This window comes from Pseudomonas pisciculturae, assembly GCF_015461805.1.
Taxonomy (GTDB): Bacteria; Pseudomonadota; Gammaproteobacteria; order Pseudomonadales; family Pseudomonadaceae; genus Aquipseudomonas; species Aquipseudomonas pisciculturae.
The window spans coordinates 689,578-747,248 of the sequence record NZ_JACVZE010000001.1 but is presented as its reverse complement, the minus strand read 5'-3'; the positions used below and the strand labels follow the sequence as shown (position 1 = coordinate 747,248).

Sequence of the window (57,671 nt, the reverse complement as noted above, 5' to 3'; positions counted from 1 at the left end):
CGACGTCACCCAGTCTTCGGCCGAAATGCTGAAGCTGCGCCGCGACCTGGAAAGCGGTCAGCTGGAAAAAGCCGGCGCCAACGCCGCCAAGGTCAAGCTGACCCTGGAAGACGGCAGCGACTATGGCCAAGACGGCAAACTGGAATTCTCCGAAGTGTCGGTTGACCAGACCACCGGTTCCGTGACCCTGCGCGCCGTGTTCCCCAACCCTGACCACACCCTGCTGCCGGGCATGTTTGTACACGCCCAACTGCAAGCCGGTGTGAACAGCAAGGCGATCCTGGCTCCACAGCAAGGTGTGACCCGTGACCTCAAAGGCATCCCGACCGCACTCATCGTCAATGCCGACAACAAGGTTGAACAGCGCGTGCTGGTGGCCAACCGTACCGCCGGCGCCTACTGGCTGGTGGAAAAAGGCTTGAACGCCGGTGACCGCGTGATCACCGAAGGCTTGCAGTACGTCAAGCCGGGCGTTGAGGTCAAGGTCAAGGACGCTGACAACGCCAAGCCCGCCGGTACTGCTCCTGCTGCGCCTGCTGCCGCTGCTGGCAAAGGGGAGTAACCCATGTCGAAATTTTTTATCGACCGTCCCATTTTCGCCTGGGTGATTGCCCTGGTGATCATGCTGGTCGGGGCACTGTCGATCCTGAAGTTGCCCATCAACCAATACCCGGCCATCGCGCCAACCGCCATTGATATCCAGGTGACCTACCCAGGCGCGTCCGCACAAACCGTGCAGGACACCGTGGTGCAAGTCATCGAGCAACAGCTCAACGGTATCGACAACCTGCGTTATGTCGCCTCGGACAGTAACTCCGACGGCAGCATGACCATCACCGCGACGTTCAACCAGGGTACCAACCCGGACATCGCCCAGGTTCAAGTGCAGAACAAGCTGAACCTGGCGACCCCGCTGCTGCCGCAAGAAGTGCAGCAGCAGGGTATCCGCGTAACCAAGTCGGTGAAGAACTTCCTGATGGTGATCGGTCTGGTGTCGGAAGACGGCAGCATGACCAAGGACGACCTCTCCAACTACATCGTGTCCAACATCCAGGACCCGATCTCCCGTACTTCGGGGGTGGGTGACTTCCAGGTGTTCGGTTCGCAATACGCCATGCGTATCTGGCTCGACCCGGCCAAGCTGAATAACTACCAGTTGACCCCGGTCGACGTCAGCACCGCTATCGCTGCGCAGAACGTACAGGTGGCTACCGGTCAACTGGGTGGCCTGCCTGCCCTGCCGGGCAACCAGCTGAACGCCACTATCATCGGCAAGACACGCCTGCAAACCGCTGAGCAGTTCGGCAACATCCTGATGAAGGTCAATGCCGACGGTTCCCAGGTTCGTCTGGGCGACGTCGCACGTATCGAACTGGGCGGCCAGAACTACAGCATCAGTGCGCAGTTCAACGGCAAGCCGGCCTCCGGTATGGCGATCAAACTGGCGTCGGGTGCCAACGCCCTCGACACCGCCAAGGCCATCCGCGCCACGGTCGCGTCGCTGGAACCGTTCTTCCCGCCTGGCATGAAGGCGGTGGTGCCGTATGACACCACGCCTGTAGTAACCGAATCGATCTCCGGTGTGGTGCACACCCTGATCGAAGCGATCGTGCTGGTGTTCCTGGTGATGTTCCTGTTCTTGCAGAACTTCCGCGCCACCATCATCACCACCATGACTGTACCGGTGGTATTGCTGGGTACCTTCGGCATCCTCGCGGCGTTTGGTTTCACCATCAACACCCTGACCATGTTCGGCATGATTTTGGCCATCGGCTTGCTGGTGGACGATGCCATCGTCGTGGTGGAAAACGTCGAGCGGGTGATGGCCGAGGAACACCTGTCGCCCAAAGAAGCGACGGTGAAATCCATGGGCCAGATCCAGGGCGCCCTGGTGGGTATTGCCCTGGTACTGTCGGCGGTCCTGCTGCCGATGGCGTTCTTCGGTGGTTCCACCGGTGTGATCTACAAACAGTTCTCCATCACCATCGTTTCGGCCATGGCGTTGTCGGTACTGGTTGCCCTGATCTTCACCCCGGCCTTGTGCGCCACCATGCTCAAGCCGATCGACCCGGAAAAACACGGCCAACCCAAGCGTGGTTTCTTTGGCTGGTTCAACCGCACCTTCGACCGTGGCGTACTGAGCTACGAGCGCGGCGTGGGCAACATGATCAAGCACAAGATCCCGGCGTTCTTGGTGTACGCCCTGATTTTGGTCGGCATGATCTGGCTGTTCATGCGCATCCCGGCTGCGTTCCTGCCCGACGAAGACCAGGGCGTGATCTTTGCCCAGGTACAAACGCCGGTAGGTTCTTCGGCTGAGCGCACACAGAAAGTCATCGACGACATGCGCGCCTACTTGCTCAACGACAAGGAAGGCGAGCCAGGCGAAGGCAAAGGCGTGAAATCGGTGTTTACCGTCAACGGCTTCAACTTCGCCGGTCGTGGCCAGAGTTCGGGCCTGGCGTTCGTGATGCTCAAGTCGTGGGATGAGCGTGATGCATCCACGTCGGTATTCGAAATCGCCAAGCGTGCCCAGGGCTACTTCATGCAGACGTTCCAGGACGCCATGGTGTTTGCCATCGTGCCGCCGTCTGTACTGGAACTGGGTAACGCCACCGGCTTCGACGTGTTCCTGCAAGACCAGGGCGGTGTCGGCCATGAGAAATTGATGGCTGCACGTAACCAGTTCCTCGGCCTGGCCGCACAAAGCAAGATCCTCGCAGGCGTGCGCCCTAACGGCGTGAACGACGAGCCGCAGTACGAGCTCACCGTTGACGACGAGAAGGCCAGCGCCCAAGGCATCACGCTGTCCAACATCAACCAGACCCTGGCAATCGCCCTGGGTGGTAGCTACGTCAACGACTTCATCGACCGTGGTCGGGTGAAGAAGGTGTACGTGCAAGGTGAAGCGGCCAGCCGCATGTCGCCTGAAGACCTGAACAAATGGTACGTGCGCAGCGACTCCGGGAAGATGGTGCCATTGTCGGCCATCGCCTCGGGCAAGTGGATCTTCGGTTCGCCCAAGCTGTCGCGCTATAACGGTGTAGCGGCGATGGAAATCCTCGGTACGCCGGCACCGGGTTACAGCACCGGTGACGCCATGGCTGAAGTCGAGCGCATCGCCAAGCAACTGCCAGCAGGTATTGGCTACGCGTGGACGGGCTTGTCGTACGAAGAACGTCTGTCGGGCTCCCAGGCACCTGCGTTGTACGCACTGTCGCTGTTGGTGGTGTTCCTTTGCCTCGCGGCGCTGTATGAGAGCTGGTCGATCCCGATCGCGGTGGTACTGGTAGTGCCGTTGGGTGTGGTGGGTGCACTGATTGCAACCAGCATGCGTGGTTTGTCCAACGACGTGTTCTTCCAGGTGGGCTTGTTGGTGACGGTGGGCCTGGCGGCGAAAAACGCCATCCTGATCGTGGAATTCGCCAAAGAGCTTCACGAGCAAGGCAAAGGCGTGATCGAGGCGGCTATCGAAGCCTCCCGCATGCGTCTGCGCCCGATCATTATGACCTCCATGGCGTTCATCCTCGGCGTACTGCCGCTGGCGATCTCCTCGGGCGCAGGTTCAGGCAGCCAGCACGCCATCGGTACTGGCGTAATTGGCGGTATGATCACGGCCACTGTGTTGGCGATCTTCTGGGTACCGTTGTTCTTCGCAACCGTGTCCGCCATCGGCGACCGTAAAAAGACAGAACCCAAGCAAACTCCTAAAGAGGCTGGCCAATGAGCAAGTCGCTCCTTTCCTTAGCCGTCACCGCATTCGTGCTCAGTGGCTGCTCGCTGATACCTGACTATCAGCGCCCCGAAGCGCCGGTAGCCGCACAGTTCCCGCAGGGCCCGGCGTATTCGTCGGCCCAGGCGCCGAACCAGGCGGCTGCCGAGCAGGGCTGGAAGCAGTTTTTCCATGACCCTGCCCTGCAACAGCTGATCCAGGTTGCGCTCGAAAACAACCGCGACCTGCGTGTCGCGGCCCTCAACATCGACGCCTACGCCGCGCAGTACCGCATCCAGCGCGCTGACCTGTTCCCGGCCGTCTCGGCCACGGGCAGCGGCAGCCGCCAGCGCGTGCCGGCGCGTGCCTCGCAGACCGGCGAAGCGGGCATCACCAGCTCGTATTCGGCCACCCTCGGGATCAGCTCGTATGAGCTGGACCTGTTCGGTCGCGTGCGCAGCCTCAGTGAAGAAGCGCTTCAAAAGTACTTCGCCACCGAAGAAGCACGGCGCAGCACCCAAATCAGCCTGGTGGCCAACGTGGCAACCGCCTACGTGACCTGGCAGGCCGACAAAGAGCTGCTCAAGCTGACTCAGGACACCTTGGGTGCGTTCGAGCAGAGCTTCAAGCTCACCTCGCGCAGTGCAGAAGTCGGCGTAGCCTCGGCCCTCGACCTGAGCCAGGCGCGCACCTCGGTGGAAAACGCCCGGGTTGCCCTGGCGCGTTATACCCGCCAGGTGGCCCAGGACGAAAACAGCCTGACCCTGCTGTTGGGCACCGGCCTGCCGGCGAATATCGCCAGCCAGCCGCTGTCGGATGACCTGCTCAGCGAAGTGCCGGCCGGCTTGCCGTCTGACCTGCTGCAACGTCGCCCAGACATCCTGCAAGCCGAGTACAACCTGAAAGCGGCCAACGCCAATATCGGCGCGGCCCGTGCGGCGTTCTTCCCAAGCATCAGCCTGACGGCCAATGCCGGCACCTTGAGCCCGGACCTGGGCGGCCTGTTCAAAGGCGGCTCGGGCACCTGGTCGTTCGCCCCGCAGATCAACATCCCGATCTTCAACGCCGGTAGCCTACGTGCCAGCCTGGACTACTCGAAGATCCAGAAAGAGATCAACGTGGCGACCTACGAGAAAGCCATCCAGACCGGCTTCCAGGAAGTGTCCGACGGCCTCGCCGCACGTGAAACCTACAAGCAGCAACTGGAAGCCCAACGCGGTTTCGTCGCCGCCAACCAGGATTACTACCGCCTGGCCGAGCGTCGCTACCGCATTGGTGTCGACAGCAACCTGACGTTCCTCGACGCCCAGCGCCAACTGTTCAGTGCCCAGCAATCGCTGATCACCGACCGCCTGGCGCAGCTCACCAGCGAGGTCAACCTGTACAAGGCCCTCGGCGGTGGCTGGAGCGCACAGACGGCGCAGAACGAGCCGTTGAAAGAAGACGCGCCGAAGTTGAAGTTGTTCTGATGCAGTTGTAAAACAAACCGCTTCCCTCACCGGAAGCGGTTTTTTTATGCCCTATTTCCTGAACACTGCTGACCAACTGTGGGTGGGGGCTTGCCCCCGATAGCAGTGGTTCAGTCAACATATACAGTGACTGACACACCGCCATCGGGGGCAAGCCCCCTCCCACAGTTGCTTTTCGCTCAACCTTTCAGGATAAAATTGGTCACAGATTCTTACAGACCACAGAGGGAGCTTGTCGTAATGATCGTAGGAATCGACCTGGGGACCACCAACAGTCTCGCAGCGGTATGGCGCGGTGATGCCGCCGAATTGGTGCCCAATGCCCTTGGCCAGTTGCTCACCCCAAGCGTGGTCGGCCTGGATGACCAAGGCCGCATCCTGGTAGGCCAAGCCGCCAAGGAGCGCCTGCATACCCACCCGCATCTGACCACCTCGCTGTTCAAGCGCTATATGGGCAGCGCCACCGAAGTGCGCCTGGGCGATAAATCGTTCCGCCCAGAAGAACTCTCTGCGCTGGTACTTAAAAGCCTCAAGGAAGACATTGAGCGCACCTACGGGCAAACCGTCACCGAAGCCGTGATCAGCGTGCCCGCCTATTTCAGCGACGGCCAACGCAAGGCCACACGCATCGCTGGCGAGCTGGCCGGGCTCAACGTTGAAAAACTGATCAACGAACCCACCGCCGCTGCCCTTGCCTACGGCCTGCATCAGCGCGATAAGGAAACCTCGTTTCTGGTATTCGACCTCGGCGGCGGCACCTTCGACGTGTCGATCATCGAGCTGTTTGACGGGGTGATGGAAGTGCGCGCCAGCGCCGGTGATAACTTCCTCGGCGGCGAAGACTTCGACACCCTGCTGCTGGAACACTTCGTCGACAGCCAACGCAATGCCGAGGGCTTCCCGCCCACCAGCAGTGTGCTGCAAGCCCTGCGTCGCGAAGCCGAGCGCGTGCGCAAATCTCTGGGCCAGGACGACAGCGCCGACTTCGCCCTGCGCGTCGACGGTCAGCAATGGGTCAAGACCATCACTCAGCAGGAACTCGCCAAGCTCTATATCCCGCTGTTGGAACGCCTGCGTGCGCCCATCGAACGAGCCCTTCGCGATGCGCGAATTCGGGTCGGCGACCTGGATGAAATCCTGCTGGTGGGCGGCACCACGCGCATGCCGCTGGTGCGCAAACTCGCCGCCGGGTTGTTCGGGCGCTTCCCGTCCATCAGCCTCGACCCCGACCAAGTGGTGGCCCATGGCGCCGCAATCCAGGCCGCGCTCAAAGCCCGTTCGGCAGCGCTCGAAGAAGTGGTGCTGACCGACGTCTGCCCCTACACCCTGGGCATCGAAACCTCGAACCAGTACGGCGGCCATATCGAAAGCGGCCACTACCTGCCGTTGATCGAGCGCAACAGCAGCGTGCCGGTCAGCCGGGTCAAGAGCGTGGTCACCCTGCACGATAACCAGAGCCAGGTGCTGCTCAAGATTTATCAGGGCGAAAGCCGCCTGGTGAAGGACAACATCGAGCTGGGCCAACTGGACATTGCCGTGCCCAAGCGCAAGGCCGGCGAGGTCTCGCTGGACGTGCGCTTCACCTACGACAACAACGGCCTGCTGGAAGCCCAGGTGAATATCCCGCTGACCGGCGAACAACATTCGTTGGTGATCGAGAACAACCCTGGCGTGCTGAGCCCGGACGAGATCCAGCAACGCCTGCAAGCCCTGGCACAGTTGAAGGTTCATCCCCGCGACCAGCAAGTCAACACCGTGCTCACTGCCCGCCTCGAACGGCTCTACCAGGAAAGCCTCGGCGAATTGCGCGAGCAACTGGGGCACTGGGCCGGGCAGTTCCAGCAAGTGCTCGACACCCAGGACGAACGCCGCATCCGCGATGCCCGCAGTGAACTGACCCGTCAACTTGAGCAGCTCGACAACGGGTTCTGGCGCTAAGGGGAACACCACATGGACTGCTGGACCCTGCTGCAATTGCCGGAAGAGGCAGACGAGCGCACCATCAAGCGCACCTACGCGCGGCTGCTCAAAAGCTGCCGCCCGGACGACGACGCCGAAGGTTTCCAGCGCCTGCGCGAAGCCTATGAGGAAGCGCTGGCCTATTCACGCTGGCGCGCCGACTGGGAAGAAGACGACACCACCGTTCAAGCCCCCGTGGCTGAACAGGCCTATGGCAACCTAAACGACCTGGCCGAGCTGATGGACATCAGCACCCTGCAGCCGGCGCCGTTCGAAGCGCCCAAGGCCGACCCGGCCCAGGCGCTGCTCAATGGGCTTGTCGCCCACAACCTCGATATACGTTGGGCCCAGGCGCAACAACAAGGCTGCACCGAGGCGTTTCAAACCGGCCTGTTGCGCCACTGCTTCGATAACCCGGGCGAGCGCTGTGCAATCGGCAGCTGGGCCGTGCAGCACCTGGAATGGCTGACGCCCTGGCAACAGGTGACCATGACCCCGTGGCAGCACGATGCACTGACCGGCGAACTGTTGCAGGACTACCGCCGCACCTTGCAGGAGCTGCTGGAGCAAAAGGCCGAACGCGAGTTCATTACCCAACTCACGCAGTACAGCCACCAACCCTGGCTGCGGGTGTTCGACCTTCAGCAACAATGGCAACGCGTCGTGCTGCAACTGCTGCACGACAGTCAATGGAGCGTGCCGCTGTTCGAGCGGGTGTGCCAGACGTTTGGCTGGGACGACCAGAAAGGTGTATTCCCGGAACCCGCCTGGATGTGGCGCGAACTGGTCTCGCGCTGCGAGCAGGAAAGCTTCTACGCCAACCTGCAAGACAAAGCCCAAGAGATGCGTCACCCGCCTGCCGATGCCCAGGCCGCGCGCCTGTTGCTCACGCCAATGTCGACCACCCAACAACACCGCATGATCGAAGGTTTTGGCGAAAACGAGTGGAACGCCTGCCAGCACCTGGGCGAAGTCCTCACCTGGCGCTACCCGAAACTGCTTGAACGGCTGCCAAATCCCGATGCGTTCTTCTGGCGCAAATTTGTACCGCGGCCGATCTACACCCAGGTGTTTATTCGCGTGTGGGCCGTGTTCGCACTGGGGATCGGCCTGAGCCTGCTCAACACCCCCTCCGCGCAACTCGATATCCAGTCGACCCTGCTCTTTATGGTGATGGCGTTCGTGCCCGCCGGGGTCGCTTTTCGCGTCACCCAGTTCTGGGCCAGCATGAGCTCGACCTACCGGGTGCCCGACCTGTGGCTGAGCCAATACCTGATCCCCAAACGGCTCAACCCCAACAAATATTGGCTGGTCATACGCCACGGCGTGCCCCAGGCACTCATGCTCGTGGCCTGCGGCCTGATGCTCGGCGTGCTGGGCATCGTTACCTATGTCGGCGCGCTACTGATCAACCTGCTGCACACCAAACGCATTGGCCAGATAAGCCATAAATTCAGCCAAGGCTACCCGTGGCTGAACGGCCTGCACTGGGCCTTCTGGAGCCCGTTGCAAGCGGCGTTCCTGGTGGTGATGGTGGCGGTGATCATTGCCGCGCAGCATTACTTGCCGGCGGTGCCGTGGACTCACTTCGACCCGCCCAGTTCATAACCTGAAAGTGCCGGGCCTTAGTGCCCGGCAAGTTGCGTTCGATCACCGCCCAAAACCCGCCCTCCCCCACTTTCACCGCCCCCACACCGCCCCGCACCATGGCCCGCACCTGCATAACCCCAATAACAACAGGTCCCTACGCCATGAGCACTTTCCACCCGCGCCAGCTCTTGCTGGCAACCGCTGTCGCCAGTCTTGCCTTGCCCGTCGTCGCTGAAGAACACGGTTTTCTCGAAGACGCCAGCGCCAATCTCAACCTGCGAAATTTCTTCTTCAATCGCAACTTCACCAACCCCACCAAAACCCAGGGCGGTGCGCAGGAGTGGACGCAGAGTTTCATTCTCGACGCCAAGTCCGGGTTTACCCAGGGCACGGTGGGTTTCGGTGTGGATGTGCTGGGCCTGTACTCGCTGAAGCTTGATGGCGGACGCGGTACTGGCGGGACGCAATTGCTGCCGCTGGACCATGACGGTCGGCCGGCGGATGAGTTCGGGCGCTTGGGTGTAGCGTTCAAGGCGCGTTTTTCCAAGACCGAAGTGAAGGTGGGCGAATGGATGCCGGTGTTGCCGATCCTGCGTTCTGACGATGGCCGTTCCCTGCCGCAAACCCTGCGTGGCGGGCAGATCACGTCGAAGGAAATCGACGGCCTGACCCTGTATGGCGGCCAGTTCCGCGCCAACAGCCCGCGGGACGACAGCAGCATGACTGATATGTCGATGACCGGTAAAACCGCCTTTACCTCGGACCGTTTCAACTTCCAGGGCGGCGAGTACGCGTTCAACGACAAGCGCACCCAGGTCGGCCTGTGGAATGCCCAGCTCAAGGACATCTACCGCCAGCAGTACGTGAACTTGATCCACAGCCAGCCCCTGGGCGCCTGGACCCTGGGCGCCAACCTCGGGTTCTTCTATGGCAAGGACGACGGCAGCGCCCGTGCCGGCGAGTTGGACAACAAGACCTGGTCCGGCCTGTTCTCGGCCAAGTACGGCGGCAACACCTTCTATGTCGGCCTGCAGAAACTCACCGGCAACAACGCGTGGATGCGCGTCAACGGCACCAGCGGCGGCACCCTGGCCAACGACAGCTATAACTCCAGCTATGACAACGCCCAGGAAAAATCCTGGCAGGTGCGTCACGACTACAACTTCGCCGCCCTCGGTGTACCGGGCCTGACGCTGATGAACCGTTATATCAGCGGCAGCAACGTTCACACCGGCACGATTACCGACGGCAAGGAATGGGGCCGCGAGAGCGAAATCGGCTACACCGTGCAAAGCGGTGCTGCGAAAAATCTCACGGTGCGCCTGCGCAACTCCAGCATGCGCCGGGACTACAGCAACAACGAGTTCGATGAAAACCGGCTGATCGTCAGTTACCCGATCAGTCTGCTGTAAACCGTCATCGACCTTGCTGTATGGTGCGCGCCTGCCGCTGCTGAGCTGAATCAGCAGCGGTCTCCAAACGAGCCCGGCCACACCATGAAACCCTTCCTACGCGCAACTGCCTTGTTTGCCCTGGCCCTGAGCCTTGTCGGCTGCATCGGCGCGCCCATCGCCCTGACGCCGCAGACCGAACAACGCCTGCAAACCCAGGCGCCGATCCGCTTTCTGCTGACCTTCGATGACGGCCCCAGCGCCTCGGGCTATAACAACCCGAGCCGTTCAGTGGTGGCCGACCTGGCCAACAACCCGATATTGCCGGGGATCAAGGCCGTGTTCTTTTTGCAGACCGAAGCGGCTCGCTCGGGCGGCAGTTCGCGGGGTCGCAAGACCATGGAGCGCGAATACGCTGGCGGTCATATCCTGGCGTTTCACACAGCCACCGGTTTTCACACCAACCACCGCTGGCTAAACAACGCCGAGCTGGAAAGCACCCTCGCCCAGGGCGCTGCCGACATTGCCGCGATCACCGGCAAACCGCCACTGCTGGTACGCCCGCCGTTCTGGAATTACGACCGTCGTACCTTTGCCGCCTACCAGCGCCATGGCATGCATGTATTGCTCACGGACTTGAGTGCCAATGACGGCAAGATCTGGGGGTTCAATGGCAGCCCACGTCGCCGCGCCAATCTCATCCGGCAGCTCTCGGTGGTGCGTGAACGCATTGCCCTGGGTGAGTTGCCGACGGTGGATGGGGTGATCCCGGTGGTGGTGACGTTTCATGACATCAACCGCTATACGGCGCGGCATATGCAGGAGTACTTGCAGATACTGCTCGATAGCGCGCAGATCACTGGTGTGAAGACGGCGGCGCAGCCGTTTTATACCGACCGTGACGTATTGGAGCGGGCGGCATTGGCGAGATCGGTCAAGGATGTGACTGAGCCGGTGAACCTGCCGGGCGTGTGGAACTGGGTGTGGGATGCTGATTCACACTGATACACCGAAGCCCATGTGTACACCGGAACAAATGTGGGAGGGGGCTTGCCCCCGATGGCGGTGCATCAGTCAACTGATCTTTAGCTGACCCACCGCTATCGGGGGCAAGCCCCCTCCCACATTTTGATCGCGTTTCAGGTTCAGGATTGTTGGCGGGACTCGACGCCCAGTTCATCCCACACCGATTCAGCCAGGTGAAACGTCGCATTCGCCGCTGGTATCCCGCAGTAAATCGCGCTCTGCATCAGCACCTCTTTGATCTCGGCACGGGTCACCCCGTTGCTGGCGGCGGCGCGCAGGTGCAACTTCAATTCGTCTGTACGGTTCATGCCGATCAACATCGCGATCGTGATCAGGCTGCGGGTGTGCCGAGGCAGGCCGGGGCGGGTCCAGATATCACCCCAGGCATGGCGGGTGATCATCTCCTGAAACTCGCTGTTGAACTCGGTCAGGGCATTGAGACTGCGGTCGACATGGGCATCGCCCAGCACTTCGCGGCGCACTTGCAGGCCGTCGGCATAACGTTGTTTCTCGTCCACAAAAAAGCTCCTCGATAATTTTGTGGTGAGCGGGCTTGCCCCGCGCTGGGTGGCGAAGCCGCCCCATTGCAGGCACTGTACATGTACCTGATACACCGGGGCGCCGGTTTTAGGGCTGCTTCGCAGCCCAGCGCGGGGCAAGCCCGCTCACCACAGCAAGCCCGCTCACTACATTAATGGGCCAGCAGGAATTCGAGTACACACTCACTGAACGCCGCACCGGCCTGCACATTGGACAGGTGCGCCGCATAGAACTCGGCGTACTCGGCACCTTGCACGTGGTTCTGAATAAAGTGCCCGCCCGCCGGTGGCGTGACCGCATCTTCGGTGCCGGCAATGATCAGGGTCGGTACTTTGATCGACGCCACGTGCTCTCGAAAATCCGCATCGCGCACGGCGGCGCAGTTGGCGGCATAACCTTCGGGCGATGTAGCGGCCAGCATGTCGGTGATCTGGCGAGCCTGGTGCGGGTTGGCTGCCGCAAAGTCAGGAGTGAACCAGCGCGCAATCGACGCATCCCGCAAGGCCTCCATCGCCGCCGCGCCATCGCGCAACACGGTCTCGATACGCGGGTTCCAGATCTCAGGCGTACCGATTTTGGCGGCGGTGTTGCACACCACCAGGCGGTGCAGGCGCTCGCCGGCATGGATGCCCAGCCATTGGCCGATCAAGCCGCCCATGGACAAGCCGCAGAAATGAGCACGCTGGATATCCAGTGCGTCCAACAGGGCGATTACGTCACGGCCCAGTTGCTCGATGCTGTAGGGCCCTTCAGTGACCAGGGATTTGCCATGGCCGCGGGTATCAAAGCGCAGCACGCGAAAATGCTCGGTGAAGGCCGGGATCTGGATGTCCCACATATGCAGGTCGGTGCCCAACGAGTTGGAGAGCACCAGCACCGGCGCATCCACAGGCCCGTCGAGTTGGTAATGCAGTTCGCCATCGGCGAGTTGTACAAAGGCCACGGTGGTTCCCTCAAGCAAAGTGTTCGGCGACTGCACGGGTGACCCAGGTTTGCGCCTGGCCCAAGTAGTGAGCCGGGTCGAGCAGGCGGTCGAGTTCGGCCGCTGACAGCTCGGCGGTGATCTGCGGTTCATCCGCCAATACGGCACGCAGGTGGCGCCCCTCGGCGACGGCGCGTTTGCAGCAGTGTTCCAGCAGGTGGTGCGCCGTCTCGCGACCCAGGCGTTGGGCCAGCACGATGCTCACGGCTTCGGCGAGGACCAGGCCTTGGGTCAGGTCAAGGTTTTGGCCCATGCGCTCGGCGTCGACTTCCAACCCTTCGCTCACCAGCAATGCCTGCTGCAACGCCCCGGACACCAATCGGCAAATCTGCGGCAAGGTTTCCCACTCAGCATGCCACAAACCCAGGCTGCGCTCGTGCTCTTGGGGCATGGCGCTGAACATCGTCGCCACCAGGCCTGGCACACGGGTCGCCGCGCTGATCAGCACCGCAGCGCCCACCGGGTTGCGTTTGTGCGGCATGGTGGACGACCCGCCTTTACCCGGCGCCGAGGGTTCGAAGACTTCCCCCGCTTCGGTCTGCATCAACAAACTGACGTCGCGGCCCAATTTGCCAAGGCTGCCGGCGATCAGGCCGAGCACGCTGGCAAACTCCACCAGGCGATCACGCTGGGTGTGCCAGGGTTGCTCGGGCAGCGTCAATTGCAACTGCGCCGCCAAGGCTTCGGCCACGGGCATGGCCTGTTCTCCCAGCGCAGCCAGGGTGCCGGAAGCACCGCCAAATTGCAGCACCAGCAGACGCGGCTTCAGCTCGGCAAGGCGTTGGCGACTGCGGGTCACCGCCCCCAGCCAACCGGCGACCTTCATCCCCAGGGTGACCGGTGTCGCATGCTGCAACCAAGTACGCCCGGCCAACGGCACAGCGGCGTAACCCTGGGCCTGGGCGGCGAGAATGTCCCCCAGCCGCGCCAAGTCTGCTTCGATCAATTCCAACGCCTGTCGAAGTTGCAGCACCAGGCCGGTGTCCATCACATCCTGACTGGTAGCGCCCAAATGCACATAGCGTTCGGCCCCTGCATCTTCGCTGGCAACCAACTTGCCCAGCGCCTTGACCAGCGGAATCGCTGAATTCCCCGCCGTGGCAATCGCCATGCCGAGGGCGTCCACGTCGTACAGCGACGCCAGACAGGCCTGGGCAATCGGGGCCACGGCAGCCTGGGGGATCAGCCCCACTTGGGCCTCGGCGCGGGCCAGCCCGGCTTCGAAATCCAGCATGCCCTGCAAGCGTCCCTGGTCGCAGAACACTTCGGCCATGCTGCCCGCCGTGAAGTAAGCGTCGAACAATTGGTTGCTCGTGCGCAGCGTCATATCGCGTTCCTTACAGATCGTGGTGCAAGTACTCGGCCTGTTTCGGCAAGCGCAAGCTGAACAGGAAAGCCACCGCCATCATGCCGGTGACGTACCAGTAGAAGGTGTTTTCCATGCCCATGGATTTGAGGCCCAGGGCCACGTACTCCGCCGAGCCGCCGAAGATCGCGTTGGCCACCGCATACGCCAGGCCAACACCGAGGGCGCGCACGTGCGGCGGGAACATTTCTGCCTTCACCAGGCCGCTGATGGAGGTGTAGAAACTCACGATGGCCAACGCCAGCGAGATCAGCACAAACGCCAGGAACGGGCTGGTGACGGTTTTCAGCGTGAGCAGGATCGGCACGGTGCACAGGGTACCAAGGGCGCCGAACCAGAGCATCGAGTTGCGACGGCCGATCTTGTCCGAGAGCATGCCGAACAGCGGCTGCATGCACATATACACAAACAGCGCACCGGTCATGATGTAGCTGGCGGTCTTGGCGTGCATCCCGGCGGTGTTCACCAAGTACTTCTGCATGTAAGTGGTGAAGGTGTAGAAAATCAGCGAGCCGCCGGCGGTGTAGCCCAGCACGGTGATGAACGCGGCCTTGTGGTTGCGAAACAGCGCGGCGATGCTGCCGGCGTCCTTGTCCTGGCGCATTTCCTTGCTGGTGGTTTCTTTGAGGGTGCGACGCAGCAGCAGCGAGATCACCGCAGCAATGGCGCCGATCACAAAGGGAATGCGCCAGCCCCACGCACGCAATTCTTCTTCGGTGAGGATCTGTTGCAGGATCACCACCACCAGCACCGCCAGCAGTTGCCCGCCGATCAGGGTCACGTACTGGAACGAGGCAAAGAACCCACGCTGGCCCTTGAGCGCGACTTCACTCATGTAGGTCGCGGTGGTGCCGTACTCGCCGCCCACTGACAAGCCCTGAAACAGGCGCGCCACCAACAGCAACGCCGGCGCCCAGGCACCGATGTCTTTGTAAGTGGGCAAAAAGGCAATCACCAGGGAGCCGGCGCACATCATCAGCACCGAGATCATCATCGAGTTTTTACGGCCGTGTTTGTCGGCCACTCGGCCAAACAGCCAGCCGCCAATCGGGCGCATCAGGAACCCGGCGGCGAATACGCCAGCGGTGTTGAGCAGTTGCACCGTAGGGTCGTCCGACGGGAAGAATGCCGGCGCAAAGTAAATGGCGCAGAAGGCGTAGACGTAGAAGTCGAACCATTCGACGAGGTTGCCGGAGGAAGCACCGACAATCGCAAAAATCCTTTTGCTGCGTTCTTCTCCGGTGTAATGACTCGTTGTTGTTGTCATGGTTTTTCACTCAAGGGGAACGGTTATAGCCTAGACATACTTTGCAACAAGCTCGTTCCGCAACAAGACCTTTGGATGTGTGGTGACAGTCAGGGCCTCATCGGGGGCAAGCCCCCTCCCACATTTTGATCTGTGAACACATTCGAATGTGGGAGCTGGCTTGCCTGCGATGGGGCCCTATCAACCACCTCAGTAATCGAAGAACACGGTTTCTTTATCTGTGCCCTGCAACACCACATTCCACTGATGCACACCCTCGGCATCCGCCTTGGCAATCAAAGTACCGCGCCGCTCGGCCGGCACACACGCCAACAACGGGTCATCCCCATTCAGCGCCTCACCCTCAAAATAAATCCTTGTCAGCAGGTGCTTCACCAACCCACGGGCAAACACCAAGACCACCAGGTGCGGCGCCTGGGTCGTGCCTTTCAAGCCCGGCACAGCGCCCGGCTTGATGGTGGTAAAGCGAAACCGCCCTTCCCCATCCACCGGCACGCGGCCAAAGCCTTCGAAGTTAGGGTCGACGGCCTTGTCTTGCTCATCTTCGGGGTGGTCGTATTTGCCGGCGGCATTGGCCTGCCAGACTTCGAGCATGGCGTCGTTGACGACATCACCGTTGCCATCCACCACTTGCCCGCTGATCGCCACGCGCTCGCCCAGGGTGGCGGCGGTGGTCAGGTCTTCGCGGTTCAGCCAGGTCAGGCCGATGTGGTAATACGGCCCAACGGTGTGGGACGTGGTCGCGTTGAGGGTCATCTCATTTCTCCATCGGCGTGGCATCGCGGCCGCGCAGGATGATGTCCCAGCGGTAGCCGAGGGCATAGGAAGGAATGGTTTTTTCCAGATCGAAACTGGCGATCAGGCGCTGTTTGGCCGAGGTGTCAGGCACGCAGTTGTAGATCGGGTCGTATTCGAGCAGCGGGTCACCGGGGAAGTACATCTGCGTGACCAGCCGCGTCAGCACGCTTGGGCCAAACAGCGAAAAGTGGATATGCGCCGGGCGCCACGCGTTGTGGTGATTGCCCCACGGGTAGGCGCCGGGCTTGATGGTCTGGAACTGATACCAGCCCTCGGCGTCGGTGACGGTGCGGCCGGTGCCGGTGAAGTTCGGGTCCAGCGGCGCGTCGTGCACGTCGCGTTTGTGGTTGTAGCGCCCGGCGGCGTTGGCCTGCCAGATCTCCACCAGAATGCCCGGCACCGGCAGACCATTTTCATCCAGCACGCGGCCGTGAATGATGATGCGCTCGCCCTGTGGCTCGCCGTCATGCTGGGCAGTAAGGTCGTTGTCCTTCTCATTGACGCGCTCGGCGCCGATGGTCGGGCCGGTGATCTCCGACAACGAATGGGGCAGAAACACCAACGGCTGGGACGGCGAACGCACGTTCGTCGATTGGTAGGCCGGGTGCAGGTAATCAGGTTGGGTGCCCGCTTGCGGGCGCCGGTAACCGGGCTTGTCACTCATGGTGCAGTCCTCTCTTATTCAAACTTAAACGCGTTCAATCGCCAGGGCCAAGCCTTGGCCGACGCCCACGCACATGGTCGCCAGGCCTTTGCGGCCGCCGGTTTTTTCGAGTTGATGCAGGGCCGTCAGCACCAGCCGCGCCCCGCTCATGCCCAACGGGTGGCCGAGGGCGATGGCACCGCCGTTCGGGTTCACCTGCGGGGCATCATCGGCGATACCCAGCTCACGCAGCACCGCCAAGCCTTGGCTGGCGAAGGCTTCATTGAGCTCGATCACATCGAAGTCGGTAACGGCCAGGCCCAGGCGCTCTACCAGCTTGCGCACCGCCGGCACCGGGCCAATGCCCATCACGCGGGGGGCAACACCGGCGCTGGCCATACCGAGTACGCGGGCGCGGGCGGTGAGGCCATGCTTTTTGACGGCTTCGGCAGAGGCCAGGATCAGCGCTGCTGCGCCATCGTTAACGCCGGAGGCATTGCCCGCCGTCACGGTTTTATCAGGGCCGTTGACCGGTTTGAGTTTGGTCAGGGCTTCCAGCGTGGTGTCGGCCCGTGGATGTTCGTCGTGCTCGACCACTGTCTCGCCTTTTTTATGGGCGACACGCACCGGCACGATTTCTTCGGCGAAAAAGCCTGCGGCTTGGGCGGCGGCGGTGCGTTGCTGGCTGCGCAGGGCGAAGGCGTCCTGGTCAGCGCGGGACACCTTGTAGTCGTCGGCGACGTTGTCGGCGGTCTGCGGCATCGCATCCACGCCGTATTGGGCCTTCATCAGCGGGTTGATAAAACGCCAGCCGATGGTGGTGTCTTCCAGCTTCATGTTGCGCGAAAACGCTGCATCGGCCTTGCCCATCACGAACGGCGCGCGGGACATCGACTCGACGCCACCGGCAATCGCCAGCTCCATTTCGCCGCTGGCGATGGCGCGAAAAGCGGTGCCGATGGCGTCCATGCCCGAGGCGCATAAGCGGTTGAGGGTGACGCCGGGAATGCTCTCAGGCAGGCCAGCGAGCAGCAGGGCCATGCGGGCAACGTTGCGGTTGTCTTCGCCGGCCTGGTTGGCGCAGCCAAAGAACACCTCGTCCACTGCGGCCCAGTCCACCGAGGGGTTGCGTTCGATCAGGGCCTTGAGCGGCAGTGCCGCCAGGTCATCGGCACGCACGGTGCAGAGGCCACCGCCGAAACGGCCGATGGGGGTACGAATGGCGTCACAGATAAAGACATCACGCATCAGGTTTCTCCCGGGGCTTGGCCATGGGCCGCCGCCGTACGGATCGAAAAAGACGCTGAGAGAGCGTCGAGTGGCATGAAGGTTAAGGCGCGGCCTGGGGGCAGACAATCCGATAATCGACGCAGTGTTCGGTTATCGAACGGATTGTTGTGCCGGCTGTACTCGGTCAATGTGCGAGGGGGCTTGCCCCCGATAGCGGTGGTTCAGTCACCTTATCCATAACTGACACTCCGCTATCGGGAGCAAGCCCCCTCCCACCTGTTTAACCGTGGCGAGCCTCAAGTGGCATCAGCGTGGCTGACCATGCCTTTGATAATCACCGCTGCGGTAGCCAGCGCCGCCGGAATCACCAACGCCGTCAGCACTTGCTCGAAATTCCAGCCCAACCCCAGCAACGTGGCGCCCATCCAGGCGCCGAGGATCGCGCCGAAGCGGCCGATACCCAGCATCCACGACACGCCCGTGGCACGGCCTTGGGTCGGGTAAAAACGCGCCGCCAGCGATGGCATTGCCGATTGCGCCCCGTTGACGCACATGCCGGCAATCAACACCAACGTCGCCAGTACCGTGATATTGCCCAGGCTCTGCCCCACCGCGTAGGCAAACACCCCGGCCAGCAGGTAGAAGGTGCCGATGACCTTGTGGGGGTTGAACCGGTCCATCGCCCAGCCCACGCCCACGGCGCTCAGCACGCCGCCAAATTGGAACAACGCGCCAATAAACGCGGCCTGTTCCATGCTGGCGCCGCTGTCGCGCATCAGGGTTGGCAGCCAACTGGTGAGCAGGTAAACAATCACCAGGCCCATAAAGTAGGTGAGCCACAGCAACAAGGTGCCTGCGCTGTAGGTACCGGAGAAGATCACCGCAAACACGTTGCGGGCCTTCACGGTTTTTTGTTCCGGCACGCTGAACGCTGAGGCCTGGGCGACGATGGTCGGCTCGATGGGTGAGAGGGTCTTGCGCACTTTGTCGGTGCCGCGGTTGCGCACCACCAGGTAACGCGCTGACTCCGGCAGCCACAGCACCAACACGACCACCAGGATCAACGGCAGGATGCCGCCGATCATCAGCAAGGCGTGCCAGCCAAACGCCGGGATCAGCTTGGCGGAGATAAAGCCACCCCCGGCCATGCCCAGGTTGAAGCCGCAGAACATGCTGGTCACCAACAACGACTTGTGGCGCTCGGGGGTGTATTCGGAGAGCAGCGTCGTTGCATTCGGCATGCCCGCCCCCAGGCCCAGCCCGGTGAGAAAGCGCAGTACCAACAGTTGATCAACGTTAGTGCTGTAGGCCGACGCCAGGCTGAAGGCGCCAAACACCAGCACCGCGCCCACCAACACGACTTTGCGGCCGAAACGGTCTGCCAACGGGCCAGAACCGAGCGCGCCGAAGACCATGCCGATCAAGGCGGCGCTCATCACCGGGCCCAGGCTGGCGCGATCGATACCCCAATCCTGGGACAACGCGGGCGCAATAAAGCCCATGGCAGCGGTGTCGAGACCGTCAAGGAAAACGATGAGGAAACACAGGATCACCACGCGCCACTGATAGCGAGACAGTGGCTGGGCGTTGATAAAGGACTGCACGTCCAGGGTAGTACCGACAGATGGCTGATTCATTATTGTTATTTCCACACCGATGGCGGGCTGGCGACCTGGGGTCGCCATTATTATTGGGGGCGCTCAAAGCAGCGCTGCCGCACATTAATAAGTCAGGGGAAACACCGTCAATTGATCAGGCCGGGATCTGTGCGGTCACCGAACACCTTAGGCAAACAGCTGCGCACTGAGCTCACGACTGGCAGTGAGCATGCTCGGCAGGAAGCGCTGCTCCAAGTCGGCGCGGCTGACCCGACCGGCGTGGGTGCTGACATTGAGGGCGGCCAGCACTTGGCCAGACGCGTCGTACACCGGCACGGCGATGGAGCGCAGGCCTTGTTCGAGTTCCTGGTCGACGATGCACCAGCCCTGCTGCCGGACCTGTTGCAGGCATTCGAGCAATGCATCCGGGCTGGTCAACGTGCGGCTGGTCTTGGTTTGCAGGTCGGCGTGATCGAGGTATTCGTGCAGCGAAGCGTCATCCAGCGCTGCCAGCAGGATGCGGCCCATGGAGGTGCAATACGCTGGCAGGCGCCCGCCTACCGACAAGTCCACGGAAATAAGGCGCTGGGTCGTGGCCGAACGGGCGATGTAGAGAATGTCATCGCCTTCGAGGGTGGCCATGTTGCACGCCTCGTGCAGTTGCTCACTCATGCGGTCCAGATAGGGCTGGGCCGACACGGCCAATGGTGTGGAAGACAAGTAGGCATGGCCCAGGGTCAGCACCTTGGGCAACAACGAATACGTGCGGCCATCGGTGGTGGCGTAGCCCAGTTTGATCAGGGTATGCAGGCAACGGCGCACGGCGGCGCGGGGGATTTCGGTGCGGTGGCTGATCTGCGCGATGGTGAGATGACGTTTACGCTCCTGGAATGCCTGCACCACGGCGAGGCCACGGGCCAGGGAGGTCATGAAGTCCGGGTCACCGGTGAACGCCTGGATACGCTTGGCCGCTGAAGCAACGATCGGCGGCGCCACCGACGCAAAAGAGTTGCGCAATTGATCGTTCATATCGGGGTCCTTTCTCTTATTGTCGACCGCAAGGGATGGTTACTGGCTATTACAAGCCGCGCAGACCGGGATGCACAAGGCAGGGCCAGCAACATTGGGCGATTATCGGACAGCTATCCGATAATCGCAATTTTGCGCGGCGCCGAACCGAGCCCGTAATACGCGTTTAAATGGGGGTTAACAGCGCCGTCTGTCGCGAGGAATTTATGACGCCAATCTTTCAGCAAATACCGACACCGGCGTGTAACAAAACCCTCACACGAAGTTGACGCTTTTTAACTTTACGCTGATAGTGTTATTCAAATGCGCCGCTATAATGCACCTTGTGCGGAGGTCGGCCCGGTTTCACTATCGGGAGCAGAGCTCGCCAAGTCATGCACAGGCTGTGCATGGTCGGTCGCAACTACCTGCCTCGAATGACAGCTATAACAACGGGTTTCTGTTAGCTGCTTTAAACTTGAACGGTTCAAGTTGGAGTATGCCAAGGGCCGAATTCAGGCATCACGCTGCAATGTAATTACACTCAACTCAATTAGGTAACGATGTGACGAAAGATGAACTGCGCGCGGAACTTGAGCGCCAGGAACAACGTTACAAGGATGTTTACGGCGGGGAAGTCACCACCTACGCCGCCCAGCCTGAACCTGAACGCAAACCATGGCGCAAGCGCGCCAGCCTGCTCGACCAGGCATTTGCCCAGGAAATCCAAAAGATAGAACAGGAACTCAAAACCGAGGAGCCATAAGCGACTCGGTTTGAACCGCTAAGGTTTGGCCTCGGATGCTAGCGCACCGCCAGCATCCGGCCACCTTGCATCTCACTTGCACCAGCGAAATTTCATACAAATGTTTCAGACATGACGTTTTCGTGACAATCCGCACCGATTCCCGCCCTCCGCTTTACAAATCAAAGACTTGTCAAACCCCCGAAAACCCTGGGATGCGCGCCTTTCCTACCTGATTTTCTAATGAAGATTGTGACCGATGAGCAGCTAGTGCATCGATTACCGAGGTTTTCTGGCATAATCGCGCCCCCTTACGACCGGGTCAGAAAACCTTCATGATCGATTTATTCAGCGGACTGGATGCTTGGGTTCTAGTGAGCCTGTTGCTCGCCCTGGCCTTTGTCCTCGCCTTCGAGTTCATCAATGGCTTTCATGACACCGCTAACGCGGTGGCCACAGTCATCTATACCAAAGCCATGCCGCCGCACCTGGCCGTGTTCTTCTCCGGGGTGTTCAACTTCCTCGGCGTGTTGCTCGGCGGTGTGGGCGTCGCCTACGCCATCGTGCACTTGCTGCCGGTGGAGTTGCTGATCAATGTGAACACCGGCCACGGCCTGGCCATGGTCTTCTCGCTATTGGCAGCGGCAATCACCTGGAACCTGGGCACCTGGTACTTCGGTATCCCGGCTTCCAGCTCCCACACCCTGATCGGCTCGATCCTCGGTGTAGGCTTGGCCAACGCCCTGATCAACGATATCCCCCTGGCTGACGGTGTGAACTGGCAGAAAGCGATCGATATCGGTGCCTCCCTGGTGTTCTCGCCGATGGCCGGTTTCCTGGTCGCAGCCCTGGTGCTGATCGGCCTGAAATGGTGGCGCCCGCTGTCGAAGATGCACAAGACGCCGGACCAGCGCCGCAAGCTCGACGACAAGAAGCACCCGCCGTTCTGGAATCGTCTTGTGCTGGTGATTTCGGCCATGGCTGTGAGCTTTGTGCACGGTTCCAACGATGGCCAGAAAGGCATCGGTCTGATCATGCTGGTGTTGATCGGTATCGTCCCAGCCCAGTTCGTACTGGACCTGGGCAGCACCACCTACCAGATCGAACGTACTCGCGACGCAACCCTGCACTTGAACCAGTTCTACCAGCGCAACCACGAGACCCTCGGTGAGTTCCTGGCCCTGGGCAAAAGCGTGAAGAACGATCTGCCGGGCAAGTTCCAGTGCAACCCGCAACAGACCGAGCCGACCATCGAGGCGCTGCTGGGCACATTGAAAGGTGTCTCCGACTACCATTCGCTGACCGCTGACCACCGCATCGAAGTACGTCGCTACCTGCTGTGCCTGGACGATACCGCGAAGAAAGTCGGCAAGCTGCCGGGCCTGGAAGCGCGTGAGAAGTCCGACCTGGACAAACTGCGCAAAGACCTGACTGCCACCACTGAGTACGCCCCGTTCTGGGTCATCCTCGCCGTTGCACTGGCCTTGGGCCTGGGCACCATGGTCGGCTGGAAGCGTGTGGTACTGACCATCGGTGAGAAGATCGGCAAGCAGGGCATGACGTACGCCCAGGGCATGTCGGCACAGATCACCACCGCGACCATGATTGGCTTTGCCAACATCTTTGCGTTGCCGGTTTCTACCACTCACGTGCTGTCGTCGGGCGTGGCCGGTACGATGGTCGCGAACAAAAGCGGCCTGCAAGGCGGCACCGTCAAGACCATCCTGATGGCCTGGGTGCTGACCCTGCCAGCAACTGTTGGCCTGTCGGCCGGGTTGTTCTGGTTGGCGTCGAAGGCGCTGGGCAGCTGATAGCCAGCCCCGCATAAAAAAGGTGCGATCCGCGAGGGTCGCACCTTTTTTTATGCCTATGAGTTGATCTCAAGCCGAATCAGATTCAAATGTGGGAGCGGGCTTGCTCGCGAATGCGGTGTGTCAGTCAGCACATCTGTTTCTGATACACCGTATTCGCGAGCAAGCCCGCTCCCACAGGAGGCCGGTGTTGTTTATTAAATTTTGCGCACAAAAAAAAGGGCGACCGAAGTCGCCCAAAATGCCTTGCGTGCTCATGTAACCCGAAAAGACTTAAGGTTTTTTACGCTTGTTCGCGTCTTTCCAGATAAAAATTCCAAACCCTACAAAAAACAGCACCATGAGGCTGACCGTCAGCACTCCGGCAAATACCACATTATCGATAAACATGACCGGCCTCCTGCACTTGCCCTGTTGCGATAGGGCTAAGTTAATCGAGAAGACGGATTGGAAAATTGACGGGGATCAATGTCGCCCGCAACGGGGCGTAAAGAAGGGCAATAACTGACCTGCATCAAGGGATGCAGGTTGTCTCAACGCTTTTTCGGTTTGTTCTTGGTTTTTTTCTTAACTTTGCCGAGCGGCATCGCGTGTTCAAACGCCTGGCGCACTTCATTGAGGCGCTTGTCATTCAAGTCGTGGACACGTTTGGCCCGTTCGGCATTCAGGTCGATCAGCTTGTCGTCATCACTCATGGCTTGGCTACGTCGTGGCGGGAATGCCTCAATAATGCGGCCTGCCCCGCCCCACCGCAAATCTACGGGCGACAAAATGCAGGTCAGCGCCCAAAATCGGCATTTTCCCAGGTCAGGAGATGCACCCCGGTGGCACTGCACAAGGATCTTCCACCGTTGCTGGCCCTGCGCGCCTTCGAGGCCGTGGCGCGGCATTTGAGCTTTATCAAGGCGGCCAACGAATTGTCGGTCACCCAGAGCGCGTTGAGCCACCAGGTACACAAGCTTGAGCAACACCTGGGCAAACCGCTGTTTATCCGACGCACCCGCGCCATTGATCTAACTGCCGACGGCCAGCAGTACTACGACGAGATCCGCCCTGCTCTAGATGCCATTGCCGCCGCCACGCGCAGCCAACGGGTCGCGCCGAGCATCACGGTATTGCGTATTGGCTTGCTGGCGTCCTTCGCCACGCTATGGCTGGCACCCCGCCTGGCTGAGTTTCTTAACCGCTACCCGCATATCCAGGTGGAGTTGTTACCGGCGATTCAACTGGCCAATGTTGCTGGCGCCGAAGTCGACCTGGCCATCCGCTATGGCAAAGGCGACTGGCCCGACGTACACGCCACACGCCTGATGCCGGAAGTGATCTCGCCGGTTTGCAGCCCGGCGTTCAAGGCCCGGCATGATAGCCCGCTGCTGATGGCCACCTCGCACCGGCCGTTCGAATGGACCGATTGGTCCGAGCACTACCACGTCGACCTCGCCCAGCATCCCCGCGTCATGCTGCACGACTACAATATCGTGGTCGAAGCCGCCGTGGCCGGCCAGGGCATCGCCATGGGCCGCCACCGCCTGATCGAACGCAGGCTCAAGGACGGCAGCCTCGTTGAAGCCTTCGACTGGCCGCCCTACCACAGCGAAATCGGCTACTGGCTGATCGCCCCGCAAGGCCGGGCCAGTGAAGCGGCCGAGTGTTTCAGCCAGTGGTTGAAGAAAGCTTGCTTTGATACGTGAGATATTTCGATACGTCGTGTGAGATCTATGCGTTTGTCGCCCATCACGCCAGCCAACATGCTCAACCCTCTACCCCTTGAGGATTGATCATGAGCCACTCCCTGCGCCAACGCGTCCAAGCCCTCGGCCTGACGCTGCCGACTCCGAGCCAGCCGGCTGCCAACTACGTCAACGCTGTGATCAGCCAGAACCAGCTGTTTGTCTCCGGGCAAATCCCCTTGATCGATGGCGTGCCAGCCTACATAGGTCGTCTGGGCGAATCCCTCAGCAATGAAGAAGGCACCCAAGCGGCTGAGCTGGCGGCGCTCGGCCTGCTGGGCCAACTGAGCGAGGCGTTGGGGGATGACCTTTCGCGCCTGGTGCGCACGCTGCGCCTTGGGGTATTTATTGCCAGCAGCGCCGACTTCAAACAGCAAAGCGCAGTCGCCAATGGCGCCTCCAACCTGCTGGTCAACGCCCTGGGCGACAAAGGCCGGCATGTGCGTACGGCCGTCGGCGTTTGCAGCCTGCCTGCGGGTGTAGCGGTGGAGGTTGACGCCATTTTCGAGCTGCTGCCGTGAGCCCGCTGCACATCCACAGCCTGCGGGAGGCTACGCCCGGCTGCCAGTCCGGCATCGTGCACTTCAATCACGCCGGCGCCTCCTTGCCCAGCCAGGCAACCCTCGACACAATCATCGGGCAACTGCAACGCGAGGCCCGCGATGGCCCGATGGAGGCCAGCGAGCACGGCGCCGTGGTGGTGGAAAGCGCCCGTAGCGCCGCTGCGCAATTACTCAACGCAGCCGCCGCCTCAATTGCCTTCGCCAGCAGCGGCTCGACCGCCTGGAACCTGGCGTTCCAGGCCTTGGGCCCTTGGCAGCCCGGCGACCGCATCCTGGTAGGTCGCCACGAGTGGGGCGGCAACCTGGCAAGCATGCAAGTCGCCGTGCAAGCCGGCGCTCGCGTGGAAGTCATCCCCTGCGATGCCACCGGCGCCGTTTGCCCACAGGCGCTGGAGTCGATGATCGACGACCGCGTAAAGCTGATCGAGCTCACCTGGCTGCCGGCCAACGGCGGCCTGATCAACCCTGCCCAAGCTATCGGCGCAGTGGCCAAGCGTCATGGCATCCCCTACTTCATCGATGCCGGCCAAGCCGTCGGCCAAGTGCCCGTGGATGTGCAGGCGTTGCAGTGCGATGTGCTCAAGTCGGCGGGCCGCAAACACCTGCGCGGGCCACGGGGTACGGCGTTGCTCTATGTACGCCCGGCGTTTGTGCAGCACTTGAACCCGGCCCAGCGCGACGTGTTTTCGGCCCCCTGGAGCGCCGACGGTTTCGACCTGCGCAGCGACGCCCGACGTTTTGAAACGAGCGAGGCGTCGTTCGCGCTATTGGCGGGGTTGGGCAATGCCTTGCAGGAGATGAACCGATGGGGAATCGAGCGGGTCTGGGAAAGCGTCTCACACACCAGCGCGCGAATCCGCCAAGGCTTGCGTGAGATTCCGGGCCTTACCCTGCATGATCTGGGCACCTGTCACTCAGGCTTGATCGCCTTCAACCTCAGCGGTTGGGACGCCTTTGAACTCAAGCGCCGGTTGGGTTTGCAGCGCATCAATATCGGCGCCAACGGTGTGGCCTACACACCGTTGGATATGCAGGCCAGAGACCTTGCCAGCGTTGCGCGGGTTTCTGTGAGCCCGCTCAACAACGACCAGGACATCGAGCGGTTGCTGGCGGCCCTGCGAGCACTGCGCGATTAAACCTCAATGTCTACCCACAGCCCCTGGCGTGGCGCGTCTTCGATCAGCGGGATCACCGGCACAGTGTTGTCGGCATTGAGCAAATCCCCCGGAATCGCCAGGTGCTGCTCCGAATCCTCATCAGCTTCACGCCGACGTTTTTGCTGCTCTTGCTGGCGACGCTGCTCTTCGCGCAGCAGAAAGGTCGACTGCTCAGCGTCGCCCTTTTTCAGATCGATGGTGCTTTCATTGGAACCCGGCTGCACTGGCACCACGGGCGGAATGTCCGGCTTCTGGCGCACCGGATCAAGTTGTGACGTAACCGGCACAACGCTGACGGGCAGCATGGGTGGCAGCATAAGGTTTACTCTCCTGGTCAACAGGCTGTCGGCGGGTTGCAGGGCGACTTGAACACCCGCTCGCCAAGCTGTGACCCAGTCGACACTCCCAAGTGCCCGCCACCCGTCGTTTCACCTGCCGATCACCCACTCAAACGGAGTAGTTTTTGTCAGAGTCCTTTGGATGAGGGGCTTGTTCCGTTAAGATAGTCGGCTTTTTCACGGCGGGAGTCAGGCAGCATGGCGCAGCAGTATCAACCGGGGCAACGCTGGATTAGTGACAGCGAAGCAGAGCTGGGGTTAGGCACCGTTCTGGCACAGGACGGCCGCTTGTTGACCGTGCTCTATCCGGCCACTGGCGACACTCGCCAGTATGCGCTACGGAATGCGCCCCTCACCCGCGTGCGGTTCTCGCCGGGCGACAGCATCACCCATTTCGAAGGCTGGAAAATGACCGTACAGGAAGTCGACGACGTCGACGGCTTGCTGGTCTACCACGGCCTCAATGGGCAGAACGAGCAGGTCACCCTGCCAGAAACCCAACTCTCCAACTTCATCCAGTTCCGCCTGGCCAGCGACCGTCTGTTCGCCGGGCAGATCGACCCGCTGGCGTGGTTCTCGCTGCGTTACCACACCCTGGAACACACCAGCCGCCAATTGCAGTCCTCGCTCTGGGGCCTGGGTGGCGTGCGTGCGCAACCGATTGCTCACCAACTGCACATCGCCCGCGAAGTCGCTGACCGTATCGCGCCACGGGTATTGCTGGCCGACGAAGTGGGCCTGGGCAAGACCATCGAAGCCGGTTTGGTGATCCATCGCCAACTGCTGTCGGGCCGTGCCAACCGCGTGTTGATCCTGGTGCCGGAAAACCTGCAACACCAGTGGCTGGTAGAAATGCGCCGCCGCTTCAACCTGCAAGTTGCACTGTTTGACGAAGAGCGCTTTATCGAAAGCGATGCCACCAACCCCTTCGAAGATACCCAACTTGCATTGGTGGCTTTGGAATGGCTGGTGGACGACGAGAAGGCCCAGGACGCGCTGTTCGCAGCCGGTTGGGACTTGCTGGTGGTCGACGAAGCCCACCACTTGGTGTGGCATGAAGAAAAAGCCAGCCCCGAATACGCCCTGGTCGAGCAACTGGCCGAAGTGATTCCCGGCGTGCTACTGCTCACCGCCACCCCGGAGCAATTGGGCCAGGACAGCCACTTTGCCCGTCTGCGCCTGCTCGACCCGAACCGCTTCCACGATCTCGCCGCCTTCCGCGCCGAGAGCGAAAACTATCGCCCGGTGGCCGAAGCCGTGCAGGAGTTGCTGGACAAGGGCCGCCTGTCGCCAAAAGCCCACGCCACCATCCAGGGTTTCCTCGGCAACGAAGGTGAAGCCCTGCTCACCGCCGTCAACGATGGCGACACCGAAGCCAGCGCCCGCCTGGTGCGTGAGCTGCTTGACCGCCACGGCACCGGTCGCGTGTTGTTCCGTAATACCCGTGCTGCCGTGCAAGGCTTCCCGGAACGTAAGCTGCACGCCTACCCGCTGCCAAACCCGGACGAATACCTGGAGCTGCCGCTGGGCGAACACGCCGAGTTGTACCCGGAAGTCAGCTTCCAGTCCCAGCCGGACATCGAAGAAGAAAACCGCTGGTGGCGCTTCGACCCACGGGTCGAGTGGCTGATCGACCAGCTCAAAATGCTCAAGCGCACCAAGGTGCTGGTGATCTGCGCCCACGCCGAAACCGCCATGGACCTGGAAGACGCCCTGCGCGTTCGTTCCGGCATTCCGGCCACGGTGTTTCACGAGGGCATGAACATCCTCGAACGTGACCGCGCTGCCGCCTACTTCGCTGATGAAGAATTCGGCGCCCAGGTGCTGATCTGCTCCGAGATCGGCAGCGAAGGCCGCAACTTCCAGTTCTCCCACCACCTGGTGCTGTTTGATCTGCCGTCCCACCCCGATCTGCTGGAACAGCGCATCGGCCGTCTGGATCGGATCGGCCAGAAACACGTGATCGAACTGCACGTACCGTACCTGGAAACCAGCCCGCAAGAGCGCCTGTTCCAGTGGTACCACGAGGCGCTGAACGCCTTCCTCAACACCTGCCCGACCGGCAACGCCTTGCAGCATCAGTTCGGCCCGCGCCTGCTGCCGCTGCTTGAAAACGCCGACGATGGTGAGTGGCAAGCCCTGATCGACGAAGCCCGCGCCGAGCGCGAGCGCCTCGAAGAAGAGCTGCACACCGGTCGCGACCGCCTGCTGGAGCTCAACTCCGGTGGTGCCGGTGAGGGCGACGCATTGGTCGAGGACATCTTTGAGCAAGACGACCAGTTCGCCCTGCCGATCTACATGGAAACCCTGTTCGACGCCTTTGGCATCGACAGCGAAGACCATTCGGAAAACGCGCTGATCTTGAAGCCCAGCGAAAAAATGCTCGACGCCAGCTTCCCCCTGGGCGACGACGAAGGTGTGACCATCACCTACGACCGTAACCAGGCACTGTCGCGTGAAGACATGCAGTTCATCACCTGGGAACACCCGATGGTGCAAGGCGGCATGGACCTGGTGCTGTCCGGCTCCATGGGCAACACCGCCGTGGCGCTGATCAAGAACAAGGCACTCAAGCCGGGCACCGTGTTGCTGGAACTGCTCTACGTCAGCGAAGTGGTTGCACCGCGCGCGCTGCAACTGGGCCGCTACTTGCCACCGGCCGCCCTGCGCTGCCTGCTGGACACCAACGGCAACGACCTGTCGAGCCGCGTGTCGTTCGTGACCTTGAACGACCAGCTCGAAAGCGTGCCACGGGCCAGCGCCAACAAGTTTATCCAGGCGCAGCGCGACCAGCTGACGCCACGGATCAACGCCGGTGAAGAGAAGATCACCCCGCGCCACACTGAGCGTGTGGCCGAGGCCAAGCGACGCCTGGCAGCCGACACCGACGAAGAACTGGCGCGCCTGACCGCGTTGCAGGCGGTGAACCCGACCGTGCGTGACAGTGAGTTGGTGGCGTTGCGTAACCAGCGTGAGCAAGGGTTGGCAATGCTGGATAAGGCGGCGTTGCGACTGGAAGCGATCCGGGTATTGGTCGCCGGTTGATCGTTGCTTGAAGTAAAGAAGGCCCGCGCAATGCGGGCCTTCTTTTGTCTGCCTTGAGGGCCTCATCGCGGGCAAGCCCGGCTCCCACAGTTGACCGGGTTCCAACGGTGGAATGCAGTCAACTGTGGGAGCTGGCTTGCCTGCGATGAAGTCACCTGGGTCTCAAGCCGTCACCGCCGAAGCCGGCACCTGCATCCCACTCAACCCCTCCTTCATCTTCTTGGCATCGCGCACAAAACACCGCGACGCCTGGAACAGAAACAGCATGGTCAAAAACAGCGCCACCGGGATCAGGTACATGGCGTCATGCAACCCTACCGCTTTATACGCCTCGGTCATCTGCTGCGCGCCAGCCGCATACATCGCCGAGTGGGCAAAGTGATCCGACAGGCCGCCCACCACAATCGGCCCCATGCCGCCGCCCAGCAAGTACAAGCCAGCAAAAAACAGCGCCATCGCCGTGGCGCGCAGGCGCGGTTCGACCACGTCCTGGATAGCCGTGTACACGCAGGTGTAGAAGTTATAGGCAAACAGCCAACCGACACTGAACAGCGCCACAAACACGCCGATCTCGATGCGCCCGGCGTGTAGCGCCCAGGCCGTCGTGACCGTGGAAATAATCAGGCTGAACGCCGCAAACAACAGGCGCCCATTGGGCACACGCTGATGGATCTTGTCGGCAATCCAGCCGCCCAACGTCAGCCCCACCAGGCCGGTCAACCCGACAATCACGCCTGTGGCGACGGCGGCATCCTGCAATGGCATCAGGAAGTAACGCTGCAACATCGGCACCAAAAATGAGTTGCAGGCATAGGTGGCGAAGTTGAAGCACAGGCCTGCCAGCACGAGCCAAAGGAATGTGGGCACCGCCAGGATGCGGCGAATCGGGCGGTCGACGCGCTCCTGGGAGACTCGCACGGTCTCGGCCGCGCCGCGCTTGGGCTCCTTGATGTAGAACATGAACACCGCGAGGATCATCCCCGGCACGGCGGCAATAAAGAACGGCGCACGCCAGCTGTCGAACGCCTTGACCATCCAACCGATGGTGAAAAACGCCAGCAACAGCCCCAACGGCAGCCCCAACATGAAAATCCCCATGGCCCGGGCGCGGCGATGTGCGGGGAACAGGTCGCCAATCAACGAGTTGGCCGCCGGCGCATAGCTGGCTTCGCCAATACCGATGCCCATGCGCACCAGTAAAAAGGTCCAGAAGCTGCCGACCATGCCATTGACCGCCGTCAGCCCGCTCCAGGCAAACAGGCCCCAGCCCATAAGTTTGCTGCGCGAACCGGTGTCGGCCATGCGCCCCAGCGGCAAGCCGGCAATCGCGTAGACGATGGTGAAAGCGGTGCCGATGATGCCGAGCTGGAAGTCGCTCAGGTGCCACTCCATGCGGATCGGTTCGATGATGATCGCCGGAATGGTGCGGTCGAAGAAATTGAACAGGTTGGCCAGGAACAGCAGGAACAGAATGCGCCAGGCATTCGCCGCTTGGGTCGAGTTCTGCATGGGTCCGTCTCTTTTATTGTTATGAGAGCTGCGATGCCCGATGCATCCTGCCCGGTACCTGCAACATAGTCAGGCGAGCGGCGGTTGTCTGTAATGATTCGTAAAGCTGATAGGGCATGATTTCACCCGGTACTACGGGACTTGGCCTACAAAAATATAAGTTCGTGCCCCCCTTCCCAACCGCCATGGCCCGGATAGAATGGCGAGCCTTCCTGTAGTACCCCCCTCACCTTTTTCTTATCGATGACGCCCATGTCCGAAGCCAGTCCGTGTCTGAGTTGCGGTGCCTGCTGTTCATACTTTCGCGTGTCTTTCTTCTGGGGAGAATGCGCCTCATCCGGCGGAACAGTGCCCGATGACCTGGTCGTACAGATCAACCCGACGCGCGTGGCGATGATCGGTACCGACCAGAAGCCCACACGCTGCTGCAGCCTTGAGGGCGAAGTGGGCAAAGGCACGAGCTGTTCAATTTATGAACTACGGTCCAGCCCCTGCCGCGAGTTTGAATCGTCCTGGCACGAGGGCATACACAACGTCGATTGCGATGCCGCCCGCGCAGCCTTCGGCCTGCCGCCCCTGGAAGCACCGTTCGAACTGGAGCTGCCCATCAGCGCTTAGCATCAAACGCTATGAAACGCATGCCAAAATCGTTGAGAGCAAAGTGCCATTACTCGTGGCGAATTCTGTAGGACTTCTATACTCGTCTGCATAGGTCATCGCCGTAGGCAGTGACGTGACGCTATGGCGGGGCATGCTATGGAATGGCTGGGTCTGTATTTTTTCACCGACCTGCCAGAAAGCGGGCACTTATTACTCAATTGCAGTCATAACCCCTTTCTGGTGCTGCTGGCTTACCTGGTCGCTTGTGCGGCGGGGTTTGGCACGCTGGACATGGCCGAACGTGTCGGCCATGTCGAAGACCCCACCGCACAGCGCCACTGGCGCTGGCTGGGGGCTGGCTGCCTCGCGGGGGGGATTTGGTCCACGCACTTCATCAGCATGCTGGCCTTCCAGGCCCCCATTGCCATTCACTACGAACTGCTCACAACCTTCGCCTCGCTGCTGATTGCCCTGGTGGCGTCGTTGTTCGCCATGAAAACCCTCAGTCATACCCACCTGCGCTTTCATCAGTACGTGCTGGCATCCGTGTGGATGGGCATCGGCATCGCCCTGATGCATTACGTCGGCATGTCGGCCATGCGCTCTCAGGCCCAGTCGTACTTTGAGACCGAACTGTTTCTCGCCTCGGTGGCGATTGCCATCGGCGCAAGCCTGGCGGCCCTGCTGTTGTCGAGCTACCTGCGCAACGGTACGGGGGTGTTCCATCAATTGCTCAAATACGCCGCCAGCCTGGTGCTGGGGGCGGGCATCCTGAGCATGCACTTCACCGGCATGGCCGCCATGCGCCTGATCGTGCCCAACGGCGCTGACTTGTCATTGGCGCCAGATAACAACCCGATTCAACTGGGCCTGTCGGTGGCCGTCATTACGTTGCTGGTGATCGGCAGCAGCATCAGCGCCGCCCTGGCGGACAAAAAGCTGCAACACAAGGAACGCGACCTGCGGCGGGTCAATGCCTTGCTCACCGAACTGGACCAGGCCCGCGCCTCCTTGCAACAGGTGGCCCACTACGACGCCCTGACCAGCCTGCTTAACCGCCGGGGTTTCAACCAGATTTTTGCGGAGAAACTCGCTGAGAAAACCACTGCCCACGGCATGATGGCGGTGATCTTCCTCGATATCGACCACTTCAAGCGCATCAATGACAGCCTCGGTCACGATGCCGGCGACCAGTTGCTCACCGTGCTGGCTGGGCATATCAAAGGTTCGGTGCGCAGCCATGAAGATGTCGTCGCGCGCTTTGGCGGCGACGAGTTCTGCATCCTGATCAGCGTCCATCACCGCGATGAAGCCCGGCACTTGGCCCAACGCATCATGCAAAAGATGAAAGAACCCATTGAGTTGGCTGGCCGGCGCATGGTGATGACAACAAGTATTGGGATCAGCCTGTTTCCCGACGATGGCCTGACCAGTGAAGAACTGCTGAAAACCGCCGACCTGGCGCTGTACCAATCCAAGGACACTGGGCGTAACAGCCTGACCTTCTTCAGCTCCAACCTGAAGACCCGCGCGTTTCTCGAGCTGCAACTGGAAGAAGAACTGCGCGGCGCCTTGCGCAGCCGCAACCAACTGGTGCTGTTCTACCAGCCGATCTTCGATATGAAGCTGGGCAAAGTGACCCGCCTGGAAGCGCTGGTGCGCTGGCAGCACCCGCAACACGGGTTACTGGCGCCGGATCGTTTTATTGGCATCGCCGAAAACAATGGCCTGATCGCTGAACTCGACCACTGGGTTCTGCGCCAGGCCTGTCACGATTTAAGCCTGCTGTCAGACCGTGGCTACACCGAACTGACCATGGCAGTGAACTGCTCGGCGTTGAACCTGGCGCGTGATGAGCTGGCGGATGAGATCGAAGACGCCCTGCGGTTCAGCGGCATCGCGGCCAATCGCCTGGAACTGGAAGTCACGGAAAACGCGCTGATGGGCAATATCAGCAGCACCCTGGCGTTGCTGCGGCAAATTCGTGCGCTGGGGGTGTCCCTGGCCATCGACGACTTTGGCACCGGCTACTCCTCCCTCGCCTACCTCAAACGCTTGCCCCTCAACACCCTGAAAATCGACCGCTCGTTTATCCAGGATATCCCCAAGTCCACTGCCGACATCGAGATCGTCCAGGCGATTATTGGCATGGCCCATACCCTGCACCTGGAAGTGGTGACCGAAGGGGTAGAAACCCAGGCCCAGTTCGAGCTGCTGCTCAAGCATGGCTGCGACTTCGTGCAAGGCTACCTGCTAAGCCCGGCGGTGTCGGTCAACGACATCATCGGCGTGATCCAGGGCATCGACATGCGCAACCCGCTTTACCCGTTCAGCACGGCGGGCAGTAAAGATAACAGCGCTCAGAAAGAGCCTTCCCCTCCCCGTTCCGGGCCCACTTCAGTCGTTAGGCCAATTCGCTGACGCCGAATCTTTGGCATTTCGCCATCACCGGCCTAAAGAACGCCGACGAACGGCCGATTCATCAGAGTCTGGCCATGTTTCCCCTGTCAATATCAGGGCTAAACCCCACCGTGCCAGACAAGGACGCACTGTAAAAGTCGCGAACTCTCATCGCGTGATGGCCATCAGATTCGCTTCAGCCATCCGCCCAGGCACATGGCGCACAATGACTTCCAAGAATAACTCTGCCACCGTGGTATCCGACGTGTTGCTCCCAGCTCCTGCGGACAAGCCCCCTGCTTCAAAGTCATTGAGCACCACGCGCCCGCTGGCCACCCAGCAATACCTGTACTTCACCGAAACCAATACCGACCGCATCCTCGACAACCTCGACGGCCTGCGCGACATGGTGTTCCCGCGCCCCGCGCACCTGGACGTCGACGGTGAGCCGCGCAGCGATCAGGAGTTCCCGTCGGTGTGCCTGATCGGCCTGGGCCGCTGCGGTTCAAACATTGCGCTGGACGTGGCGGAGTTGGTGTACAACGCGCGCAAGTTCTACCTGAACGAATTCAGCACCGACGATAAATCATCGGACAAGGGCTACAGCCCGGCCCAATGGATTCGCAACAACCTGCGCCTGGGCAGCGGCAAGGCCAGCAAACCGGTGTTCCTGGTGGAACCGTTGGTGATGCTGGGTGACTTGGACAAAGATATCGCGGGGCGCATCCGCTTCTCGCGCAAGGGCGAAAAAAGCGGCTTCTTGCGCGACTACAGCAAGATGAAAATCATGGACCTGTCGGAAGTCCATGCCGGCGGCGCCGGTAACGCGCCGATCCTCGGCCAGTACTTGGCCAAGATCATCCTCAACAAAGACACCCAGCGTTTCTCCAGCCCAGACTGGAAGATGATCCACTCGTACCTGATCGACTCTTGCGGCATCAAGGCCAACCAGTCGCGCCTGTACTTCTCGATCTTCAGCGCCGGCGGCGGTACCGGTTCGGGCATGGCCTCGGAATTCGGCCTGGCCCAGCAGCACTCGTACATGAACAAGACGTTCGACACCAAACCCGCCGATGAGCACGACAGCAAAAGCGGCCACGCCTTCGTATTCGAGCCGATCTTCACCAGCGGCATCTGCGTGCTGCCGAACATTTCCGACCACCGCAGCGAAATGTCCGAGGCGCTGCACATCAACGCCGGGCGCCTGCTGTGCAAATACCTGTCGGAAGAATGGGATTTCTCGTACAACTTCGACAATGAAGACAGCAGCGAAGCCAGCGTGAAAGGCCGCATCCGGCCTTGGAACGCGATGATGCTGATCTCCAACGACATCATGCGTTACGCCGAAGAAAGCGATGACGGCAATATCCAGAACATTGATGTCAATGCCATGGAGAAACACGCCAACCAGTACATCTCCCAGCAGATCTTCAACATCCTCACTGCCCAGGCGGTGACCACCGACTACGACCAGAACTACTTCCGTCGCGCCGGTATCGACATCGGCGAAACCATTCGCCTGGATGCCAACGACCTGTTTATGAGCCTGGCCGGCCCGGTGGCGATTGCCTATGCCGAATCGGTCGTGCCGGAAACCCCGGCGCCGTCGAGCGACAAGTTCAAGGTGTTCGAGAAAGAGCCGCAGCGCTTGAACATCGACGACCTATTCTTCCGCTCCATCGACCTGCCGCACTTTAACAAAGTCACCCAGGCCATCGAAGGCATCAGCCTGCTGCCGATTGAATCCAAGCGTTACAAGGCGTCGCTGGAGCAATACAAGAACTCCGGGTATGACGCGGCGGCGCTGCATGACCTGCACTTCTTCAAGAACTGCTCGTCGGTGGTGTCCATCGTGTCGCTGCCCAAGGACTACAAGCTGTCCTACATGGACCTGAACCGGCTCAAGACTCACCTCAACAGCCTGTTCCCCAACACCACCCTCAAGCGCTATGCGCTGGTGATCGGCGCGTCGGCCAACCTGTCGCTGACCACCCTGATCGCCAAGAGCCCGTGCCTCTCGGACGACTTCCTCACGCTGATCGTGGCGTTCATCAAGCGCTGCTTTGCACGCAACCCGTACCGTTTCGATGACACGCTGGACAACTCGATCCTGGATTTCATCATCCACGAGGACTTCGACGAAGACCGTATCGACGAGCTGCTCAACGAGTTTGAAAACCCGGCGAAGATCCTCGATACCAACTGGTACGCGATCAAACCGATGTATGAGAAGAAGTACCGCGAGTTGATCAACGACAAAGAGAAGTTTGTGTCGATCAATGACATTCGCCTGTCACGGGATTGCGTGAAGAAGGCGATCAAGTACCTGCGTGAGATCTACCGTCACCGGATCGGCAAGACCAAGGTGATTTCGTTGAACAACCACACCGGTAAGACCGCCTGAGAATGCGCGACGGCGCCGCTTGGCGCCGTCGTCATGTCAGCGCGCCTGCTGTTGGCGCAGGAAGGCGAGAATCTTTTGCTCGTCAGCGCGCTTCGAAGGTCGGGGTAATTGTATCGGCCAGTGGGTAGCACTTGTACCGAAGAACTTCTGCTGCTCCGCTTCATCCCAGCCGCGAATTTCGCGGGATGCCGACTCCCACCAACCCTGGCGGCATACGTCGTAGTAAGGGTGCTCAGGCGCCGCACTGCCGTAGAGCAGGTCGCGACCGACCCTTTTCAGGTGTTTGCGCTGATTGCGCAGTTTCCATTTGATACGAAGCCGCTGCCAAGGGGACGGCAGCGGTTTGACCGTGGGCACGTCCAGGCATCGCGCAACCAGCGCAGGGTCGAAGGCTTCACCGTGCTGGCTGAAAAAATGCGCCTGCATGGCATGGAAGAAACGCTTGTCGGCGTAATAGTGATGAACGAACTTTCGCGCTTCGCGTACCGTGTTGCCGCGCATGGCGAAGGAAATCGCGACTTGCTCGATGGTATGGATCTCGAACGAGCCAGCGGTCCACTCATCAATTAGCCGAATCGAGGTCTCAAGCAGCGGGGTATCACTGCTGCGCACACCGCACAGGCCACTGTTGTAGAGTTTGAAGCTGTTGCTGGAAGAGATGCCATGCAAATGTAGGTGCTCTCCCAACTTGAGGTAGTCCGCACGCTTGCAGACATAACTCCAGTCGTACTCGAACTCGTCCATCACGTACTGGCCGGGCTCGATGAGTTCGAACACCCGATGGGGAGACTTGAGGAAGACCGTGTCGGTATCGACAAACAGGGTTTTATCCGCAAGCGTCAGCCCATGGGCAATTGCACAGGCTTTACGGCGGTGGGTGTAGCCGTTTTCACCCTGCCACTGGGCCAGCGTCTGCTCGTCCAGCTCGACGGTTTCTACCGGCCAGCCAATGTAGTCCTGAGGGCGGTCAGTCATAACCCGGATACACAGCGACTCGCCTTGCTTGAGGTGCGCCAGGGCCGTCAGGACGCTGAACTTCGCCTCGCGCCGGTAAACGTCTTGGCTACCGTAGATAAGGTAGAGCAACTGATGGGGTGTTTTCTCAAGCAGGGGCGCTGACGACATGACTGGCTCCATGGAACATGCGGCGAACTTTACCGGAATCCACCGGATTTTCACCGCTTCCCACAGATTTATCTGATCGACACCGTCTTTTGTTAACACCGCGAAACAATTCTTCGAGCCCTTCGAAGGCACAAAAACTGTTCCCGTGACGTGCACGTCACCCTGGGCTGTGACCTTTCTCTACGGCAAGATGCCATCACCGCCCGAGCGGTTACTCCGCTACACACTTGCGAACGCAAAAAACATGCACCTTTTTCGTGCGGGCTTTTCTTACGACGCCCTTTCCTGGACCAGAATCCACGGCGAGACCACCACCGCCCAAAGGCTCGGATCGCGCGCTACAAGGTCCAATGCCCGCGTCGCAGACACTTCGCCAAGACTCCCTGCGGCCAGCCAGGCAGCGACTTTGTCACGGTTGTCTTCGGCCATTCCCTCTGCGGCTTCGATCAAATCCAGGCCGGCATCGACCCACAATAGGGCACCCTTGGCAAAGAACGGCTCAAGCTCCTTCCAGGATATTTCGGCGGTTTCACCGAGCAGCTTGGCATAGAGGGTGCTAGGTTCTTGCGTCATGGGAATTCACCTGAGTAAAAAATCGGCGCAATCATAACGTCGCAACTCTTGTAGAAAAACCCGGTTGCAAATGAGTCATCGATAGAAAGTGTCCGAAAAGCCAAGGGTTAGCGTACGCATCAAAAAATACCCGCCGCAATTCTGTCTTTTTCTTTCATTTAAGCGACACCTTCGGCGTTTGCCCCCAGCAGCCAGCTTTTCAAGCGATCAACCGGCGCTCTACACTGTACCGGTACAGTTGCCAGGGCACTGCCGGGGGGATATCCGAGATATCTGATCCGGTTCAGCCGCTCACAAGGCCGCTAGAACTATAAAAAATACAACAGTAAGAGTGGAGCACTATGAATAAGGCTACTAAGCAGATTTCCAAACTGTTTGCCGCTATGGTCCTGGCTGGGGTTGCCGGCCATTCGTTCGCAGCCGACACCATCAAGATCGGCATCGCAGGGCCTAAAACCGGCCCGGTGACGCAATACGGTGACATGCAATTCATGGGTGCCAAGCAAGCTATCGCCGACATCAACGCCAAGGGCGGCGTCGACGGTAAACTGCTCGAAGCCAAGGAATACGACGACGCTTGCGATCCAAAACAAGCCGTTGCGGTTGCCAACAAAGTGGTCAACGATGGCGTCAAGTTCGTGATCGGCCACCTCTGCTCCAGCTCCACTCAGCCCGCTTCCGACATCTATGAAGATGAAGGCGTGATCATGATCACCCCAGCTGCCACCAGCCCGGAAATCACCGCCCGTGGCTACAAGCTGATCTTCCGTACCATCGGTCTGGACAGCGCCCAGGGCCCAGCGGCCGGCAATTACATCGCCGACCACGTAAAGCCTAAAGTCGTTGCTGTACTGCACGACAAACAGCAGTACGGTGAAGGCATCGCCACCGCCGTTAAACAGACCCTCGAGAAGAAAGGCACCAAAGTTGCCGTCTTCGAAGGCCTGAACGCCGGCGACAAAGACTTCTCCTCGATCATCCAGAAACTCAAGCAAGCCAACGTCGACTTCGTCTACTACGGCGGCTACCACCCAGAGCTGGGCCTGATCCTGCGCCAAGCCAAGGAAAAAGGCCTGAACGCCAAGTTCATGGGCCCAGAAGGCGTCGGCAACGACTCCATTTCGCAGATCGCCCAAGGCGCTTCCGAAGGCCTGCTGGTAACCCTGCCGAAATCCTTCGACACCGACCCGGCCAACAAAGCCATCGTTGAAGAGTTCACCAAGAACAAGCAGGACCCAACCGGTCCATTCGTATTCCCGGCCTACTCGGCTGTGAAAGTGATTGCCGACGCAATCACCACAGCGAAAAGCGAAGACACCGCCAAAGTGGCTGAAGCCATCCACGCGGGCACCTTCAAGACCCCGACCGGCGATCTGAGCTTTGACGCCAAGGGCGACCTGAAGGACTTCAAATTCGTGGTCTACGAATGGCACTTCGGCAAACCAAAAACCGAAGTTTCCCCTCAGTAAGCCAGGCGTTACTGGTCCAACAAGCCCACTGTGAGAGCAGTGGGCTTTGTTTTACGAGGTTTATGGGCCTGTCACCCGCGATCCGGGCGCTGGCTCACCTGAAAATCTTAAAACCGTCACCAGCGGTTCGCTGGCAAACGCGTTGGGCAAATGTGGTCACAGAACACAGCCCAGTGCCGGAACATGACTCCACCAGTGAAATGCGTATCGGGTTTTTAGGAGCGCTGTAATGCCTGAGATCTATCATTTTTTCCAACAGCTGGTTAATGGCCTGACCATTGGCAGCACCTATGCCTTGATAGCCATTGGCTACACAATGGTTTACGGCATCATTGGAATGATCAACTTCGCCCATGGCGAGGTGTACATGATTGGCTCCTACGTGGCCTTCATCGCCCTTGCCGGGCTGGCCATGATGGGTATCCACTCCCTGCCGCTGTTGATGACCGCCGCGTTTCTTGCGTCGATCGTCGTAACCAGTGCCTATGGCTACAGTATCGAACGCGTTGCGTATCGCCCCTTGCGTGGCAGCAACCGTCTGATCCCGCTGATTTCTGCCATCGGCATGTCGATTTTCCTGCAGAACACCGTATTGCTGTCCCAGGACTCCAAGGACAAATCCATCCCCAACCTGATCCCGGGGAGCTTCTCCTTCGGCCCGGGCGGCGCGGAAGAAGTCCTGATTTCCTACATGCAGATCCTGGTCTTCGTCGTCACCCTGGTGGCCATGCTGGGCCTGACCCTGTTCATCTCCCGCTCACGTCTGGGGCGCGCCTGCCGGGCTTGCGCCGAAGACATCAAGATGGCCAACCTGCTGGGCATCAACACCAACAACATCATTGCCCTGACCTTCGTGATCGGTGCCGCGCTGGCCGCCGTCGCGGCGGTGCTGCTGAGCATGCAGTATGGCGTGATCAACCCCAACGCCGGTTTCCTGGTGGGCCTCAAGGCCTTTACTGCGGCGGTATTGGGCGGCATCGGCAGTATCCCGGGCGCGATGCTCGGTGGCCTGGTGCTGGGTGTGGCCGAAGCATTCGGCGCCGATATCTTCGGCGATCAATACAAGGACGTCGTGGCGTTCGGCCTCTTGGTTCTGGTGCTGTTGTTCCGTCCGACCGGCATTTTGGGCCGTCCGGAGGTTGAGAAAGTATGAGCAGATACCTTAAATCGGCGTTTTTCAGCGCCTTGCTGGTCTGGGCCGTGGCCTTTCCGGTACTCGGCCTCAAGCTGAGCATTGTCGGCATCAACCTGGAAGTGCATGGCACCGGTCCCGTGACCCTGACCATCATTGCCCTGTGTTCGGTGCTGATGTTCCTGCGTGTGCTGTTCACCCAGCAGGTCGGTGCCTTGTTCAAGGCCAATCGAGGCCCGTTGGTATCGCCTAAGGTCAGCCAATTCCTGACCCTGCCACGCACCCAGCGCTACATCATCATCGGCCTGATCGTGGCGGCGTTGATCTGGCCGTTCTTCGGTTCACGCGGCGCAGTCGATATCGCCACCCTGATCCTGATCTACGTGTTGCTGGGCCTGGGCCTGAACATCGTGGTGGGCCTGGCCGGCCTGCTCGACCTGGGTTATGTGGGCTTCTACGCCGTGGGTGCCTACACCTACGCGTTGCTGTCGCACTACCTGGGTTGGAGCTTCTGGATCTGCCTGCCGCTGGCCGGTATGGCGGCGGCGACGTTCGGCTTCCTGCTGGGCTTCCCGGTACTGCGCTTGCGCGGTGACTATTTGGCGATCGTGACCCTGGGCTTCGGTGAAATCATCCGGCTGTTCCTGCGTAACCTCACCGATATCACCGGTGGCCCCAACGGCATCAGCAGCATCCCCAAGCCAACCTTCTTCGGGCTGTCGTTCGACCGCACCGCCGCAGAGGGCATGCAGACGTTCCACGAGTACTTCGGGATTGCCTACAACCCGGTGAGCAAAGTGGTGTTCCTGTACCTGGTGGCACTGTTGCTGGCACTGGCCGCGCTGTTCGTGATCAACCGCCTGCTGCGCATGCCTATCGGCCGTGCATGGGAAGCGCTGCGCGAAGATGAGATCGCCTGCCGCGCCTTGGGCCTGAACCCGACCATCATCAAGCTCTCCGCCTTTACCCTGGGTGCTGCGTTCGCCGGTTTCGCCGGTAGCTTCTTCGCCGCTCGCCAAGGTTTGGTGACGCCTGAATCGTTCACCTTTATCGAGTCGGCGATCATCCTCGCCATCGTGGTATTGGGTGGCATGGGCTCGCAACTGGGCGTGATCCTGGCCGCGATCGTGATGATCCTGCTGCCGGAAATGATGCGTGAGTTCAGCGAATACCGCATGTTGATGTTCGGCGCCATGATGGTGCTGATGATGATCTGGCGCCCTCAAGGTTTGCTGCCGATGCAACGTCCACACATGGAGTTGCGCAAATGAGCCGCGAAATCCTGAAAGTCGAAAACTTGAGCATGCGCTTCGGCGGTTTGCTCGCGGTCAACGGCGTGGCCCTGACCGTGAAAGAGAAACAAGTGGTTGCACTGATCGGCCCCAACGGCGCCGGCAAAACCACAGTGTTCAACTGCCTCACCGGTTTCTACAAACCGAGTGGTGGCAGCATCCTGCTGGACGGCCAGCCGATCCAGGGCCTGGCCGGTCACGAGATCGCCCGCAAAGGCGTGGTGCGCACCTTCCAGAACGTACGGTTGTTCAAGGACATGACGGCAGTCGAGAACCTGCTGATTGCCCAGCACCGTCATCTGAACACCAACTTCCTGGCGGGCCTGTTCAAGACCCCGGCGTTCCGCAAGAGCGAGCGCGAGGCCATGGAGTTCGCGGCGTACTGGCTCGACAAGGTCAACCTCACCGAGTTCGCCAACCGCCCTGCTGGCACCCTGGCTTACGGTCAACAGCGTCGCCTGGAAATCGCCCGCTGCATGATGACCCGCCCGCGGATCCTCATGCTCGATGAACCGGCCGCGGGCCTGAACCCCAAGGAAACCGAAGACCTCAAGGCGCTCATCGGCGTGCTGCGTGAGGAACACAACGTCACGGTGCTGTTGATCGAACACGACATGAAACTGGTCATGAGCATTTCCGACCACATCGTGGTGATCAACCAGGGCACGCCACTGGCCGACGGAACGCCGGAGCAGATCCGCGATAATCCTGAAGTGATCAAAGCCTATTTGGGGGAAGCGTAAAATGCTGCAATTCGAAAACGTTTCCACTTTCTACGGCAAGATCCAGGCCCTGCACAGCGTCAACGTGGAGATCCGCCAGGGTGAAATCGTCACGCTGATCGGTGCCAACGGCGCCGGCAAGTCGACCTTGCTGATGACCCTGTGTGGTTCGCCCCAGGCCTATAGCGGCAGCATCCGCTACATGGGTGAGGAGCTGGTGGGCCAGCAGTCTTCGCAGATCATGCGCAAAAGCATTGCGGTGGTACCCGAAGGCCGTCGCGTGTTCTCGCGCCTGACCGTGGAAGAGAACCTCGCGATGGGCGGGTTCTTCACCGACAAGGGCGACTTCCAGGAGCAGATGGACAAGGTGCTGCACCTCTTCCCTCGGCTCAAGGAGCGCTTCAGCCAGCGCGGTGGCACCATGTCCGGCGGCGAGCAGCAAATGCTCGCCATCGGCCGGGCGCTGATGAGCAAGCCCAAGTTGTTGCTCTTGGACGAGCCATCCCTGGGCCTGGCGCCGATCATCATCCAGCAGATCTTCGACATCATCGAACAGCTGCGCAAGGACGGTGTAACGGTGTTCCTGGTGGAGCAAAACGCCAACCAGGCGCTGAAAATCGCCGACCGCGCCTATGTACTGGAAAACGGCCGGGTGGTGATGCAAGGGACTGGCGAGCAGTTGCTGACCGATCCGAAGGTGCGTGAGGCGTACCTCGGGGGCTAAGCAAGCGTTGCTTAATGTGGGAGGGGGCTTGCCCCCGATAGCGGTGGATCAGTCACAGATAATGAGACTGACACACTGCCATCGGGGGCAAGCCCCCTCCCACATTTGTTTTGCGGTGTTTGAAGTTTTTTATGACTGCCTTGTAATGGATTCACCTCTGCTACCTCTAGTGGTACAAGCAGGCATTCAAGCCCGCCTATTCACCCACTGCTGGAGACACACCATGACCACCAAACTGTCCGCCGCCGCCCTCGTTATGGCCCTGGGTTCTGCCCTGAGCCTGTCCGCCCTCACCACCACCGCCCACGCTGGCGACGATATGCAAAAGTGCTTCGGCGTCGCTGAAGCCGGCAAGAACGATTGCGCCGCAGGCGCCGGTACCTCATGCGCTGGCACCTCAAAAACCAAAGACCAGGCCAACGCATGGAAACTGGTCCCCGCCGGTACCTGCACCCAAACCCCAAGCTCTACCTCGCCGACCGGTTTCGGCCAGGAAGCAGCCTTCACCGCCAAGTCCTGACACCTCGCAAAGCCTGAGCACTGATGATGAAACCTTCATCCTTACAGGCGCCCGGCCTCCCACGCCGGGCCGGGTTGGGCCTCAAGCCCGAGCATTTCAGCGTAGTGCTCGAGACCTCACCCGACATCGGTTTTTTTGAAGTGCATGCCGAAAACTACATGGTGGCTGGCGGCCCTTTTCATCATTACCTGGGATTGATCCGCGAAAGGTACGCGCTGTCATTGCACGGCGTGGGCCTGTCCATCGGGGGGGAAGGTCCGCTGGACCTTGAACACCTGGCGCGATTGGCGTCACTGATTGATCGCTATCAACCTCAGTCCTTTTCCGAACACCTGGCCTGGTCCAGCCACGGGCCGGTGTTTCTCAATGACTTGCTGCCCCTGGCCTACGACTGCATCACCCTGCAACGGGTGTGCGAACACGTTGACCAGCTGCAGAGCACCCTCAAGCGGCCGATGCTGCTGGAAAATCCTTCAACCTACCTGCAATTCCAGCGCTCGACCCTGGACGAAACCGACTTCATCAGCGAGATCATTCGTCGTACCGGCTGCGGCCTGCTGCTGGATGTGAACAACGTCTACGTGTCGTGCATTAACCACCAACGCGATCCGCTGGCTTACATCGACGCCCTGCCGTTGCACGCGGTGGGTGAGATTCATCTGGCCGGGTTTGCCGAAGACACTGACAGCCTGGGTGACCGTCTGCTGATCGATGACCACGGTGCGCCCATCGACAACGCCGTGTGGCAGCTCTACGAACAGGTACTGGCGCGCATCGGTCCTATGCCGACACTGATCGAACGTGACAACCAGGTGCCAGCGTTCAACGTACTACTGACAGAAGCCCAGCAGGCCGACTGGCAGTTGTCGCAGGTGAACCCATGAGCCTTCATGACGACTTCGCCGTCGCCTTGTTGGCGCCCGAACTGACCTGCCCCGACGGCCTGTTCAGCAGCAACGGTGCCGACCCCGCCAGCCGTTTCGCGGTGTATCGCAACAACGTGCACAGCTCGTTGATCAACGCATTGATCACGGCCTACCCCGTGACCCTGCAACTGGTAGGCGATGCGTTTTTCCGGGCCATGGCTGCCCTCTACGTTCAGGCACACCCGCCCGCCAGCCCGTTGATCAGCGAATATGGCAGCACCTTTGCCGAGTTCATCCAAGACTTTGAGCCCGCCGCCAGCGTGCCCTATCTGGCAGATATCGCACGGCTGGAGCGCTTGCGGGTCCACGCCTATCACGCGGCGGACTGCCAGCCGCTGGCCCCGCAGGCCGTACTCCAGGCCCTGCAAGACCAAACGAACCTGGGTCGGTTACGCCTGCAACTGACCCCCTCGCTGGGCACGCTGGCCTCCCCCTATGCCGTGGTTGCCGTATGGGCCGCCCATCAGGTCGAAGGCGGCCTGGCCACCCTCAACCCTTGGCACGCCCAAGGTGCACTGGTGTTGCGCCAGAACCTGGCGGTCAAGGTGTTCGCCATTGACAGCGGCTCAGTGGCCTTTATCAATTGCCTGGCCCACGGCACACCACTGGAACAGGCCGTGGAGCTCGCCCTGGCCGCCGCGCCCGAATTCGACCTGCACCAATGCCTCACGCTGCTGATAAACCACAGCGCTATCACTCATCTGCACACTGAACACAAGGTATCGCCATGAATACTTCCCCACCGTGCCTGGTTAAACGAGCCATCGAGCTTTTCGAGAAAATCCCCTACAGCCTGATCGCTTTTATCGCACGCTTTTCGATTGCCGCCGTGTTCTGGAAATCCGGGCAGACCAAGGTCGAAGGTTTTGCCGTAGACCTGATCGGCGGGGCTTTCCAACTCGGAGAACCGCGCCTCGCGGCTTCGACGCTGCCGCTGTTTCGCAGCGAGTACCACGTGCCGTTGCTGTCGCCCGAAGTGGCGGCGCATATGGCAGCGTTCGCTGAGCATTTTTTTCCAATGCTGATCCTGGTAGGGCTCGCCACGCGTTTCTCGGCCCTGGCGCTGATCGGCATGACCTTGGTGATTCAACTGTTCGTTTACCCGGACGCCTACCCGACCCACGGCACTTGGATTGCCGTACTGCTTCTGATGGTGGCCAAGGGGCCAGGTCGCCTGTCCATCGACCACATGGTCGCCCGCCGCTATCGTTAAAACCTGTCGAGCGCCTCGCCACTGCGCTTGAACCAATCCACCAGGTAATCGGCCAGCACTTGGGTTCGACGCGGCAAGCCGCCCTGGTAAGGGTGAACCAGGTACATTGGCATGCTTCGCGTCTGATAATCGCGCAGAAGCAAGCGCAATCGACCGTCAGCCAATTCCGCCGGTAGCAAGTAGGATGGCAGTCGGGCGATACCGGCGCCCACCAGCGCAGCCTTTTTCAACAGGTTGTAGTGATTAGAGGCAAAGGTGCCGCTGACCCTCACCCGCAGCAGCTCATGCTGCTGGTGGTACAACCACTCTTCGCGACCGCTGTAGTGGCTGTTTAGCAAACAGGTATGACCCGCCAGGTCGGCCGGGGTCTGCGGCTCGCCGTGTTGCTCAAGGTAAGCCGGGCTGGCGCAGGTCATTTCGTGCCAGGCCAGCAACGGCTTGGCCACCAGGCGTTCGTTCTCAATCGCGCCAGAGCGAACCCCCAGGTCAAAGCCATCCCGCGCCAGGTCCCGGTAGCTGTTGTTCAGCTCCAGTTCGATCTGCACCTGCGGGTATTGCTTGGAAAACTCCAGCAACAAGCCATCAAAGAATGTTTCCCCCAGTGACACCGGAACGGTCATACGCACCGGCCCGGCCAAATCGTCCTTGAGCCGCGCCAACGCCTGACGCGCGCGGTCTACCTGCACCACCAGCGCCTGAGCCTGGGGCAACAACGCTGCACCGGCGGCGGTGAGACTGAGTTTGCGCGTGGTGCGGTGCAGCAACACCACACAAAACTGTGCTTCCAGCTGGCTGATGCGCTTGGACAACTGGCCTTTACTGCAACCCAGTTGTTCGGCGGCCAGCGTAAAACTGCCCGCTTCAATCAACACCGCAAAGGCGGCCAAGTCATCCATCTCGCTCATGGATTGTTTCCAATTGAAAACCAAAGGTTGCCTATTAGCACGTTTATCCACGCAAAAAGCCACTCTAGACTGAACCCTCACTTACCCCCCGAGGTACAGCATCATGAAAATCCTATTGATTGGCGCCAGCGGCACCGTTGGCTCAAAGGTCAAGGCAGAACTGGCTCAGCGCCATGACGTGATCAGCATCGGCCGCAACAGCGGTGACTTTCAGGTGGATATCAGCGACAGCGCCTCGATCCGCAAGCTCTTCGAGCAAACCGGTAAGTTCGACGCACTGGTCTGCGCAGCAGGCAGCGTAAACTTCGTGGCACTGGGCGAGATGAGCGAAAGCGACTTTGAACTGGGCCTGCGAGACAAGCTGATGGGCCAGGTCAACCTGCTGCTGATCGGCCAGGCGTACGCCAACGACGGCGCCTCGTTTACCTTCACCAGCGGCATTCTCAACCGCGATCCGATCCGTACTGGCGCGTCGGCTGCGCTGGTCAACGGCGCGATCGACGCCTTTGTCAAAGCCGCCGCTATCGAATTACCCCGGGGCCTGCGCGTCAACTCGGTGAGCGCAAACGTGCTGGTGGAAGCCATGGGCAGCTATGCACCGTATTTCCGTGGGTACAAGCCCGTACCGGGTGCCGATGTGGCACTGGCGTACGCCAAAAGCGTGGAAGGCCTACAAACCGGGCAGACTTTTATCGTTGGATGAATCCAACATCTGTACGAATTGCCTGAAGCTGATCGGCGGGGTTGTGATGCTCCGCCAGCCTGCGTAACGTGGCGGCACTTGTCTGGAGACCCCCTATGCGCGCCGCCCGTAACCTTGCCCTGTTTGCCCTGCTGCCTCTGTTCGCCGCCTGCCAGATGTTTGAGAACGAGCCGGCAAAACCGTCCGTCGCCGGGCTGACCCGTATGCAGGGTGAGCTCACAGCGGTCGGTGGCAAGTTGTTGTTCCAGCCGTGCAATGACCCGCGCAACTACGTCGTCAACGACGGCAACGGCACTAACGTGTTGCAAGAAGCCGCCTCCCTGGCCGGCGAGCAAGGGGCATTGTTCGCCGACCTGCGTGGCAAGTTCTCCGGCGTCGCCAGCGGCACGCAGGGCAGCGTTGACCTGCAACAGCTCTATCGTATCGAGCGCTCCACCTCGGCCTGCAACGACCCGGACTTCAAGCGCATGATCCTGCGCGCCAACGGCCACAAGCCGGCCTGGGCGATGAACGTCACCGCCAAGGGCATGGTGCTGGAACGCGAAGGCCAGCCACCGCTGGCAGTACCCTATGTAGAAGAACAAATCGGTGACGGGCGCTTCAACCTGATGACCGAAGCCAACAACCAGCACGTTGAGCTGTGGGTTGCCCCGCAACGTTGCGTGGACAGTGCCAGCGGCAGCCTTCAACACATGACCGCCGAGTTGCGGGTCAATGGCCAGGTACAACGCGGTTGCGCGTCATTCGGCGGCTCGCGCGACGATTGATTGCGCCCTGCGCTGTTTTAACATGACGAGAAACCGCTATTGGGGCTTATAATCGCCGGTTTGCAAAACAGCCGGCCTCTTTCTCCGCCGCCTACCGGACCCTGTCATGTTACGAATCACCGAACTCAAGCTGCCCATCGACCATCCCGAAGAAGACCTGCGGCCTGCCATCGTGCAGCGCCTGGGCATCGCCAGTGATGACCTGCTCGATTTCACCCTGTTCAAACGCAGCTATGACGCGCGCAAGAAATCGTCAGAGCTGTGCTTCATCTACACCATCGACTTGAACGTTAAGGGCGAAGCCGCCCTGCTGAACAAGTTCGCCGATGACCGCAACGTCAATACGGCGCCGGATGTCAGCTACAAAGTCGTGGGCCAGGCGCCGCAAGGCCTGACAGAACGCCCCATCGTGGTGGGTTTTGGCCCCTGCGGCATCTTCGCCGGGCTGTTGCTGGCGCAGATGGGCTTCAAGCCGATCATTCTTGAACGCGGCAAGGAAGTGCGCCAGCGCACCAAGGACACCTGGGGCCTGTGGCGCAAAAGCGTGCTCAACCCAGAGTCCAACGTGCAGTTCGGTGAAGGCGGCGCCGGGACTTTTTCCGATGGCAAGCTGTACAGCCAGATCAAGGATCCGAAATTCCACGGCCGCAAAGTCCTGCATGAGTTTGTGAAAGCCGGCGCGCCAGAAGAAATCCTCTACGTCAGCAAACCGCACATCGGTACCTTCCGCCTGACCGGCGTGGTGGAAAACATGCGCGAGCAGATTATCGCCCTGGGCGGTGAGGTGCGTTTCGAACAGCGCGTGACCGATGTGCTGATCGAAGATGGCCAGCTCAACGGCGTGGTCGTCGACGGCGGCGAGCAGATTCTCTCCAGGCACGTGATCCTGGCCCTGGGCCATAGCGCCCGCGACACTTTCCGCATGCTCCACGGCCGTGGCGTATACATGGAGGCCAAGCCGTTCTCGGTGGGTTTCCGTATTGAGCACCCGCAATCGCTGATCGACGCTGCGCGCCTGGGCAAATACGCCGGGCACCCTAAACTCGGCGCCGCCGACTATAAGCTGGTGCACCACGCCAAGAACGGTCGGTCGGTGTACAGCTTCTGCATGTGCCCAGGTGGCACCGTGGTGGCGGCCACTTCCGAGCCTGGCCGTGTCGTCACCAATGGCATGAGCCAGTACTCGCGTAACGAGCGCAATGCCAACTCCGGCATCGTGGTCGGTATCACGCCTGAGGTGGACTACCCAGGCAGCCCCCTGGCCGGTATCGAACTGCAGGAGCGTCTGGAGTCTCACGCCTACGTCCTCGGTGGCAGCAACTATGAAGCCCCGGCGCAGTTGGTGGGTGACTTCATCGCTGGCAAACCGTCCACGGCTATCGGCAGTGTGGAGCCGTCCTACAAGCCCGGCGTATCCCTGGGTGACTTGGCCCTGGCTCTGCCAGACTTCGCCATCGAGGCGATCCGTGAAGCGCTGCCGGCGTTCGAGAAGCAGATCAAAGGCTACTCGCTACACGATGCAGTGTTGACCGGGATCGAGACGCGCACCTCGTCGCCGTTGCGCATTACCCGCAATGAGTCGATGCAGAGCCTGAACGTCAAAGGCCTGTTCCCCGCCGGTGAAGGCGCTGGGTATGCCGGTGGGATTCTGTCGGCAGGTGTGGACGGCATTCGTATTGCCGAGGCGTTGGCGCGGGATATGTTGGGCATTGAGGCCTGATTAGCATCAGCCAGTCACCGCAAATCAAATGTGGGAGCTGGCTTGCCTGCGATGGCGGCGACTCAGTCGATATATTCACTGACTGACACCCCGCTATCGCAGGCAAGCCAGCTCCCACATTAGTTCTTTGGGGTGTCAGATATTGACCCGCTGGATACTATCGGGCAGTGGCTCGCCCTGCTCCACGCTCGCCGCAACGGCCGCGATCAATCCATCCAACTCAAAGCCTTGCGCTTTGAGCCAAGCCTGATCGTAATAGGTCGTCGCATACCGCTCTCCCCCATCACACAAAATCGCCACGATTGAGCCCGACTCACCCGCCTCCTTCATCTGCTGCGCCGCCATGAGCGCGCCAATCAGGTTAGTCCCGCTGGACCCCCCGACCCGCCGCCCCAACCGCTCAGCCAGGTAATGCATGGCCGCCAGCGACAGTGCATCCGGCACCTTGACCATCGCGTCAATCACCTTGGGCAAGAACGATGCCTCGACCCGAGGCCGGCCAATGCCCTCGATGCGTGAACCGCAGTCCAGGCGCAAGCTGACATCACCGCTTTGGTAATAGTCGAAAAACACCGAACGCTCGGCGTCAGCACACAGTACGCGGGTGCAATGCTGGCGATAGCGTACGTAGCGGCCCAAGGTCGCAGTGGTGCCTCCGGTGCCGGGGCTGGAGATCAGCCAGCTAGGCTCCGGATGCTGCTCAAAGCGCATCTGTTGGAAGATCGACTCAGCAATGTTGTTATTCGCCCGCCAGTCGGTGGCACGTTCGGCATAGGTGAACTGGTCCATAAAATGACCGCCACTTTCCTGCGCCAAGCGTTCGGACTCTGCGTAGATCTGCGTCGGATCCTGCACCAAGTGGCTCTTGCCGCCATAGAAGGCAATCTGCGCGATTTTCTCCTGCGAGGTCGTGGCCGGCATTACCGCAATAAACGCTAGCCCGAGCAGACGTGCAAAGTAGGCTTCGGAAATGGCTGTGGAACCGCTGGAGGCTTCGATCACCGGTGCACCCGGCTTGAGCCAGCCATTGCACAGCGCATACAAAAACAGCGAGCGGGCCAGCCGATGCTTTAGGCTGCCAGTCGGGTGGCTGGACTCGTCCTTGAAGTACAGCTCGATACCCGGCAAACCTGGCAACGGCAAAGGGATCAGGTGCGTGTCGGCGCTGCGCTGGAAGTCCGCTTCAATGATGCGAATGGCTTCGCGGGCCCAGGGACGGTGGTCGCTCATGATGGGAATCTCTAAGGGTTTTCAGCACCAATCTTAGGAGGTTTCCTACACTGCACACAGGTACAGTGATGACTCAATTGGACACACAATTACACGCTGCGAAAACGACGTCGGCGTGGCCTCCCGCTTATAACAAATAAGAATATAACTTTTGTTTTAACAACTAACCGTACGGGTTAGGGTACCCACCTATTGAACCTTGATTGGAGAGCATCCCTTGCCTCTGCGTAGCACTTTCACCCGTTTCTTCCAGCTCGAAGCCGCCAGCGGCCTGTTATTGATTGCGGCTGCCGCCTTGGCGCTGATCATCAACAACTCACCGCTGTCGCACCTGTACAACGCTTTTCTCGAAGTGCCGGTGGTAGCACAGATAGGCGCGCTGAAAATCGCCAAACCGGCCTTGCTGTGGATCAACGATGGCCTGATGGCCCTGTTCTTCCTGCTGATCGGTCTGGAGGTTAAACGCGAACTGCTCGACGGCCACCTCTCCAAGCCATCGCAAGTGGTGTTGCCTGGCGCAGCGGCCATCGGCGGCATGGTCGTGCCGGCGTTGATCTATTGGGCGATCAACAAGGACTACCCGGCTGCGCTTTCCGGCTGGGCGATCCCCATGGCCACTGATATCGCCTTTGCACTGGGTGTGCTGGCGTTGCTCGGCAAGCGCGTGCCGGTGTCGCTGAAGCTGTTCCTGATGACCCTGGCGATCATCGACGACCTCGGCGCAATCATCGTTATTGCAGTGTTCTATTCCGCCGACCTGTCCGGTGCGGCCTTGGCAGGCGCGGGTGCCTGCTTGATTGCCTTGATTGCAATGAATCGCCTGGGTGTCATCAAGCTCGGGCCGTACTTGATCATCGGCCTGATTCTGTGGGTGTGCGTGCTCAAGAGTGGCGTGCACGCGACCCTCGCCGGCGTGACATTGGCGTTCTGTATTCCGATGCGTACCAAGAACGCCGAGCCTTCGCCGTTGATGACACTGGAGCATGCCCTGCACCCGTGGGTGGCCTACGGCATCCTGCCGTTGTTCGCGTTTGCCAACGCCGGTGTGTCCTTGGCCGGGGTCAGCCTGGAAAGCTTCACCCACCACGTGCCGATGGGCATCGCTGCGGGCCTGCTGATTGGCAAGACCGTCGGCGTGTTCGGGCTCACCTGGCTTGCCATCAAGACCGGCATCGCCGCCCTGCCCTCCGGAGCCAATTGGGGCCAGGTATTCGGCGTGGCGATCCTGTGCGGTATCGGCTTTACCATGAGCCTGTTTGTCGGTTCCCTGGCCTTTGTGCCGGGCGCCAGTGAGTTTGCTGGTGAGGACCGGATGGGGATTCTGACCGGGTCGATACTGGCGGCGTGTATTGGTTACGCGGTGACGGCGATGGCGAGTCGGAAGAAGGCCTGAAGTACCCGCCCTTGAAACCAAAAAGCCCCCTCGGTCTGAACCAAGGGGGCTTCACTTATCAGACCTTACAGCTCATCAAAGCTGTCCCGCAGGAATACCCATACGTGATAAAGACGTAGGGCATTCACTACGAGGTTCCACGTACGTCGTGCAAACTTAGACATACTCGGCCCTCCGTGAGTTGGGCCATACCTCCAGCGCACTTACCGGAACACGTGGGCCTTCGGAAGCTGTCACCGCGTCCTTTGAGGTGGCTGGGTTGATGGGCCTCCCGCATGAATCCGGCACGGATTACTAGCCCGTGGCGGTCGGTCCAAAACTTGGGCAATGGCCCAGCCAATCTACAAAGTATCGAACGTGGAACGGTGTGGATACAAACTGAGCCACCGGGTCGAAGGTGTGACCGAGCGTGGTCAAATCCGTGGATGGCTCAAGATTTTTATGACAATTTTTTGCGATAAACGGAAATAAATAAACTGCACTAATGATCGTCACCACTTATCGCTATACCTTGCGCGCCCTGCCAATCGACAGTAGTATTTCTTCCATGTCATCGCGTCCTGTGAGTATGCAAACCCAGCTTAAAACTGGGTAAGCAATAAAAACCGCCCTACTAAGGCGGTTTTTTATTGCCTGAGTCTTTTGCGACCGGGCGATCCCAGCACTTAAAACAAAAAACCCCAACCAGTCACCCGGTTGGGGTTTTTTGTTTCTACAGCCTGCGCTTAACGAGTAACGCGGCTAGTACCATCAACCGTCATGATGCGTACGCGGTCACCAATGCGGAAGATTTCATTTTCCTGCACGGCCTGTACATAGGCACGCGTGCTGCCGTCGTCTTCACGAACGGTGATTTCCACGCCTTGGGTGCGGGTCAGGCCTTCTTCGGTGGCCGAGCCCAGCAGGCCGCCGGCTACTGCACCGATCACTGCGGTAACGATGCTGCCACGGCCGCCGCCGATGGCGCTGCCGCCAACGCCGCCGATGACTGCACCGGCAGCGCCGCCGATTGGGGTCTTGGTGCCTTCGATTTTCACCGGGCGCAGGGATTCGATGGTACCCATGCGCACGGTCTGCACACGACGCGCTTCGTCACGGGAGTACGAGTCGCCGGTCAGACTCGAGGCGCAGCCACCCAGCAGCAACGACAGGGTGGTAAAGCAGGCAACCAGTAATACGGACTTACGCATAGCATCAACTCCAAAGGACAGGTGGTCATTAAACGCTGCAGCTTGGCGCCTGTCACGGCAAGCACTGCAAAAAACTGCTTTCATTCAGCCTGAGTACAGACTGCCAGTACCCGAAAACTCGATCAACGGTATCTCAGCTTTTGTGTCCAGAGATATCGGCAATGTCATTGCATTGTAGTCACACAGCAGCACGCAGCCGAAGCCTCTTGAATAGAGACGTCGGCGCGATGTGCAACATTCAGGTTATACGACGAAAGGTGCAGCTCAGGGCGCCAGGCGCTCGCGGGTCCACTCGGCCCCTTGCAGGCGGTAGTTCAGACGATCATGTAGGCGACTGGCACGGCCCTGCCAGAACTCGATGCGCTCGGGCAACAAACGGTAGCCGCCCCAATGCTCGGGGCAATCAGGCTGGGTATCGCTGAAACGCTGCTCGGTGGCCTTGAGCAGCGCTTGCAGTTCTTCACGATCACGAATGACCTTGCTCTGCGGCGATGCCCAAGCCCCCAGGCGGCTGCCCAGCGGGCGCACCTGGTAATAAGCGTCCGACTCCTCAGGCGTGACCTTGACCACCCGACCTTCGATGCGCACCTGGCGCTCCAAGGTCGGCCAGAAGAAAGTCATGGCTGCGAACGGGCGCGCTGCAAGCTGTTCGCCCTTGGCACTCTGATAGTTGGTGAAGAAGGTAAAGCCCTGCGCATCCAGGCCCTTGAGCAGCAGGATGCGGCAGTGGGGGCGACCGTCCTGGTCAACGGTGGCCAGCGTCATGGCATTGGCCTCCACCGGCGGCTGTTCGGTTTTCACCGCATCGCCAAACCACTGGTGGAACAACGCAAACGGTTCGCTCGGGGCCTGCGCCTCGCTCAAACCATCCCGTGTGTAGTCACGGCGCATATCGGCCAGTGCCTGGGTCATGCGGCTTTATCCTTCTAGGTCAACAGATCAGTTTTTCGCCTGGTCGTTAGCCGGTGCAGCTGCCTTGGCTTTGGCCGGCGCCGCTTTCTTGGCAGCAGGCTTGGCCGGGGCCTTTTTGGCGGCCGGCTTGGCAGCGGCTTTCTTGGCGACGGCAGCCTTTTTGGCTGGGGCTTTGGCAGCAGCAGGTGCCGGAGCAGGAACGTTCTGCACGGCCACCATTTCAGCTACAGGCGGTGTCTTGCCCGAGTTGTACTTGCTCAGCAGGGCCAACATAGTTGTACGCTGAGTGAACATGATTTCCATGCGACGGTTCAGCGCACGGCCTTGGGTGCTGTCGTTGGCGGCACGCGGCATCAGGTCACCCATACCGCGCAGCATCAGGCGATCTTGCTTGAGGCCGCTCAGGCTGAAGATCGAAGCGATGGACTGCGCACGCTCTTTGCTCAACGCCTGGCTGGCCGGCGCGGTGCCGGTGGCATCGACGTGGCCCAGTACCAGCACGGCAGTTTTTGGATCGGCTTCAACCGCCTTCGCAACACGGGTGAACGGCCCCAAGGTGACCGGCAGCAACATCGCCGGGCGTTTCGGGTTGTAGGAGCCGTCCACCGGCGCGATCACGACCAATACGTTGTCACGGCGCTCCAGTTGCAGGTTGCTGTCCTTGATGGCAGCACGCAGGCGCGGCTCGTAGTCGTCCAGCCAGGCCTGGGTGATTTTCGGGTCAGGCATTGGCACGTTGGTCACGTCGACCTTGGACAGTGGTTTTGGCTTGCTTTCGAAAGGCCACCACCAATGCGTCTCGCTGTCGGACTTGGCGACGGCTGGGGCGGCGGCAGGTGCTGGGGTAGCGGCCTTGAGGTCAGCTTTCAAATCAGCCTTGGCGTCGGCAGTTTTGTCGTCTGCACTCTTGGACGAGAACGGCCACCAGCTGGAGCCGGTATCCGTCTTGGCAGCAGGCGCGGGCGCAGCAGCAACAGCAGGTGCAGCGGGCTTGGCGCCAGCGACCGGCTTGGCATCGGTGGGGGTCACTGCGTCCTTGGTAGCGGCCTTGTCAGAGCCGAATGACCACCAGTGCCCGCCATCGGCATCATTTTGTGGAGTTTGTGCGCAGCCAGTAATGGTGAGGCAAAGCGCCAGTGCCAAGGACTTGTTCGATAACATGATATATCCACAAAATGAGAAAGACCGGAGGGTCTGGATGACCCGTTAAACAGACGCCTGAGGAAGAATAAAGTTACAACTTTTCCTACGGCGCCTTCTTATAGTTGCCTTTGTAACAAAAAAACGTGAAACAGCAAGGGGTTTACAGACAACCGGCCAATATTCTGACCAACTTCTGCGCGCGTGGGTCCATAAGTACATAAGGCCCCAATGTATTAGTCACGAAACCAAACGCTACATCGTGCTCCGGGTCGGCAAAGCCCACCGAACCGCCCGCTCCCGGATGCCCAAATGCACGTGGGCCAAGGCCGAACGTGGCGTTGGGCAGGTGCGGTTGGTCCAACATGCAACCCAGGCCAAAGCGGGTTTGTGTCAATAATGTTTTATCGGGCCCAATACTGTGTTCGCGGGTCAATTGTTCAAGCATGTCGGCTTCCAGCAAACTTCCGTCCAACAAACCGCTATAAAAACCCGCCAGGCTGCGCGCATTACCGTGGCCATTTGCCGCCGGCTGCTGCATCCGCCGCCATTCGGGCTTATTAGTGCTGGTCAGAATAGACGGTGGGTTGGCAAATGCTCGTGTAGTCATTGCCGTTGGCTCGCGCATCATTACTTGAAGTAACCGTTGCGCGGCTTCATCACCCATATTGCCTTTGCTGCGCGCTATATGAGCAACGCGATAAAACTCTTCATCTGCCAGACCTACGTGAAAGTCCAGCCCCAATGGCCGCGCCACCCGTGCCACGATGGACTCGCCCGGCCCACGGCCGTCGGCGCGGCGCAGCAATTCACCCACCAGCCAACCATAAGTGATGGCTTCGTAGCCATGGCCTTGACCCGGCGTCCACCAAGGGGCTTCGGCAGCGAGGGTGTCGACCATCAACTGCCAGTCGTACAAGGCTTCAGTGGGCAACATTTCGCGTATCGCGGGCAACCCGGCCTGGTGGCAGAGCAATTGGCGCAGGGTGATGGTTTCTTTACCGGCGGCGGCGAACTCAGGCCAGTACTTGGCGACTGGCGCGTCCAGTTGCAGCTTGCCCTCGGCCACCAGTTGCAGGGCCGTAACCGCCGTGAAGGTCTTGGTGCAGGAAAACAGGTTGACGATCGTATCGC

At 60.3% G+C, this 57,671-nt stretch carries 50 protein-coding genes (2 of these 50 only partly in view); 29 read left to right on the top strand and 21 right to left on the bottom strand.

Annotation, left to right across the window (positions count from 1 at the left end; genetic code table 11):
• The 7 genes from ICY20_RS03320 to ICY20_RS03290 all read left to right on the top strand — a co-directional run.
• Positions 1-562, top strand: the end of a protein-coding gene (locus ICY20_RS03320) for an efflux RND transporter periplasmic adaptor subunit (protein WP_159963241.1). It extends 590 nt beyond the left edge of the window; the window shows 562 of its 1,152 coding nt (coding positions 591-1,152); its start codon lies off the left edge, out of view; it ends in the stop codon at positions 560-562.
• Between the two features lie 3 nt (positions 563-565).
• Positions 566-3,727 carry an efflux RND transporter permease subunit gene (locus ICY20_RS03315; protein WP_159963242.1) on the top strand — a complete coding sequence of 1,054 codons (3,162 nt, stop codon included), beginning with the start codon at positions 566-568 and terminating at the stop codon, positions 3,725-3,727.
• The gene (gene adeC / locus ICY20_RS03310; protein ID WP_194936915.1) at positions 3,724-5,181 is read left to right on the top strand and encodes an AdeC/AdeK/OprM family multidrug efflux complex outer membrane factor; all 1,458 of its coding nucleotides are present in this window, start codon (positions 3,724-3,726) and stop codon (positions 5,179-5,181) included. The genes ICY20_RS03315 and adeC overlap by 4 nt, the downstream gene beginning before the upstream one ends.
• A 240-nt stretch (positions 5,182-5,421) precedes the next feature.
• Positions 5,422-7,119 carry a molecular chaperone HscC gene (locus ICY20_RS03305; RefSeq protein WP_194936914.1) on the top strand — a complete coding sequence of 566 codons (1,698 nt, stop codon included), beginning with the start codon at positions 5,422-5,424 and terminating at the stop codon, positions 7,117-7,119.
• A 12-nt stretch (positions 7,120-7,131) separates the two neighbouring features.
• On the top strand, positions 7,132-8,748 hold the full coding sequence (locus tag ICY20_RS03300; RefSeq protein ID WP_194936913.1) for a J domain-containing protein: 1,617 nt from the start codon (positions 7,132-7,134) through the stop codon (positions 8,746-8,748).
• 143 nt (positions 8,749-8,891) lie between these two features.
• Positions 8,892-10,142: an OprD family porin gene (locus ICY20_RS03295; protein ID WP_194936912.1), complete on the top strand. Its 1,251-nt coding sequence runs from the start codon at positions 8,892-8,894 to the stop codon at positions 10,140-10,142.
• 84 nt (positions 10,143-10,226) lie between these two features.
• Positions 10,227-11,126, top strand: a complete 900-nt coding sequence (locus ICY20_RS03290; RefSeq protein WP_194936911.1) for a polysaccharide deacetylase family protein — start codon at positions 10,227-10,229, stop codon at positions 11,124-11,126.
• A 140-nt stretch (positions 11,127-11,266) separates the two neighbouring features.
• Here the strand turns inward: ICY20_RS03290 and pcaC are convergent, their stop codons facing one another.
• From pcaC to pcaR, 9 genes are all read right to left on the bottom strand, one after another.
• Positions 11,267-11,665: a 4-carboxymuconolactone decarboxylase gene (gene pcaC, locus ICY20_RS03285; RefSeq protein ID WP_159962313.1), complete on the bottom strand. Its 399-nt coding sequence runs from the start codon at positions 11,663-11,665 to the stop codon at positions 11,267-11,269.
• A gap of 173 nt (positions 11,666-11,838) precedes the next feature.
• A complete protein-coding gene (gene pcaD, locus ICY20_RS03280) occupies positions 11,839-12,630 on the bottom strand; it encodes a 3-oxoadipate enol-lactonase (protein ID WP_194936910.1) in 792 nt (263 codons plus the stop codon).
• Between the two features lie 10 nt (positions 12,631-12,640).
• Entirely contained in the window at positions 12,641-13,996 is a 1,356-nt protein-coding gene (locus ICY20_RS03275; RefSeq protein WP_194936909.1) for a 3-carboxy-cis,cis-muconate cycloisomerase, read from the bottom strand.
• A 10-nt stretch (positions 13,997-14,006) separates the two neighbouring features.
• Positions 14,007-15,302 carry an MFS family transporter gene (locus ICY20_RS03270; protein WP_012722673.1) on the bottom strand — a complete coding sequence of 432 codons (1,296 nt, stop codon included), beginning with the start codon at positions 15,300-15,302 and terminating at the stop codon, positions 14,007-14,009.
• A 189-nt stretch (positions 15,303-15,491) separates the two neighbouring features.
• Positions 15,492-16,058: a protocatechuate 3,4-dioxygenase subunit alpha gene (gene pcaG / locus ICY20_RS03265; RefSeq protein ID WP_159962310.1), complete on the bottom strand. Its 567-nt coding sequence runs from the start codon at positions 16,056-16,058 to the stop codon at positions 15,492-15,494.
• A 1-nt stretch (position 16,059) separates the two neighbouring features.
• Positions 16,060-16,764 (bottom strand): protocatechuate 3,4-dioxygenase subunit beta, encoded by a 705-nt coding sequence (gene pcaH / locus ICY20_RS03260; protein ID WP_159962309.1) that lies wholly within the window; start codon positions 16,762-16,764, stop codon positions 16,060-16,062.
• Positions 16,765-16,788: 24 nt separating this feature from the next.
• On the bottom strand, positions 16,789-17,994 hold the full coding sequence (gene pcaF, locus ICY20_RS03255; RefSeq protein ID WP_194937098.1) for a 3-oxoadipyl-CoA thiolase: 1,206 nt from the start codon (positions 17,992-17,994) through the stop codon (positions 16,789-16,791).
• A 275-nt stretch (positions 17,995-18,269) separates the two neighbouring features.
• The gene (locus tag ICY20_RS03250) at positions 18,270-19,610 is read right to left on the bottom strand and encodes an MFS transporter (protein ID WP_159962307.1); all 1,341 of its coding nucleotides are present in this window, start codon (positions 19,608-19,610) and stop codon (positions 18,270-18,272) included.
• 147 nt (positions 19,611-19,757) lie between these two features.
• Complete coding sequence (gene pcaR, locus ICY20_RS03245; protein ID WP_159962306.1) at positions 19,758-20,600, bottom strand: pca regulon transcriptional regulator PcaR; 843 nt, start codon at positions 20,598-20,600, stop codon at positions 19,758-19,760.
• A gap of 544 nt (positions 20,601-21,144) precedes the next feature.
• Here pcaR and ICY20_RS03240 point away from each other — a divergent pair.
• Both ICY20_RS03240 and ICY20_RS03235 read left to right on the top strand, forming a co-directional pair.
• The gene (locus tag ICY20_RS03240; RefSeq protein ID WP_003189295.1) at positions 21,145-21,345 is read left to right on the top strand and encodes a hypothetical protein; all 201 of its coding nucleotides are present in this window, start codon (positions 21,145-21,147) and stop codon (positions 21,343-21,345) included.
• A 314-nt stretch (positions 21,346-21,659) separates the two neighbouring features.
• On the top strand, positions 21,660-23,135 hold the full coding sequence (locus ICY20_RS03235) for an inorganic phosphate transporter (protein ID WP_122487937.1): 1,476 nt from the start codon (positions 21,660-21,662) through the stop codon (positions 23,133-23,135).
• Between the two features lie 273 nt (positions 23,136-23,408).
• Here ICY20_RS03235 and ccoM read toward each other — a convergent pair whose 3' ends face one another.
• Together ccoM and ICY20_RS03230 are read right to left on the bottom strand one after the other, a co-directional pair.
• Positions 23,409-23,525, bottom strand: coding sequence for a cytochrome c oxidase subunit CcoM (ccoM, locus tag ICY20_RS28295; RefSeq protein WP_003172387.1), 117 nt, complete (start codon positions 23,523-23,525; stop codon positions 23,409-23,411).
• Positions 23,526-23,668: 143 nt separating this feature from the next.
• Complete coding sequence (locus ICY20_RS03230; protein WP_194936908.1) at positions 23,669-23,830, bottom strand: hypothetical protein; 162 nt, start codon at positions 23,828-23,830, stop codon at positions 23,669-23,671.
• 129 nt (positions 23,831-23,959) lie between these two features.
• On the opposite strand from ICY20_RS03230, the gene ICY20_RS03225 reads away from it, so the two are divergent.
• The 3 genes from ICY20_RS03225 (at position 23,960) to ICY20_RS03215 (ending at position 26,564) form a co-directional block, all read left to right on the top strand.
• Positions 23,960-24,826, top strand: coding sequence for a LysR substrate-binding domain-containing protein (locus tag ICY20_RS03225; RefSeq protein ID WP_194936907.1), 867 nt, complete (start codon positions 23,960-23,962; stop codon positions 24,824-24,826).
• A gap of 89 nt (positions 24,827-24,915) precedes the next feature.
• Positions 24,916-25,386, top strand: coding sequence for a RidA family protein (locus ICY20_RS03220; RefSeq protein ID WP_159962304.1), 471 nt, complete (start codon positions 24,916-24,918; stop codon positions 25,384-25,386).
• Complete coding sequence (locus ICY20_RS03215) at positions 25,383-26,564, top strand: aminotransferase class V-fold PLP-dependent enzyme (RefSeq protein WP_194936906.1); 1,182 nt, start codon at positions 25,383-25,385, stop codon at positions 26,562-26,564. The genes ICY20_RS03220 and ICY20_RS03215 overlap by 4 nt, the downstream gene beginning before the upstream one ends.
• Here ICY20_RS03215 and ICY20_RS03210 read toward each other — a convergent pair.
• Entirely contained in the window at positions 26,561-26,902 is a 342-nt protein-coding gene (locus ICY20_RS03210; protein ID WP_159962302.1) for an aspartate-semialdehyde dehydrogenase, read from the bottom strand. The genes ICY20_RS03215 and ICY20_RS03210 overlap by 4 nt on opposite strands.
• Before the next feature lie 219 nt (positions 26,903-27,121).
• On the opposite strand from ICY20_RS03210, the gene rapA reads away from it, so the two are divergent.
• A complete protein-coding gene (gene rapA / locus ICY20_RS03205) occupies positions 27,122-29,968 on the top strand; it encodes an RNA polymerase-associated protein RapA (protein WP_159962301.1) in 2,847 nt (948 codons plus the stop codon).
• A 162-nt stretch (positions 29,969-30,130) separates the two neighbouring features.
• Here the strand turns inward: rapA and ICY20_RS03200 are convergent, their stop codons facing one another.
• The gene (locus ICY20_RS03200; RefSeq protein ID WP_194936905.1) at positions 30,131-31,477 is read right to left on the bottom strand and encodes a spinster family MFS transporter; all 1,347 of its coding nucleotides are present in this window, start codon (positions 31,475-31,477) and stop codon (positions 30,131-30,133) included.
• A 252-nt stretch (positions 31,478-31,729) separates the two neighbouring features.
• Here ICY20_RS03200 and ICY20_RS03195 point away from each other — a divergent pair, with 252 nt between their 5' ends.
• From ICY20_RS03195 to ICY20_RS03185, 3 genes are all read left to right on the top strand, one after another.
• A complete protein-coding gene (locus tag ICY20_RS03195) occupies positions 31,730-32,095 on the top strand; it encodes a YkgJ family cysteine cluster protein (RefSeq protein WP_194936904.1) in 366 nt (121 codons plus the stop codon).
• A gap of 138 nt (positions 32,096-32,233) precedes the next feature.
• Positions 32,234-34,498: a putative bifunctional diguanylate cyclase/phosphodiesterase gene (locus ICY20_RS03190; RefSeq protein ID WP_194936903.1), complete on the top strand. Its 2,265-nt coding sequence runs from the start codon at positions 32,234-32,236 to the stop codon at positions 34,496-34,498.
• Positions 34,499-34,703: 205 nt separating this feature from the next.
• Positions 34,704-36,881 (top strand): hypothetical protein, encoded by a 2,178-nt coding sequence (locus tag ICY20_RS03185; RefSeq protein ID WP_194936902.1) that lies wholly within the window; start codon positions 34,704-34,706, stop codon positions 36,879-36,881.
• A gap of 36 nt (positions 36,882-36,917) precedes the next feature.
• Here the strand turns inward: ICY20_RS03185 and ICY20_RS03180 are convergent, their stop codons facing one another.
• Both ICY20_RS03180 and ICY20_RS03175 read right to left on the bottom strand, forming a co-directional pair.
• A complete protein-coding gene (locus ICY20_RS03180) occupies positions 36,918-38,018 on the bottom strand; it encodes a hypothetical protein (protein ID WP_194936901.1) in 1,101 nt (366 codons plus the stop codon).
• Between the two features lie 258 nt (positions 38,019-38,276).
• Entirely contained in the window at positions 38,277-38,579 is a 303-nt protein-coding gene (locus ICY20_RS03175) for a DUF2288 domain-containing protein (protein WP_159962295.1), read from the bottom strand.
• Positions 38,580-38,920: 341 nt separating this feature from the next.
• On the opposite strand from ICY20_RS03175, the gene ICY20_RS03170 reads away from it, so the two are divergent.
• The 9 genes from ICY20_RS03170 (at position 38,921) to ICY20_RS03130 (ending at position 46,577) form a co-directional block, all read left to right on the top strand.
• Positions 38,921-40,048: a branched-chain amino acid ABC transporter substrate-binding protein gene (locus ICY20_RS03170; protein WP_159962294.1), complete on the top strand. Its 1,128-nt coding sequence runs from the start codon at positions 38,921-38,923 to the stop codon at positions 40,046-40,048.
• A 229-nt stretch (positions 40,049-40,277) separates the two neighbouring features.
• On the top strand, positions 40,278-41,201 hold the full coding sequence (livH, locus tag ICY20_RS03165; protein ID WP_003172375.1) for a high-affinity branched-chain amino acid ABC transporter permease LivH: 924 nt from the start codon (positions 40,278-40,280) through the stop codon (positions 41,199-41,201).
• Entirely contained in the window at positions 41,198-42,451 is a 1,254-nt protein-coding gene (locus ICY20_RS03160) for a high-affinity branched-chain amino acid ABC transporter permease LivM (RefSeq protein ID WP_194936900.1), read from the top strand. Before livH ends, ICY20_RS03160 begins: the two co-directional genes overlap by 4 nt.
• Positions 42,448-43,215 (top strand): high-affinity branched-chain amino acid ABC transporter ATP-binding protein LivG, encoded by a 768-nt coding sequence (gene livG / locus ICY20_RS03155; RefSeq protein WP_124525976.1) that lies wholly within the window; start codon positions 42,448-42,450, stop codon positions 43,213-43,215. The genes ICY20_RS03160 and livG overlap by 4 nt, the downstream gene beginning before the upstream one ends.
• A gap of 1 nt (position 43,216) precedes the next feature.
• Positions 43,217-43,918 carry an ABC transporter ATP-binding protein gene (locus tag ICY20_RS03150; protein WP_159962292.1) on the top strand — a complete coding sequence of 234 codons (702 nt, stop codon included), beginning with the start codon at positions 43,217-43,219 and terminating at the stop codon, positions 43,916-43,918.
• Between the two features lie 223 nt (positions 43,919-44,141).
• Complete coding sequence (locus ICY20_RS03145) at positions 44,142-44,438, top strand: BufA1 family periplasmic bufferin-type metallophore (protein WP_159962291.1); 297 nt, start codon at positions 44,142-44,144, stop codon at positions 44,436-44,438.
• Between the two features lie 26 nt (positions 44,439-44,464).
• The gene (gene bufB / locus ICY20_RS03140; RefSeq protein ID WP_228758261.1) at positions 44,465-45,322 is read left to right on the top strand and encodes an MNIO family bufferin maturase; all 858 of its coding nucleotides are present in this window, start codon (positions 44,465-44,467) and stop codon (positions 45,320-45,322) included.
• A complete protein-coding gene (locus ICY20_RS03135) occupies positions 45,319-46,095 on the top strand; it encodes an HvfC/BufC N-terminal domain-containing protein (RefSeq protein WP_194936899.1) in 777 nt (258 codons plus the stop codon). Before bufB ends, ICY20_RS03135 begins: the two co-directional genes overlap by 4 nt.
• The gene (locus ICY20_RS03130; protein ID WP_194936898.1) at positions 46,092-46,577 is read left to right on the top strand and encodes a DoxX family protein; all 486 of its coding nucleotides are present in this window, start codon (positions 46,092-46,094) and stop codon (positions 46,575-46,577) included. The genes ICY20_RS03135 and ICY20_RS03130 overlap by 4 nt, the downstream gene beginning before the upstream one ends.
• On the opposite strand, the gene ICY20_RS03125 is transcribed toward ICY20_RS03130, so the two are convergent.
• Positions 46,574-47,482 (bottom strand): LysR family transcriptional regulator, encoded by a 909-nt coding sequence (locus tag ICY20_RS03125; protein ID WP_194936897.1) that lies wholly within the window; start codon positions 47,480-47,482, stop codon positions 46,574-46,576. The genes ICY20_RS03130 and ICY20_RS03125 overlap by 4 nt on opposite strands.
• A gap of 103 nt (positions 47,483-47,585) precedes the next feature.
• On the opposite strand from ICY20_RS03125, the gene ICY20_RS03120 reads away from it, so the two are divergent.
• The 3 genes from ICY20_RS03120 (at position 47,586) to ICY20_RS03110 (ending at position 50,672) form a co-directional block, all read left to right on the top strand.
• Positions 47,586-48,185: a short chain dehydrogenase gene (locus ICY20_RS03120; RefSeq protein WP_159962286.1), complete on the top strand. Its 600-nt coding sequence runs from the start codon at positions 47,586-47,588 to the stop codon at positions 48,183-48,185.
• 95 nt (positions 48,186-48,280) lie between these two features.
• The gene (locus ICY20_RS03115; RefSeq protein ID WP_159962285.1) at positions 48,281-48,952 is read left to right on the top strand and encodes a COG3650 family protein; all 672 of its coding nucleotides are present in this window, start codon (positions 48,281-48,283) and stop codon (positions 48,950-48,952) included.
• Between the two features lie 106 nt (positions 48,953-49,058).
• A complete protein-coding gene (locus ICY20_RS03110; RefSeq protein ID WP_159962284.1) occupies positions 49,059-50,672 on the top strand; it encodes an NAD(P)/FAD-dependent oxidoreductase in 1,614 nt (537 codons plus the stop codon).
• A 135-nt stretch (positions 50,673-50,807) separates the two neighbouring features.
• Here ICY20_RS03110 and ICY20_RS03105 read toward each other — a convergent pair whose 3' ends face one another.
• Complete coding sequence (locus ICY20_RS03105) at positions 50,808-51,902, bottom strand: PLP-dependent cysteine synthase family protein (protein ID WP_228758260.1); 1,095 nt, start codon at positions 51,900-51,902, stop codon at positions 50,808-50,810.
• A gap of 217 nt (positions 51,903-52,119) precedes the next feature.
• On the opposite strand from ICY20_RS03105, the gene nhaA reads away from it, so the two are divergent.
• Positions 52,120-53,295 (top strand): Na+/H+ antiporter NhaA, encoded by a 1,176-nt coding sequence (gene nhaA, locus ICY20_RS03100; protein WP_159962282.1) that lies wholly within the window; start codon positions 52,120-52,122, stop codon positions 53,293-53,295.
• 725 nt (positions 53,296-54,020) lie between these two features.
• Here nhaA and ICY20_RS03095 read toward each other — a convergent pair.
• From ICY20_RS03095 to ICY20_RS03080, 4 genes are all read right to left on the bottom strand, one after another.
• On the bottom strand, positions 54,021-54,485 hold the full coding sequence (locus ICY20_RS03095; protein ID WP_003231137.1) for an outer membrane lipoprotein: 465 nt from the start codon (positions 54,483-54,485) through the stop codon (positions 54,021-54,023).
• A 264-nt stretch (positions 54,486-54,749) separates the two neighbouring features.
• Positions 54,750-55,397 carry a pyridoxamine 5'-phosphate oxidase gene (gene pdxH / locus ICY20_RS03090; RefSeq protein ID WP_194936896.1) on the bottom strand — a complete coding sequence of 216 codons (648 nt, stop codon included), beginning with the start codon at positions 55,395-55,397 and terminating at the stop codon, positions 54,750-54,752.
• A gap of 27 nt (positions 55,398-55,424) precedes the next feature.
• Complete coding sequence (locus tag ICY20_RS03085) at positions 55,425-56,558, bottom strand: OmpA family protein (RefSeq protein WP_159962280.1); 1,134 nt, start codon at positions 56,556-56,558, stop codon at positions 55,425-55,427.
• Positions 56,559-56,700: 142 nt separating this feature from the next.
• A protein-coding gene (locus tag ICY20_RS03080) for a serine hydrolase domain-containing protein (RefSeq protein ID WP_159962279.1) crosses the window boundary here: on the bottom strand, positions 56,701-57,671 show its 3' portion. 175 nt of this gene lie beyond the right edge of the window; 971 of the gene's 1,146 nt are visible here — the last part of the coding sequence; the start codon falls outside the window, past its right edge; its stop codon occupies positions 56,701-56,703.

What these genes read in the sequence shown, in the direction of transcription:
- ICY20_RS03315 (WP_159963242.1), top strand. Translation starts at nt 566, where the DNA reads ATGTCGAAATTTTTTATCGACCGTCCCATTTTCGCCTGGGTGATTGCC.
- adeC (WP_194936915.1), top strand. Translation starts at nt 3,724, where the DNA reads ATGAGCAAGTCGCTCCTTTCCTTAGCCGTCACCGCATTCGTGCTCAGT.
- ICY20_RS03305 (WP_194936914.1), top strand. Translation starts at nt 5,422, where the DNA reads ATGATCGTAGGAATCGACCTGGGGACCACCAACAGTCTCGCAGCGGTA.
- ICY20_RS03300 (WP_194936913.1), top strand. Translation starts at nt 7,132, where the DNA reads ATGGACTGCTGGACCCTGCTGCAATTGCCGGAAGAGGCAGACGAGCGC.
- ICY20_RS03295 (WP_194936912.1), top strand. Translation starts at nt 8,892, where the DNA reads ATGAGCACTTTCCACCCGCGCCAGCTCTTGCTGGCAACCGCTGTCGCC.
- ICY20_RS03290 (WP_194936911.1), top strand. Translation starts at nt 10,227, where the DNA reads ATGAAACCCTTCCTACGCGCAACTGCCTTGTTTGCCCTGGCCCTGAGC.
- ICY20_RS03275 (WP_194936909.1), bottom strand. Translation starts at nt 13,996, where the DNA reads ATGACGCTGCGCACGAGCAACCAATTGTTCGACGCTTACTTCACGGCG.
- ICY20_RS03270 (WP_012722673.1), bottom strand. Translation starts at nt 15,302, where the DNA reads ATGACAACAACAACGAGTCATTACACCGGAGAAGAACGCAGCAAAAGG.
- pcaG (WP_159962310.1), bottom strand. Translation starts at nt 16,058, where the DNA reads ATGACCCTCAACGCGACCACGTCCCACACCGTTGGGCCGTATTACCAC.
- pcaH (WP_159962309.1), bottom strand. Translation starts at nt 16,764, where the DNA reads ATGAGTGACAAGCCCGGTTACCGGCGCCCGCAAGCGGGCACCCAACCT.
- ICY20_RS03250 (WP_159962307.1), bottom strand. Translation starts at nt 19,610, where the DNA reads ATGAATCAGCCATCTGTCGGTACTACCCTGGACGTGCAGTCCTTTATC.
- pcaR (WP_159962306.1), bottom strand. Translation starts at nt 20,600, where the DNA reads ATGAACGATCAATTGCGCAACTCTTTTGCGTCGGTGGCGCCGCCGATC.
- ICY20_RS03235 (WP_122487937.1), top strand. Translation starts at nt 21,660, where the DNA reads ATGATCGATTTATTCAGCGGACTGGATGCTTGGGTTCTAGTGAGCCTG.
- ccoM (WP_003172387.1), bottom strand. Translation starts at nt 23,525, where the DNA reads ATGTTTATCGATAATGTGGTATTTGCCGGAGTGCTGACGGTCAGCCTC.
- ICY20_RS03230 (WP_194936908.1), bottom strand. Translation starts at nt 23,830, where the DNA reads ATGAGTGATGACGACAAGCTGATCGACCTGAATGCCGAACGGGCCAAA.
- ICY20_RS03220 (WP_159962304.1), top strand. Translation starts at nt 24,916, where the DNA reads ATGAGCCACTCCCTGCGCCAACGCGTCCAAGCCCTCGGCCTGACGCTG.
- ICY20_RS03210 (WP_159962302.1), bottom strand. Translation starts at nt 26,902, where the DNA reads ATGCTGCCACCCATGCTGCCCGTCAGCGTTGTGCCGGTTACGTCACAA.
- rapA (WP_159962301.1), top strand. Translation starts at nt 27,122, where the DNA reads ATGGCGCAGCAGTATCAACCGGGGCAACGCTGGATTAGTGACAGCGAA.
- ICY20_RS03200 (WP_194936905.1), bottom strand. Translation starts at nt 31,477, where the DNA reads ATGCAGAACTCGACCCAAGCGGCGAATGCCTGGCGCATTCTGTTCCTG.
- ICY20_RS03195 (WP_194936904.1), top strand. Translation starts at nt 31,730, where the DNA reads ATGTCCGAAGCCAGTCCGTGTCTGAGTTGCGGTGCCTGCTGTTCATAC.
- ICY20_RS03190 (WP_194936903.1), top strand. Translation starts at nt 32,234, where the DNA reads ATGGAATGGCTGGGTCTGTATTTTTTCACCGACCTGCCAGAAAGCGGG.
- ICY20_RS03185 (WP_194936902.1), top strand. Translation starts at nt 34,704, where the DNA reads ATGACTTCCAAGAATAACTCTGCCACCGTGGTATCCGACGTGTTGCTC.
- ICY20_RS03180 (WP_194936901.1), bottom strand. Translation starts at nt 38,018, where the DNA reads ATGGAGCCAGTCATGTCGTCAGCGCCCCTGCTTGAGAAAACACCCCAT.
- ICY20_RS03175 (WP_159962295.1), bottom strand. Translation starts at nt 38,579, where the DNA reads ATGACGCAAGAACCTAGCACCCTCTATGCCAAGCTGCTCGGTGAAACC.
- ICY20_RS03170 (WP_159962294.1), top strand. Translation starts at nt 38,921, where the DNA reads ATGAATAAGGCTACTAAGCAGATTTCCAAACTGTTTGCCGCTATGGTC.
- livH (WP_003172375.1), top strand. Translation starts at nt 40,278, where the DNA reads ATGCCTGAGATCTATCATTTTTTCCAACAGCTGGTTAATGGCCTGACC.
- ICY20_RS03160 (WP_194936900.1), top strand. Translation starts at nt 41,198, where the DNA reads ATGAGCAGATACCTTAAATCGGCGTTTTTCAGCGCCTTGCTGGTCTGG.
- livG (WP_124525976.1), top strand. Translation starts at nt 42,448, where the DNA reads ATGAGCCGCGAAATCCTGAAAGTCGAAAACTTGAGCATGCGCTTCGGC.
- ICY20_RS03150 (WP_159962292.1), top strand. Translation starts at nt 43,217, where the DNA reads ATGCTGCAATTCGAAAACGTTTCCACTTTCTACGGCAAGATCCAGGCC.
- ICY20_RS03145 (WP_159962291.1), top strand. Translation starts at nt 44,142, where the DNA reads ATGACCACCAAACTGTCCGCCGCCGCCCTCGTTATGGCCCTGGGTTCT.
- bufB (WP_228758261.1), top strand. Translation starts at nt 44,465, where the DNA reads ATGAAACCTTCATCCTTACAGGCGCCCGGCCTCCCACGCCGGGCCGGG.
- ICY20_RS03135 (WP_194936899.1), top strand. Translation starts at nt 45,319, where the DNA reads ATGAGCCTTCATGACGACTTCGCCGTCGCCTTGTTGGCGCCCGAACTG.
- ICY20_RS03130 (WP_194936898.1), top strand. Translation starts at nt 46,092, where the DNA reads ATGAATACTTCCCCACCGTGCCTGGTTAAACGAGCCATCGAGCTTTTC.
- ICY20_RS03125 (WP_194936897.1), bottom strand. Translation starts at nt 47,482, where the DNA reads ATGAGCGAGATGGATGACTTGGCCGCCTTTGCGGTGTTGATTGAAGCG.
- ICY20_RS03120 (WP_159962286.1), top strand. Translation starts at nt 47,586, where the DNA reads ATGAAAATCCTATTGATTGGCGCCAGCGGCACCGTTGGCTCAAAGGTC.
- ICY20_RS03115 (WP_159962285.1), top strand. Translation starts at nt 48,281, where the DNA reads ATGCGCGCCGCCCGTAACCTTGCCCTGTTTGCCCTGCTGCCTCTGTTC.
- ICY20_RS03110 (WP_159962284.1), top strand. Translation starts at nt 49,059, where the DNA reads ATGTTACGAATCACCGAACTCAAGCTGCCCATCGACCATCCCGAAGAA.
- ICY20_RS03105 (WP_228758260.1), bottom strand. Translation starts at nt 51,902, where the DNA reads ATGAGCGACCACCGTCCCTGGGCCCGCGAAGCCATTCGCATCATTGAA.
- ICY20_RS03095 (WP_003231137.1), bottom strand. Translation starts at nt 54,485, where the DNA reads ATGCGTAAGTCCGTATTACTGGTTGCCTGCTTTACCACCCTGTCGTTG.
- pdxH (WP_194936896.1), bottom strand. Translation starts at nt 55,397, where the DNA reads ATGACCCAGGCACTGGCCGATATGCGCCGTGACTACACACGGGATGGT.
- ICY20_RS03085 (WP_159962280.1), bottom strand. Translation starts at nt 56,558, where the DNA reads ATGTTATCGAACAAGTCCTTGGCACTGGCGCTTTGCCTCACCATTACT.